General features: G+C 70.3%; 54 protein-coding genes, 2 tRNA genes and 1 pseudogene (2 of these 57 running past the window's edge). 27 read left to right on the forward strand and 30 right to left on the reverse strand.

Annotated features, from left to right (window positions below; genetic code table 11):
- The 3 genes from H8F25_RS13840 to H8F25_RS13850 form a co-directional block, all read left to right on the forward strand.
- Positions 1-568: the 3' portion of a DUF3747 domain-containing protein gene (locus H8F25_RS13840; protein WP_231596859.1), read on the forward strand. Its footprint begins 263 nt before the window's first position; the window shows 568 of its 831 coding nt (coding positions 264-831); the start codon falls outside the window, past its left edge; its stop codon occupies positions 566-568.
- 58 nt (positions 569-626) lie between these two features.
- Positions 627-797: a 30S ribosomal protein S21 gene (gene rpsU / locus H8F25_RS13845; protein ID WP_006172073.1), complete on the forward strand. Its 171-nt coding sequence runs from the start codon at positions 627-629 to the stop codon at positions 795-797.
- Positions 798-1,242: 445 nt separating this feature from the next.
- Positions 1,243-1,452 (forward strand): hypothetical protein, encoded by a 210-nt coding sequence (locus tag H8F25_RS13850; protein ID WP_197214065.1) that lies wholly within the window; start codon positions 1,243-1,245, stop codon positions 1,450-1,452.
- A 92-nt stretch (positions 1,453-1,544) separates the two neighbouring features.
- On the opposite strand, the gene H8F25_RS13855 is transcribed toward H8F25_RS13850, so the two are convergent.
- Positions 1,545-3,260, reverse strand: coding sequence for a YifB family Mg chelatase-like AAA ATPase (locus tag H8F25_RS13855; protein WP_197213893.1), 1,716 nt, complete (start codon positions 3,258-3,260; stop codon positions 1,545-1,547).
- Positions 3,261-3,484: 224 nt separating this feature from the next.
- On the opposite strand from H8F25_RS13855, the gene H8F25_RS13860 reads away from it, so the two are divergent.
- The 3 genes from H8F25_RS13860 (at position 3,485) to H8F25_RS13870 (ending at position 6,292) form a co-directional block, all read left to right on the forward strand.
- On the forward strand, positions 3,485-3,841 hold the full coding sequence (locus tag H8F25_RS13860) for a histidine triad nucleotide-binding protein (RefSeq protein ID WP_197210914.1): 357 nt from the start codon (positions 3,485-3,487) through the stop codon (positions 3,839-3,841).
- Between the two features lie 75 nt (positions 3,842-3,916).
- Complete coding sequence (locus H8F25_RS13865; RefSeq protein WP_197210915.1) at positions 3,917-5,935, forward strand: ABC transporter ATP-binding protein/permease; 2,019 nt, start codon at positions 3,917-3,919, stop codon at positions 5,933-5,935.
- Between the two features lie 141 nt (positions 5,936-6,076).
- Positions 6,077-6,292 (forward strand): chlorophyll a/b-binding protein, encoded by a 216-nt coding sequence (locus tag H8F25_RS13870; RefSeq protein WP_197210916.1) that lies wholly within the window; start codon positions 6,077-6,079, stop codon positions 6,290-6,292.
- Positions 6,293-6,415: 123 nt separating this feature from the next.
- Here H8F25_RS13870 and H8F25_RS13875 read toward each other — a convergent pair whose 3' ends face one another.
- The 4 genes from H8F25_RS13875 to psbX all read right to left on the reverse strand — a co-directional run bounded on the left by H8F25_RS13875 (position 6,416) and on the right by psbX (position 9,271).
- Positions 6,416-7,039 (reverse strand): hypothetical protein, encoded by a 624-nt coding sequence (locus tag H8F25_RS13875; protein WP_231596860.1) that lies wholly within the window; start codon positions 7,037-7,039, stop codon positions 6,416-6,418.
- Between the two features lie 20 nt (positions 7,040-7,059).
- The gene (locus tag H8F25_RS13880) at positions 7,060-7,647 is read right to left on the reverse strand and encodes a Tol biopolymer transporter periplasmic protein (protein WP_231596861.1); all 588 of its coding nucleotides are present in this window, start codon (positions 7,645-7,647) and stop codon (positions 7,060-7,062) included.
- Between the two features lie 37 nt (positions 7,648-7,684).
- Positions 7,685-8,677: a Ycf66 family protein gene (locus H8F25_RS13885; protein WP_197210917.1), complete on the reverse strand. Its 993-nt coding sequence runs from the start codon at positions 8,675-8,677 to the stop codon at positions 7,685-7,687.
- A gap of 471 nt (positions 8,678-9,148) precedes the next feature.
- Positions 9,149-9,271, reverse strand: a complete 123-nt coding sequence (psbX, locus tag H8F25_RS13890; protein WP_197210918.1) for a photosystem II reaction center X protein — start codon at positions 9,269-9,271, stop codon at positions 9,149-9,151.
- 85 nt (positions 9,272-9,356) lie between these two features.
- On the opposite strand from psbX, the gene H8F25_RS13895 reads away from it, so the two are divergent.
- Complete coding sequence (locus H8F25_RS13895) at positions 9,357-9,686, forward strand: YggT family protein (protein ID WP_197210919.1); 330 nt, start codon at positions 9,357-9,359, stop codon at positions 9,684-9,686.
- A 9-nt stretch (positions 9,687-9,695) separates the two neighbouring features.
- Here H8F25_RS13895 and accC read toward each other — a convergent pair whose 3' ends face one another.
- Complete coding sequence (accC, locus tag H8F25_RS13900; RefSeq protein WP_197210920.1) at positions 9,696-11,039, reverse strand: acetyl-CoA carboxylase biotin carboxylase subunit; 1,344 nt, start codon at positions 11,037-11,039, stop codon at positions 9,696-9,698.
- A gap of 270 nt (positions 11,040-11,309) precedes the next feature.
- On the opposite strand from accC, the gene H8F25_RS13905 reads away from it, so the two are divergent.
- The 3 genes from H8F25_RS13905 (at position 11,310) to msrB (ending at position 13,320) form a co-directional block, all read left to right on the forward strand.
- Positions 11,310-11,391: transfer RNA gene (locus H8F25_RS13905), tRNA-Leu, on the forward strand.
- Between the two features lie 163 nt (positions 11,392-11,554).
- Positions 11,555-12,850: a glycosyl transferase gene (locus H8F25_RS13910; RefSeq protein ID WP_197210921.1), complete on the forward strand. Its 1,296-nt coding sequence runs from the start codon at positions 11,555-11,557 to the stop codon at positions 12,848-12,850.
- 26 nt (positions 12,851-12,876) lie between these two features.
- The gene (msrB, locus tag H8F25_RS13915) at positions 12,877-13,320 is read left to right on the forward strand and encodes a peptide-methionine (R)-S-oxide reductase MsrB (protein ID WP_197210922.1); all 444 of its coding nucleotides are present in this window, start codon (positions 12,877-12,879) and stop codon (positions 13,318-13,320) included.
- Positions 13,321-13,822: 502 nt separating this feature from the next.
- On the opposite strand, the pseudogene H8F25_RS18220 reads toward msrB, so the two are convergent.
- Positions 13,823-14,959 (reverse strand): annotated as a pseudogene (locus tag H8F25_RS18220) (PRC-barrel domain-containing protein); the annotation flags it as partial.
- A 41-nt stretch (positions 14,960-15,000) separates the two neighbouring features.
- On the reverse strand, positions 15,001-18,612 hold the full coding sequence (gene smc, locus H8F25_RS13925; RefSeq protein ID WP_197210923.1) for a chromosome segregation protein SMC: 3,612 nt from the start codon (positions 18,610-18,612) through the stop codon (positions 15,001-15,003).
- Positions 18,613-18,757: 145 nt separating this feature from the next.
- Between smc and H8F25_RS13930 the strand changes: the two genes are divergently transcribed.
- Positions 18,758-19,225 (forward strand): DUF883 family protein, encoded by a 468-nt coding sequence (locus H8F25_RS13930; RefSeq protein ID WP_197210924.1) that lies wholly within the window; start codon positions 18,758-18,760, stop codon positions 19,223-19,225.
- Complete coding sequence (locus H8F25_RS13935) at positions 19,222-19,587, forward strand: phage holin family protein (RefSeq protein ID WP_197210925.1); 366 nt, start codon at positions 19,222-19,224, stop codon at positions 19,585-19,587. The genes H8F25_RS13930 and H8F25_RS13935 overlap by 4 nt, the downstream gene beginning before the upstream one ends.
- 12 nt (positions 19,588-19,599) lie before the next feature.
- Here the strand turns inward: H8F25_RS13935 and H8F25_RS13940 are convergent, their stop codons facing one another.
- From H8F25_RS13940 to H8F25_RS13960, 4 genes are all read right to left on the reverse strand, one after another.
- Positions 19,600-20,922 carry a class I SAM-dependent RNA methyltransferase gene (locus tag H8F25_RS13940; protein ID WP_197210926.1) on the reverse strand — a complete coding sequence of 441 codons (1,323 nt, stop codon included), beginning with the start codon at positions 20,920-20,922 and terminating at the stop codon, positions 19,600-19,602.
- A 416-nt stretch (positions 20,923-21,338) separates the two neighbouring features.
- Complete coding sequence (locus H8F25_RS13950; protein ID WP_197210927.1) at positions 21,339-21,689, reverse strand: YbjQ family protein; 351 nt, start codon at positions 21,687-21,689, stop codon at positions 21,339-21,341.
- 43 nt (positions 21,690-21,732) lie between these two features.
- The gene (dcd, locus tag H8F25_RS13955; RefSeq protein WP_197210928.1) at positions 21,733-22,326 is read right to left on the reverse strand and encodes a dCTP deaminase; all 594 of its coding nucleotides are present in this window, start codon (positions 22,324-22,326) and stop codon (positions 21,733-21,735) included.
- 106 nt (positions 22,327-22,432) lie between these two features.
- Complete coding sequence (locus H8F25_RS13960; protein ID WP_197210929.1) at positions 22,433-23,065, reverse strand: cob(I)yrinic acid a,c-diamide adenosyltransferase; 633 nt, start codon at positions 23,063-23,065, stop codon at positions 22,433-22,435.
- Between the two features lie 233 nt (positions 23,066-23,298).
- Between H8F25_RS13960 and rph the strand changes: the two genes are divergently transcribed.
- The 4 genes from rph to H8F25_RS13980 all read left to right on the forward strand — a co-directional run bounded on the left by rph (position 23,299) and on the right by H8F25_RS13980 (position 27,204).
- Entirely contained in the window at positions 23,299-24,120 is an 822-nt protein-coding gene (rph, locus tag H8F25_RS13965; protein WP_255518280.1) for a ribonuclease PH, read from the forward strand.
- A gap of 281 nt (positions 24,121-24,401) precedes the next feature.
- The gene (ntcA, locus tag H8F25_RS13970; RefSeq protein ID WP_197210930.1) at positions 24,402-25,142 is read left to right on the forward strand and encodes a global nitrogen regulator NtcA; all 741 of its coding nucleotides are present in this window, start codon (positions 24,402-24,404) and stop codon (positions 25,140-25,142) included.
- Between the two features lie 48 nt (positions 25,143-25,190).
- A complete protein-coding gene (locus tag H8F25_RS13975; RefSeq protein ID WP_197210931.1) occupies positions 25,191-26,447 on the forward strand; it encodes a DUF3084 domain-containing protein in 1,257 nt (418 codons plus the stop codon).
- Between the two features lie 256 nt (positions 26,448-26,703).
- On the forward strand, positions 26,704-27,204 hold the full coding sequence (locus tag H8F25_RS13980; protein ID WP_231596862.1) for a resolvase: 501 nt from the start codon (positions 26,704-26,706) through the stop codon (positions 27,202-27,204).
- On the opposite strand, the gene H8F25_RS13985 is transcribed toward H8F25_RS13980, so the two are convergent.
- From H8F25_RS13985 to psbH, 4 genes are read right to left on the reverse strand one after another with little or no spacing between them, the layout of a single operon-like run.
- Positions 27,182-27,439 carry a DUF3146 family protein gene (locus H8F25_RS13985; RefSeq protein ID WP_197210932.1) on the reverse strand — a complete coding sequence of 86 codons (258 nt, stop codon included), beginning with the start codon at positions 27,437-27,439 and terminating at the stop codon, positions 27,182-27,184. The genes H8F25_RS13980 and H8F25_RS13985 overlap by 23 nt on opposite strands.
- A 5-nt stretch (positions 27,440-27,444) precedes the next feature.
- Complete coding sequence (gene pth, locus H8F25_RS13990; RefSeq protein WP_197210933.1) at positions 27,445-28,053, reverse strand: aminoacyl-tRNA hydrolase; 609 nt, start codon at positions 28,051-28,053, stop codon at positions 27,445-27,447.
- Positions 28,054-28,071: 18 nt separating this feature from the next.
- Complete coding sequence (locus H8F25_RS13995) at positions 28,072-28,371, reverse strand: TatA/E family twin arginine-targeting protein translocase (RefSeq protein WP_197210934.1); 300 nt, start codon at positions 28,369-28,371, stop codon at positions 28,072-28,074.
- A 28-nt stretch (positions 28,372-28,399) separates the two neighbouring features.
- Positions 28,400-28,600, reverse strand: coding sequence for a photosystem II reaction center phosphoprotein PsbH (psbH, locus tag H8F25_RS14000; RefSeq protein WP_197210935.1), 201 nt, complete (start codon positions 28,598-28,600; stop codon positions 28,400-28,402).
- A gap of 120 nt (positions 28,601-28,720) precedes the next feature.
- Here psbH and psbN point away from each other — a divergent pair, with 120 nt between their 5' ends.
- A complete protein-coding gene (psbN, locus tag H8F25_RS14005; RefSeq protein ID WP_197210936.1) occupies positions 28,721-28,867 on the forward strand; it encodes a photosystem II reaction center protein PsbN in 147 nt (48 codons plus the stop codon).
- A gap of 95 nt (positions 28,868-28,962) precedes the next feature.
- On the opposite strand, the gene H8F25_RS14010 is transcribed toward psbN, so the two are convergent.
- The gene (locus H8F25_RS14010; protein ID WP_370525756.1) at positions 28,963-32,328 is read right to left on the reverse strand and encodes a glycoside hydrolase family 38 C-terminal domain-containing protein; all 3,366 of its coding nucleotides are present in this window, start codon (positions 32,326-32,328) and stop codon (positions 28,963-28,965) included.
- Positions 32,329-32,545: 217 nt separating this feature from the next.
- Here H8F25_RS14010 and H8F25_RS14015 point away from each other — a divergent pair, with 217 nt between their 5' ends.
- Together H8F25_RS14015 and H8F25_RS14020 are read left to right on the forward strand one after the other, a co-directional pair.
- Positions 32,546-32,665 carry a photosystem II reaction center protein I gene (locus H8F25_RS14015; RefSeq protein WP_006172424.1) on the forward strand — a complete coding sequence of 40 codons (120 nt, stop codon included), beginning with the start codon at positions 32,546-32,548 and terminating at the stop codon, positions 32,663-32,665.
- A 673-nt stretch (positions 32,666-33,338) separates the two neighbouring features.
- Complete coding sequence (locus H8F25_RS14020; RefSeq protein WP_231596863.1) at positions 33,339-36,116, forward strand: DUF3769 domain-containing protein; 2,778 nt, start codon at positions 33,339-33,341, stop codon at positions 36,114-36,116.
- A 3-nt stretch (positions 36,117-36,119) separates the two neighbouring features.
- On the opposite strand, the gene leuD is transcribed toward H8F25_RS14020, so the two are convergent.
- The 7 genes from leuD to H8F25_RS14055 form a co-directional block, all read right to left on the reverse strand.
- Entirely contained in the window at positions 36,120-36,740 is a 621-nt protein-coding gene (gene leuD, locus H8F25_RS14025; RefSeq protein ID WP_197210938.1) for a 3-isopropylmalate dehydratase small subunit, read from the reverse strand.
- A gap of 32 nt (positions 36,741-36,772) precedes the next feature.
- Positions 36,773-38,290: a 3-isopropylmalate dehydratase large subunit gene (gene leuC, locus H8F25_RS14030; RefSeq protein ID WP_231596864.1), complete on the reverse strand. Its 1,518-nt coding sequence runs from the start codon at positions 38,288-38,290 to the stop codon at positions 36,773-36,775.
- A 312-nt stretch (positions 38,291-38,602) separates the two neighbouring features.
- Positions 38,603-38,842 (reverse strand): DUF2811 domain-containing protein, encoded by a 240-nt coding sequence (locus H8F25_RS14035; RefSeq protein ID WP_231596865.1) that lies wholly within the window; start codon positions 38,840-38,842, stop codon positions 38,603-38,605.
- A gap of 459 nt (positions 38,843-39,301) precedes the next feature.
- On the reverse strand, positions 39,302-40,576 hold the full coding sequence (locus H8F25_RS14040; RefSeq protein ID WP_197210940.1) for a competence/damage-inducible protein A: 1,275 nt from the start codon (positions 40,574-40,576) through the stop codon (positions 39,302-39,304).
- Complete coding sequence (locus H8F25_RS14045; RefSeq protein ID WP_197210941.1) at positions 40,576-41,658, reverse strand: glycosyltransferase family 4 protein; 1,083 nt, start codon at positions 41,656-41,658, stop codon at positions 40,576-40,578. The genes H8F25_RS14040 and H8F25_RS14045 overlap by 1 nt, the downstream gene beginning before the upstream one ends.
- Positions 41,659-41,717: 59 nt before the next feature.
- Positions 41,718-42,995 (reverse strand): serine hydroxymethyltransferase, encoded by a 1,278-nt coding sequence (glyA, locus tag H8F25_RS14050; protein ID WP_231596866.1) that lies wholly within the window; start codon positions 42,993-42,995, stop codon positions 41,718-41,720.
- A gap of 284 nt (positions 42,996-43,279) precedes the next feature.
- Positions 43,280-43,353: transfer RNA gene (locus H8F25_RS14055), tRNA-Arg, on the reverse strand.
- A gap of 171 nt (positions 43,354-43,524) precedes the next feature.
- On the opposite strand from H8F25_RS14055, the gene H8F25_RS14060 reads away from it, so the two are divergent.
- The 3 genes from H8F25_RS14060 to H8F25_RS14070 all read left to right on the forward strand — a co-directional run bounded on the left by H8F25_RS14060 (position 43,525) and on the right by H8F25_RS14070 (position 44,597).
- Positions 43,525-43,800, forward strand: coding sequence for a hypothetical protein (locus tag H8F25_RS14060; protein ID WP_197210942.1), 276 nt, complete (start codon positions 43,525-43,527; stop codon positions 43,798-43,800).
- Positions 43,797-44,084, forward strand: coding sequence for a DUF3181 family protein (locus tag H8F25_RS14065; protein ID WP_197210943.1), 288 nt, complete (start codon positions 43,797-43,799; stop codon positions 44,082-44,084). The genes H8F25_RS14060 and H8F25_RS14065 overlap by 4 nt, the downstream gene beginning before the upstream one ends.
- A gap of 255 nt (positions 44,085-44,339) precedes the next feature.
- Positions 44,340-44,597: a cytochrome-c oxidase gene (locus tag H8F25_RS14070; protein WP_197210944.1), complete on the forward strand. Its 258-nt coding sequence runs from the start codon at positions 44,340-44,342 to the stop codon at positions 44,595-44,597.
- Between the two features lie 14 nt (positions 44,598-44,611).
- Here the strand turns inward: H8F25_RS14070 and murJ are convergent, their stop codons facing one another.
- Complete coding sequence (gene murJ, locus H8F25_RS14075) at positions 44,612-46,282, reverse strand: murein biosynthesis integral membrane protein MurJ (RefSeq protein WP_197210945.1); 1,671 nt, start codon at positions 46,280-46,282, stop codon at positions 44,612-44,614.
- 103 nt (positions 46,283-46,385) lie between these two features.
- On the opposite strand from murJ, the gene sfsA reads away from it, so the two are divergent.
- The 3 genes from sfsA to H8F25_RS14090 all read left to right on the forward strand — a co-directional run bounded on the left by sfsA (position 46,386) and on the right by H8F25_RS14090 (position 49,285).
- Positions 46,386-47,171 (forward strand): DNA/RNA nuclease SfsA, encoded by a 786-nt coding sequence (sfsA, locus tag H8F25_RS14080; RefSeq protein WP_197210946.1) that lies wholly within the window; start codon positions 46,386-46,388, stop codon positions 47,169-47,171.
- A gap of 43 nt (positions 47,172-47,214) precedes the next feature.
- The gene (locus tag H8F25_RS14085; protein ID WP_197210947.1) at positions 47,215-48,411 is read left to right on the forward strand and encodes a 4-hydroxy-3-methylbut-2-enyl diphosphate reductase; all 1,197 of its coding nucleotides are present in this window, start codon (positions 47,215-47,217) and stop codon (positions 48,409-48,411) included.
- Between the two features lie 223 nt (positions 48,412-48,634).
- Complete coding sequence (locus tag H8F25_RS14090) at positions 48,635-49,285, forward strand: DUF1997 domain-containing protein (protein WP_231597385.1); 651 nt, start codon at positions 48,635-48,637, stop codon at positions 49,283-49,285.
- Positions 49,286-49,556: 271 nt separating this feature from the next.
- Here H8F25_RS14090 and H8F25_RS14095 read toward each other — a convergent pair whose 3' ends face one another.
- Both H8F25_RS14095 and purH read right to left on the reverse strand, forming a co-directional pair.
- Positions 49,557-50,030: a DUF4079 domain-containing protein gene (locus H8F25_RS14095; RefSeq protein WP_197210948.1), complete on the reverse strand. Its 474-nt coding sequence runs from the start codon at positions 50,028-50,030 to the stop codon at positions 49,557-49,559.
- A 164-nt stretch (positions 50,031-50,194) separates the two neighbouring features.
- On the reverse strand, positions 50,195-51,754 hold the full coding sequence (purH, locus tag H8F25_RS14100) for a bifunctional phosphoribosylaminoimidazolecarboxamide formyltransferase/IMP cyclohydrolase (RefSeq protein WP_197210949.1): 1,560 nt from the start codon (positions 51,752-51,754) through the stop codon (positions 50,195-50,197).
- 191 nt (positions 51,755-51,945) lie between these two features.
- Between purH and H8F25_RS14105 the strand changes: the two genes are divergently transcribed.
- Positions 51,946-52,608, forward strand: coding sequence for an alpha/beta hydrolase (locus tag H8F25_RS14105; RefSeq protein ID WP_197210950.1), 663 nt, complete (start codon positions 51,946-51,948; stop codon positions 52,606-52,608).
- 102 nt (positions 52,609-52,710) lie between these two features.
- On the opposite strand, the gene H8F25_RS17995 is transcribed toward H8F25_RS14105, so the two are convergent.
- Both H8F25_RS17995 and H8F25_RS14110 read right to left on the reverse strand, forming a co-directional pair.
- Positions 52,711-52,842: a hypothetical protein gene (locus tag H8F25_RS17995; RefSeq protein ID WP_255518281.1), complete on the reverse strand. Its 132-nt coding sequence runs from the start codon at positions 52,840-52,842 to the stop codon at positions 52,711-52,713.
- Positions 52,843-52,884: 42 nt separating this feature from the next.
- On the reverse strand, positions 52,885-53,256 hold the full coding sequence (locus tag H8F25_RS14110; protein WP_197210951.1) for a DUF3155 domain-containing protein: 372 nt from the start codon (positions 53,254-53,256) through the stop codon (positions 52,885-52,887).
- Positions 53,257-53,674: 418 nt separating this feature from the next.
- On the opposite strand from H8F25_RS14110, the gene H8F25_RS14115 reads away from it, so the two are divergent.
- Positions 53,675-54,805, forward strand: a complete 1,131-nt coding sequence (locus tag H8F25_RS14115; RefSeq protein ID WP_370525757.1) for a sensor histidine kinase — start codon at positions 53,675-53,677, stop codon at positions 54,803-54,805.
- On the opposite strand, the gene H8F25_RS14120 is transcribed toward H8F25_RS14115, so the two are convergent.
- Positions 54,789-54,844: the 3' end of an adenosylcobinamide-GDP ribazoletransferase gene (locus H8F25_RS14120; RefSeq protein WP_197210952.1), read on the reverse strand. 769 nt of this gene lie beyond the right edge of the window; the window shows 56 of its 825 coding nt (coding positions 770-825); the start codon falls outside the window, past its right edge; its stop codon occupies positions 54,789-54,791. The genes H8F25_RS14115 and H8F25_RS14120 overlap by 17 nt on opposite strands.

A 54,844-nucleotide genomic window follows, 5' to 3' on the forward strand; every position in this document is an offset into this window, starting at 1 on the left:
GGTCAACCCACTGCTGGCGACCTTCGACTTCACCGGCATCTGCGGCCGCTACATCGACGCCAACGGCTATTCCCTGCGGGTGGGCGGCACGGACCTGGCCACCTCCTACCGCCTGATGGTCCGCACCGATGCGACGGGCACCCTGCTGGTGGCCCTGCCCACCAAGTCCTGGGCCGGTCCCGAGATGATCGTGGCCCGCTCCGGCGGACCGATCGGCGGGTTCCACAAGCTTGAGCCTGAACCGGGCTGGCGCCTGATGCGTCGCACCTATGGCGGCCGCAGGCTCGGCCATCTGTACGTCTACAGCGACAGCTGGCCGGTCGCCGCCATCGACGGCGCCGCCCCTGCTGCGGCATCTCCCCCTCGGGAGCGTCCCGCCGGCAGCCCCATGACTCCTGCCCCTGCCGCCGCGGGAACGGCCTCCCCGGCAGCCCTTGAGCCTGGGGGCGGTTCCGGCACCGCCGCCTCGCCCGGCTCTGCTGGGGCGATGGAGCCCCAGAGCGGCGCGCCCGCCGCGGTCGACGGTGGCCGGGCTCCGGCCATGCCGACCCCGCCACCGAACCTCTGAGAGCGGGCGGTCGGGCGCTTGCTACATTTCCAGACTCCGCATCTCCCAGCAGCACTTCATGACCCAGGTCACGGTCGGTGAAAACGAAGGCATCGAGTCGGCGCTGCGTCGCTTCAAGCGCCAGGTGTCCAAGGCCGGCATCTTTGCGGATCTGAAGCGACTGCGCCATCACGAGACGCCGACGGAGAAGTACAAGCGCAAGGCCCAGCAGCGCCGCCGTCGCCGCTGAGCCGCCGCCAGGCTTTCTCTGTCTGTACTCCCCATAAGCACTCCTTCAAGGGCCCTCCAGGTCACTTCGCCTGGAGGGCCCTGTTGCTGTCCGGACCCACGACGGGGTTCATGCGCCGTCCGGTGGACGTCCGGGACCGACTCCCCGGCCGTGACCGATTGGGTGCCCCGAGCATCAGCTGGGTCCGCTGGGCTGATCTTCCAGGTTCACTGCGCAGCTCTGGGGAAGGACTCCAGGACCCCGGCCCTGTCTGGGTGGCCTGCTCTCCCAGGTGAGTGCGGGCCCGGCCACAGAGCACGGCAGGTCCTGCGCCCCTGTCCTCCCGGGAGCGGAGCTGTCACAGCTGCGCGAGTCGCTGCCGAGGCGGCGCCGGAACCGGTGCTTCTACCTGTTCCCGATCCCTGACAGACGACCCATGCTGATGGGACCCACGCGCGTCCAGGCCATGGCCCAGGTCCCTGTCTCTCCCGGCGATTCCTCCAGCGCCGCCCTGCTCCGCACCGCCACCGGTACGGGCCTGGCAGGGTTCGGGGCCTGGCTGGCGGACATGCTCAATCACGCCTTCGGCAATCCCCGTGAGGAGGCGGCTCATCAGCCGCCGCTGGTCGGAGTGCAGCCCTACCGCGACCGCCCCCAGCGCCGTCGCCGTTTCTGAGGGGTCTGCACCTGCGGATTCGCTTCTGTTCCCCACGTGTTCCTCGTTCTTCTGATCGCCCCCGCCGCTTCTGTGGTGGGGGTGTCGCGCCTTCAGGTGTTCATCAGATCAAAACTGCGGTAGGTCAGCGCTTCGCTGATCGCCTCGGGCCTGATCTGCTCCTGCTCCGCCAGGTCGGCGATCGTGCGCGCCACCCGCAGGAGCCGCAGCCCGGAGCGGGCCGAGAGGCGCCGCTGCTCCACGGCCCGCTGCCACAGCTGGTGTGCCGCGCCGCTGAGCTGGATCACCGTCGCCAGCTGCTCGCCGTCGAGGGCGCCGTTGCAGCGGCCGCCGGGATTGCGGGCCCGCATCCGATCGCGCGCAAGCCGGACCCGAGCGGCCACCCTTGCGCTGGTTTCCGGTGTTGTCGTTTCATCGGCCCCCCACCGTCCGCCCAGGTTGCCTGCGGGTTCGGGGTGGTTCCTGGCTGATCCTCCGCTGTCGCTCGCCGTGCCGGAGCCGAGCCAGGTCGCATCGCTGCCGTTGTGCATGGTGCTGTCCCCGCGGTGCTGGGAGCCTCTCTCGCTGCTGCTGCCGGCCGCCGCGCAGGAATTCGGCCGGCGGGCGAATGGAGCGGCCAGGGCGGCGCTGGAGGGGCGCCGCATCAGCACCTGCAGGTCGAGCCGATCGAGCAGGGGGCCGGAGAGGCGTCCCCAGTAGCGGCGGCGCAGGCCCTCGCCGCAGTCACAGCCCCCGTCGTCATCGCCGTAGCGGCCGCAGGGGCAGGGATTGGTGGCCGCCACCAGGGTGACGCGACAGGGGAAGCGGCAACGCTGGCGGGCACGGCTGATCAGCACCTCCCCCTCCTCGAGCGGTTGGCGCAGCAGATCGAGGATGTCGCGGCGGAATTCGGCGAGCTCATCGAGGAACAGGACCCCGTGGTGGGCCAGGCTCAGCTCCCCCGGCATGGGCAGGGAGCCGCCGCCGATCAGAGCCGCCCCCGAGCAGCTGTGATGGGGGCTGCGGAAGGGGCGGCGGCTGATCAGACCGTCCTGCTGCTCCAGCAGGCCCGCCACCGAGTGCAGGCGCGTCACCTCCAGGGCCTCGGCACGCTCCAGTGGTGGCAGCAGACCAGGCAGCCGTCGGGCGAGCATCGTCTTGCCGCTGCCCGCTGCTCCCACCAGCAGCAGGTGGTGCCCCCCCGCGGCCGCGATCTCCAGGGCACGGCGTCCGTGGGTGGCGCCGCGCACCTCCGCCAGATCCGGTCCCGACCGCTCCTGGGGCGAGGGCGCCGGTGGCGCTGCGGTCGGGACACGATCGGGCAGGCTCAGCAGGGTCAGCACGCCCTCCAGATCGGCGGGGCCCCATACCCGCAGCCCCTCCACCAGGGCCGCCTCCGAGGCGTTGGCGGCCGCCACCACCAGACCGCGGGCACCCGCCTGCTGGGCGGCCATTGCCATCGCCAGCACGCCGCGGATCGGTCGCAGCCGGCCGTCGAGCCCCAGCTCCGCGGCGCTCCAGATGCCCTCCAGCCGCTCCGGCGCCAGCTGACCGCTGGCCACCAGCAGGCCCAGCGCGATCGGAAGATCGAAGCCGGGGCCCGCCTTGCGCAGATCGGCCGGAGCGAGGCTCACCACCACGCGGGTGAGGGGCACCTTCAGGCCGCTGTTGCGCAGGGCGGCCCGCACCCGTTCCCGCGCCTCCTGCACCGCGGCATCGGGCAGGCCCACCAGCTGCAGACCCGGCAGCCCCGGACCGATGTCCACTTCCACGTTCACCTCCACGGCCTCCAGGCCGCGCAGGGCCGAACCGCTGCAACGCGCCAGCATCTCCGTCACCTCCATCCCGACCTCTGTTCAGTGCCACCGCCTGTCCCATCGCCAGTGCGGACGGGCGTTCCAGGGGGGGGGTGGCCCCGCTGCCTTCCGTTCCACAGCGCTGCCCTTCTCACCGTGCAGCCTTGCGTCGCTTCGTGCTTCGCTGGCAGTGGCGAGGGCTGCCTCACCCGTCCCTTGCTCCTCCCACCCCTCACCGCCGCCGGCGGTGTCTGCCGATGACCAGCGAAACCCAGGGCGGCGACACGATCTTCGGGCGCATCCTGCGCGGCGAGATCCCCTGTGACGCCGTCCACAGCGACGAGCACTGCCTGGCGTTCCGGGATGTGGCGCCGCAGGCCCCGGTGCATGTGCTGGTGATTCCGCGCCGGCCGATTCCGCGCCTCGCCGATGCCGGTGAGGACGATCAGGCCCTGCTCGGCCATCTGCTGCTGGTGGCGGCCCGGGTGGCCCGCCAGGAGGGCCTGGAGGATTTCCGACTGGTGGTCAACAGCGGCGCCGGAGCGGGGCAGACGGTGTTCCATCTGCACGTGCACGTGCTCGGAGGTCGCCCGATGGCCTGGCCTCCGGGCTGAGCGGTCCGCGGATCCACCCCAGCCGGCGCGTGCCGGGGCTCCAGCGGCGACAATGCCTGACATCCGCGTCCATCCATGGCACCCCTGAAGGCGTTGCGTGAGCAGCTGGGCAAGCTGCAGCGCCTGGCTCAGCCCTATTTCCTTCCCCTCGATGGCGGCGGTGCCGGAAGCGGCTGGCAGTTTCTGCTCCTGATGGTGGCGATGGTGGCGGTGGTGGTGGGCACCACCCTGCTCCTGCTCACCGGTGCGGTGGCCCTCAGCGGCGCCGTGATTCCTGAGCTCCAGGCCCGCTTCCTGCCCGGGGTGCCCGAGTGGGTGGCCGGGATCTGGGCCGGCCCCTTCGGCAAGGGGGTGATGGGCTGCTTCATCGCCGGCGTGCTGGCCTTCGTGCTGCTGCGGCATCGGCTGCGTCAGGGCCGCTGGGTGCCGTGGCTGCTGCTGGCGCTGATCGTGCTGCTGATCCTGGTGATCAACGGCATCAACGTGGGCATCAGTTTCGTGGCCCGCAATATCGATAATGCCCTGGTCGCCTACAAGCAGGACGAGTTCTGGAAGATCGTCGCCATCTACGCCGGCTGTCTCGTCTTCGCCCTGCCGATCCGCGCCCTGCAGAGCTATCTGGTGCCCAAGCTCGGCCTGCTCTGGCGCCAGTGGCTGACCAGCCGTCTGATCGGCCGCTACCTGGAGAATCGCGCTTATTACATCCTCAATCCCAACGACGAAAGCCAGGAGGAGATCGATAACCCAGACCAACGCATCTCTCAGGACGCGAATAGCTTCACGGCCCAGAGTCTCGCGTTCACGGTGGGTGTGTTCGAGGCGCTGCTCACCTTCGTGAGCTTCGTGATCGTGCTCTGGACGATCAGCAGTCAACTGGCCTTGGTGCTTCTGTCCTATTCGGTGATCGGCACCGGCGTGATCGTGTTCGCCGGCCGGCGTCTGGTCTTCCTCAACAACCGCCAGCTGAAGCTCGAGGCCGACTTTCGCTATGGCCTGGTGCACATCCGCGATAACGCCGAAGCGATTGCCTTCTACAAAGGAGAGGACGTCGAGCGTCGCGAGGCCGATCGCCGGCTCGGTGGTGCGATCGCCAACTTCGACCGCCTGATCGTCTGGAGTGCCCTGATCACGGTGATTCAGCGCTCCTACGATTACTTCTCGCGCTTCCTGCCCTGGCTGGTGATCGCGCCCCTCTATTTCGCCAAGGAGAAGGATTTCGGGGTGTTCGGACAGGCGGGCATCGCCTTCTCGCAGGTGTTCTTCTCAGTCAGCTTCATCGTCAACAACATCACTGAGCTGGCCTCCTTCTCGGCCTCGATCAGCCGCCTTGAGGGCTTCCAGACCAAGGTTGAGAAGATCAGCGGCCTGATCAGTCGTGCGGAGGTCACGGCAGCGTCGCCGCCGGCGGCGGCTGCGGCCGGCCCCGCTTCGATCCTCGTCGAGCATGCCGATCTGGTGCCGCCCCGCAGCACACGGCGTCTGATCCACGACCTCAGCCTCAGCATCTCCCCGGACCAGCGGCTGCTGGTCGTCGGGCCTTCCGGTTGCGGCAAGACCTCCTTCCTGCGCCTGATCAGTGGGCTGTGGAGCCCCGAGAGCGGCCGGGTGCAGCGGCCTCCCGAGGGAGAGCTGCTGTTCATCCCCCAGAAGCCCTACATGCTTCTGGGCAGCCTGCGCGAACAGCTCTGCTACCCGCAGTCGCCCGATCGCTTCAGTGACGATCAACTGCGCCATGTCCTGGAGCAGGTGTACCTGCCGGATCTGGTCCAGCGCTACCCGGACCTCACCGTCAAGCAGGACTGGCCGCGGCTGTTGTCGCTCGGCGAGCAGCAGCGCCTCGCCTTCGCGCGCCTGCTGCTCAACGGTCCTCGCTTCGTGGTGCTGGACGAGGCCACCAGCGCCCTCGATGTCACCACCGAGAAGAAGCTGTATCAACTCCTGGTGCAGCGGGAGATGGCCTTCGTCAGCGTCGGCCACAGGCCCACGCTCACGGAGTATCACGACACGGTGCTGGAGCTCGACGGCCAGGGCTCCTGGCGCCTCCTGCCGGCCGCCGGCTATAGCTTTGGCCTGGAGTCCGCCAGGCCAGGTTGAGCCCGGTCGTTCTCCAGCCCCCGCCCCCGGTGCCGTTCAGGGCCCAGGCCATCAGCATCGGGCACCGCAACACCGTTGAGACACTCCCTGTGAGAACGTCCCTCACGGTCACTCCACCCTCCCCCTTCCGGATCCCTGCGCATGAGCGAGAGCGCCGCCCCTTCCCCGGCGACTCCTGACGGGAGTCACCAGCCCCCAGCCACCAGCGCCACCACGGGCGATGTGCCCGCCTTCGGCTGGAGTGCCTATGCCGAGCGCATCAATGGCCGTTTCGCCATGCTCGGCTTCGTGGCGGTGCTGCTGGTTGAAGCCCTCAGCGGCGACACCTTCCTCCACTGGGCCGGTCTGGTGCCCTGAACCGGCCAGGGCTCAGCTCTGCACGGCCTGGATGCTGCAGCCCCGGTCAGCGCCTGTCAGGGGTGTGGTGTGTTGAACAGCAACCCTCTGAGCGCGTCGCCTTCGGCCGCGTGAGGGTGCTCATCAGGGGAGCGTGATCAGGTCGAGTTGCCACAGTCCGTTGCGGCTCACCTCCACAGCCAGGGTGCGCCCCTCGGCATCCAGGGCCACGCGCCTGGGCACCCCATCGGGTTGCAGTGGAACCGGCTCAAGGCTGGCCAGGTTGCGCCGGTAGACCACCACCTCGGTGCGTCCCTGGCGATGCCGCACCAGCGCCAGTCGTTCGCCGCGGGCATCGCTGGCCACGCTCAGGGGCTGGGCGTCGGGTCGGTTGAGGCCGGGCAGGGGGATCGGCAGACGGCTGCGCAGATCCACCAGCACCACCTGTTGGCGGCCTCCCCGTCCGCTGATCAGGGCCAGCACCGTTTCCCCCAGGGCGGGAGCCCGGCCGCTGCCCGCCTGCTCCACCGCCCGGTCCAGTTCCGGCAGGGGGCGGCCCGTCTCCGCCATGCAGCCGCCCAGGCCCAGCAGCAGGGCAGTGACCATGGGCAGGAGGGCCAGCGGCAGCAGGGCCGCGATCTCGCGCCATCCGCCCCTGTCGCCGAGCGTGACATCCCAGCGGTGTGGCTGCTCCGGTGTTGTCAGCCCTCGGCCACCACAGAGGCCGTGCCGCCCAGCAGCAGCCGGCTGCTGAGGTCCTGAGGTCATCGGGGGGGCTTCGCTCTCGCTCATGGCACCTGCGGGCCAGGCCCGCCTCCAGAGACCCGCAGGCCTCCAGGCAGGTCGGGCTCAAGCAGGCCGCTCAGATCGAACAGGCGCAGGCTGGAGCGCCCGTCACGCCACACCTCGATCGCCAGGGTGTGGCCCTGCGGCGAGAGGCTGAGCCGTTCGGCCTCCTGGCCGGGCGGCAGGGGGAGGCGATGCAGCTGGCCACTGGCACGGTCCCAGACCACTGGCAGGGACCGCTGCCCCTGCTGGACGAGCAGGGCGAGGTAGCGGCCATTGCGGCTGAGCGAGGGGGAGCGATGCGGCGTCCAGCGGTTGAGCGGACCCATCGGCAGCAGGCGGCCGGAGGGCTGCTCCTGCAGCACCACGGTGGGCCGGCCCCCGCGCGGCATCACGCTGGCCAGGATCCGTCCCTGACCGCTGAGGGCGGGATCCTCCCGGTTCCGATCGCCCAGTGAGGCGGTGCCGGCATTGCGGCGCAGGCCGGGCCAGAAGCTGCAGGCGGAGAGGCTCAGGGTCAGGCCGACCAGCATCACGGCCAGGAGCATCCGGGCTGCCGGCGGGAGGCTCTTGGGGGCGCAGCGGCTCATGGTCTCTCCATGACAGGCCGCAGCGCGCGGGTGCGGCTCAGTCGTCGAAGCGGGAGCTGTTGTCGCGGCCGCTCTGAGCTGGCCCGGGCCGGGATGCACCGGAAGCCTGGGTGGTGCTGCCGCCTTCCAGGGGTGAGAAGTCGGCATCTCGCACGCCGGACTCCGCGCGGCTCTCACGCCGCAGGGGTGTCCCCTGCGGAATCCCCGGGCGGCCATCATTGCGAGCGGTCTCGGCTCCGAGGTTCGAACGACTGGATGCAGAGGCGCCTTCCGAGGGCCGGCGCCCTGATCGTGACATCACCTCGCTGCTCGGAACCGGACGGCTGCCGCGGCGAGGCTCAGGTCCGCTCTCCCGTTCCTGGCGTCGGGCCCCGAAGGGTGTGGAGCCGGATCTGGTGCCGCCGGCGCTGTAGCGGGACCCCAGGGAGCGGCTGTCTGCTGCCGCCGGTTCACCCCAGCCCGCAGAGCCACGGCCTCCGGGACCCCGGCCACCCTCCTCGGGGGGGAGATCGCGGCGGGGACCGTCCCAGTCCTCGGGTTCGCCGCGACGGCTGGCGGCACGTTCGGGGATGGCAGCTCGACTGGCGCGACGCGGGCGGTAGAAGTCCTCCTCCTCCTCCTCGCGGGAGCGGATCCGCCGTCGCACCGGTTCGCTCTGGTCGAGGCGCTCCCGATCCCAGTCCGAACCACCGCCGAGGCCGCCACGGGGCCGCAACGGCACTGGCTCTTCGTCTTCGAAATAGGCGGAACGGCGCGCCTGCTCGGTGGTGACGCCGCGCAGGCGCACACTTTCGTAGGCAAAGAAGACGGTGCTGCCGGCGAGCAGGAACTGGCCGAACTGCAGGATCGGGTCCAGGCGCCAGCCCTGGAAGAAGAGGATGCCGCCGCAGAGCAGGCCGACGGCCGCAAAGAAGACGTCGTAATCCCGGGCAAGCGCGGGCTTGAAGTTCCGCACGAAGTAGAGAACGGCCCCACCCACCGCCAGCACGATGCCGACGATCGAGGCCCAGTTCAGAGCGGCATTGACCAAGGCGGACCCTCGTGGGCGATCAGCGATGGCTCACTCTAGGCCTGGCGTCGAGACGCCCTGGGTCGGTGGTTTCAGCGTCGCCGCCGGCATCGATGCTGCTCAGGCCCTGCGACGTCCGCCGTCGATGCCTCGGCGGATGAGAGACCAGGCGGGACGAGCCGCCTTCGGAATTGCTGAAGCGCTGGTGGTTCAGACCGTTCGCCCGGTTTTCGGATGGGGGCCTGAGGATGGCCTGTGTCGGATCCCCATCAGGGCGACAGGGCCTGATCCAGCACAGTGGTCCGATCCCGCTGCTGTCCGCTCCGGATCGGAGCCTGGGCTCCTGATTCCCCTGGGCTGGAGCCGGAACGGGTGGCGGCGGGTCAGGGCCTTGGCTGAAAAGCCCCGCTCCCCGGACCCCGACGCCGGGGGTCGGCAGGGAGGCGGGGCTGACGATCGGTGCGGCTGAAGCCGGGGTGGCCGGCTCGCCGATCAGAGGCGGCGGTCGAGCCGGTCGTTCTGGCTGATCAGAAAGAGGGCGATGCTGATCGGAATGACCACGATCACCGCACCCCAGACGAGACTGCTCAGAAAGTTGGCCAGGGAGGGGGTCATGGCGCTCGATCGGGCGAGTGACTCGGGTGATCTTAGGCAGCACCCCCCTGCTCCCTACGATCAGGGACTGCCTGCTTAGAGCTTTGTGACGGCGCCGGTTCTCTCGCCTCAGGTCCTGCTGCCCGTGCTGCACAGCGCCGTGGGCCTGCTGCTGGGGGCCTGGACCCTGCTGTTCCTGTTCCGCATCGTGCTCACCTGGTATCCCCAGGTCGATCTCAGTCAGGGGGCGATGCGCCTGATCGGGGTGCCCACCGAGTTCCTGCTGGCCCTCACCCGCCGTCTGATCGCGCCGATCGGCGGCGTCGATGTCACGCCGGTGGTCTGGGTGGGGCTGATCAGCCTGGTGCGTGAACTGCTGGTGGGCCAGCAGGGCCTGCTCACCCTGGCGCTGCTGCGCAGCCAGTCCCTGGCCTGAAACCGGGCTTCAGAGCATCTCCTGCTCGACGAACTTGGTGTGCACATCGCCCATCTGGAATTCGCGGCGATCGAGCAGCGCCAGGTGGAAATCGATCGTGGTGGGGATCCCGGTGACGGCGCACTCGGAGAGGGCGCGGCGAAGGCGTCGCAGGGCATGCTCCCGGTCCACCCCCCAGACGATCAGCTTGCCGATGAGCGAGTCATAGAAGGGAGGGATCTCATAGCCGGTATAGACGTGGCTGTCGATGCGCACGCCGGGGCCGCCGGGGGGTAGCCAGCCGGTGATCCGACCGGGAGCGGGGCGGAAGTTGTGGGCGGGGTCCTCGGCGTTGATGCGGCACTCGATCGCATGGCCCTGGATCCGCACGTCCTCCTGGCGGAAGCTGATCGGCTCGCCGCCGGCGATGCGCAGCTGCTCGGCGATCAGATCGATGCCCGTGACCATCTCGGTGACCGGGTGCTCCACCTGGATGCGGGTGTTCATCTCCATGAAATAGAAGGCGCCATGGCGGTCCACCAGGAACTCCACGGTGCCGGCACCCTCGTAGCCGATGCTGCGTGCGGCCGCCACGGCCGCCTCTCCCATGCGTCGCCGCAGTTCAGGATCGAGGCCGGGGCTGGGGGCTTCCTCGAGCAGCTTCTGGTGGCGACGCTGGATCGAGCAGTCGCGCTCTCCGAGGTGCACCACGTTCCCGTGTCGGTCGGCGAGCACCTGCACCTCGACGTGTCGGGGCCGCTCGATGAACTTTTCCATGTAGAGGCCCGGGTTGCCGAAGGCCGCCTCGGCTTCGCCCTGGGCGCCGCGGAACAGGCTCTCCAGTTCGGCGGCAGACGGCACCAGGCGCATGCCGCGCCCACCGCCCCCGGCGGTGGCCTTGATCATCACGGGGTAGCCCATCCGCTCGGCCACCACCGCCGCTTCGGCGGGGCTCTCCAGCAGGCCCTCGCTGCCGGGAATGGTCGGCACCCCCACGCCCTGCATCGTCGCCTTGGCGGTGGACTTGTCGCCCATGGCCAGGATCGACGCGGGGGAGGGGCCGACGAAGGTGATGCCGTGATCGAGGCACTTCTCAGCGAAGTCGGCGTTCTCCGCCAGGAAGCCGTAACCGGGGTGGATGGCGTCGGCACCCCGTGAGGTGGCGGCCGCCAGGATGTTGGGCACGTTGAGATAGCTGCGGCTGCTGGGCGCGTCGCCGACACACACCGCCTCATCGGCGAGCTGCACGTGCAGGGCGTTGCGATCCACCGTGCTGTGCACCGCGACGGTGGGGATCCCGAGTTCTCGGCAGCTGCGCAGGATTCGCAGGGCGATTTCGCCCCGATTGGCGATCAGCAGTTTGCCGATGGGCATCCGTGCGCGTGCTGCCGTAGCTGAGACAGGCCGCCTGGGACTGTATCAGCGCTGTCACTGCGCTCCCTGGTGGGAGACCGCCCCGGGCCAGTGGGTATAGTGCCGGGGTCGGGCAGTTTCACTGCCTCGCAATCCTGCCCCAGGGCAGATCCCTCAGCGGCATGGCCGCATTCACCGTTCCTGACTGCCATCGGCTTCAGGTCGGATCTCCGGTCAACGGCCAAAGCCGTTGTCCACTCTTGGTCGCCATCCTGCGATCATGCACACCGCGCGGATGTGGTGGAATTGGTAGACACGCACGTTTGAGGGGCGTGTGACTTCGGTCTTGCGAGTTCAAGTCTCGCCATCCGCATTTCTGTTCTTGTCCGTTGGCTCCTTCCTCCGGTCAGAGCCATGGTTCCGGCGAGGCGGCCGGAGGCCTGGATCGCCGGGACGAGTCGTCAGCGCTCCCTGGTTCCGTTCTGTCCGGCGAAGCTCTTCAGGGCGAAGCATCTCTCTCCGACGCTCTCCAGAGGGTGGTCCCCGCACCGGTCCCATCCACGGTTGAGGGGGATGAGCCGGCCCTGATCGTGCTGGTCAGCAATGGCCCCGGGGAGCTGAGCACCTGGGTGCGTCCCCTGGCACGCCTGCTGCACCGCCGATTGGCGCTGCGTCCGCTGGTGCCCGGTGCCTCCCTGGGGCTGCGCCTGGTGCTGGTGCCCTGTCCCAACGCCACCGGCAGCGAACACCGCGTCGCTTCCGCCTGGGGGCTGTTCGATCAGGTGCTGCCGGCCCGGCGCTTCTGGCCCCTGTTGTTGCAGCCCCGCCGCCACGGCAGCTGGCCCCGCCATGGGGTGGTGGTGTTCCTGGGCGGCGACCAGTTCTGGACGGTGCTGCTCTCGGCACGCCTCGGCTACCGGCATCTCACCTATGCCGAGTGGGTGGCCCGTTGGCCGCGCTGGAACGACCGGGTGGCGCTCATGGGGCCCGCGGCGGCCGCTCGGCTGCGACCCCGCTGGCGCGACCGATCCTGGGAGGTGGGAGATCTGATGGCGGATCTCTCCGAGGCCTCCCGCAGCGATGAGCCCCTCGCCGGTGGGCCCTGGGTGGCGCTGCTGCCCGGCTCGAAGCGGGCGAAACTGCAGGTGGGCGTTCCCTTCCTGCTGGAGACCGCCGATCGCCTGGCGGCCCTGCGGCCCGGCTGCCGCTTCCTTCTGCCCCTGGCGCCGACCACCACCGTGGCGGAGCTGCAGGCCCTCGCCGGTGCTGCCAACCCGGTGGCTCGCCACTACGGGGCGGGGGTGCCGCTGCGGCAGGGGAACCGGCTGATCACGCCGGCGGGCACCGAGATCCTGCTGTGCGAGCAGCATCCGGCCCATGGCTCCCTGAGCCAGTGCAGCCTGGCGCTCACCACGGTGGGCGCGAACACCGCCGAGCTGGGGGCGCTCGGGGTGCCGATGATCGTGCTGGTGCCCACCCAGCACCTGCAGGTGATGCAGGCCTGGGATGGCTGGCTGGGGCTGGTGGCGCGGCTGCCGCTGCTGCGGCGGCTGATCGGTGTGGCGCTCACCGCCTGGCGATTGCGGCACCGGGGCTTTCTCGCCTGGCCCAACATCTCCGCCGGCCGCCTCGTGGTGCCCGAACGGGTGGGGGCGATCGAGCCGGCCGCGATTGCTGCCGAGGCCGCCGACTGGCTGGATCACCCCACCCGGCTGGCGGCCATGGCCGAGGACCTGCGCAGCCTGCGCGGCCGGCCCGGCGCGGTGGCGGCCCTGGCGGACCTGGTGGCGGAGCTGCTGCCAGCCGGTGCTGTGCAGCGACCGCCCGGCTAGGGTCCGGCCACCCCCCTGACCCGCTGATGTCGGATTCCAACCAGAACCCCCCCGCCTCCGCCTGCGGCGTCGAGAGCGGCCTGGCACGGGGCGCCGAGGAGGAGGTGTGGCGTCAGAAGCTCACCCCTGAGCAGTTCCGCATCACCCGACAGGGCGGCACCGAGCGCGCCTTCACCGGCGAGTACTGGAACCACAAGGGAACCGGTGTCTATCGCTGCGTCTGCTGCGGCACGGAGCTGTTCAGCTCCGCCACCAAGTTCGATTCGGGCACCGGCTGGCCCAGCTTCTGGGATGGGATGGAACCTGGTGCGATCAGCACGCTCACAGATCGCAGCCACGGCATGGTGCGCACCGAGATCCGCTGCAACGCCTGCGACGCCCATCTGGGTCATGTCTTCCCCGATGGGCCGCCGCCCACCGGTCAGCGTTACTGCGTCAATTCGGCCTCGCTGCAGTTCGAGCCCCGCTGATCCCAGGGGCGATCTGTCTCGCTGGCCGGCCCGGTCTCAACCTGGGCCGGCCAGCGATGAGACCGACGCGGCACGCATCCCAGTCCAGACGGAACCCTCGCCGCCTGGATCAGCACGGCTACCAGGGATCGTCGAGCACCTCCGGTTCGACGTCGATCGGTTCGCGCACATCGCGCCGTGAGCTCTGGGGCCGGCGGCCGGCCTCGAGGCTGTCGCGGCCGGACCGGTCCTCGGCATCCTTGCCCTGGGGGGTGGCTGGCCCTGGGTAGGAGTCCGCTGGCCTGGCCTGCGGAGCAACCGAAGCCTCCAGCGGTTGGCGTCGAGGGGAGGACCACTCCTCGGCTGCGGCGGCCTCTGCTGACGTGCGGGCGGGCCTGTCGTTGCGTGTGTCCCGGGGTGGTTCAGGCGCGTAGCGGGGGCGGTCCTCGGCAGGGCTGGTGCCGCGTTCACTCGCCGCGGGCTCGCGGGGCAGTGCCAATCGCTCGCGCTCTGGATCCTCCCAGCGCCTGGGGAGCCCCTCTGGTGCTGCGTCACGGCCCTGATCACGGTCACCCCAGGAACGCGGTTCGAACCGATCGTCGCCGTCCTCCTCAAGATCCCTGTCAGTCGCCCGGTCGGGACGTCGGCGCGGTGCCCCGTATCCAGGGTCCCGATCCGCTTCACGCCAGCGATCCTGGGGATCGAAACGCTCGTCGGTACCTCGCTCGTCGTACCCACGCTCTTCGTTGTCGTCGTCGTAGCGCGCGCCCCTGGACCGGCCTCCGACCTCCGAGCGTCCATAGGCCGGATCGCCATAGGAATCGATGCGCCGCGAGGGAGCCTGGTCGCGTTCGTCCTCGTCGAGGTACAGGCGTTGGCGCAGGGGTTCGCGCTCGCGACGCTCCTCCAGCTCCACATAGTCGAGTTCCGACTCCGGCAGCACGGCGCGGCTGGTGGCCGGCTGGATGCGGCGTTGTTCCAGGGCGCTGGGAGCACCGGCCGGCAGCTGGTTCTCGGCCGGGATCATGCCGCTGCGGAAGCGTTCGCGCTCCTCCTGCTCCCAGCTGCTGCCGCCGATGCCAAGCTTCTCGAGCAGGCCCGTGCCCAGTTGCTTGAGTTTCTCATCGGCGCCCTCGTAGACGATGATCCGATCGGTGCCGCTGCTGACGATCTCCCCCACGGCCAGTTCCCAGGTGCTCAGCACGCCTTCGCCGAGCAGCGGAACGCCCAGGGCGCCGATCACCAGGGTGGAGAGCTCACCGGTTTCGATGTCGAAGCTGAACCCCAGCACCCGTCCGAGCGTCACACCCGATTCGGTGATCACCTGGCAGTTGATCACCTTGCTGTAGCGCTCCGGGTTGAACGTCTCGGAGAGCGAGTCGGCGGAATCGACCAGGATCACGTCACCCACCTGGCGGATGCTCTCCAGCGGCATCCAGCGGGGCAGGCCGGGCAGGAAGCGGGTCAGTGGGTTGTCGCGCAGCCCCAGGGCCACCACTTCGCGACGATCGATGTCGACCACCACTTCGCCCACGACGCCCAGACGTCGCCCGCTGTCGCGGGTGATCACCTGGGTGCCCATCAGCTCGGAACGCAGCCAGAGACGATCGCTCGGTGCGGGAGCGCTGGGATCCGTCGCCGGCGGGATGGAGGAGCTCAAGACACGGGCTTCAGTCGGCCCATTGTGAACCACCCCGCCAGTCAGGCCGCCGGCGGCAATCCGACCACCTGGGTATGGGCGCCGCGGGCCTGGGTGACGCCGATGGTGCGGGTGGCGGCGGCGATCATCGGCCGCCGGTGGCTGACCACCAGAAACTGGGCGCCGCCGGCCTGGCTGGCGATCAGGGCGGCCAGGCGCTCGACGTTGACGCCATCGAGGAAGCTGTCCACTTCATCGAGTGCATAGAAGGGCGAGGGGCGGAAACGCTGCAGGGCGAACAGGAAGCTGAGCGCCGTGAGCGACTTCTCGCCGCCGGACATCGAGGCCAGTCGCCTGACCGCCTTGCCGCGCGGATGGGCCACCAGGGTCAGGCCCCCCTCCAGCGGATCGTCGGGATTCTCCAGCTGCAGGTGGCCCTCGCCGTCGGAGAGTCCGGCGAAGATCGTGCGGAAGTGGCCGTCCACTTCGCGGAAGGCCTCCAGGAAGGCCTCCAGCCGCAGGGTGGCGACGGTCTCGATGCGCAGCAGCAGCTCCTCGCGCTCCTTGCGCAGCACCTCCAGCCGCTCCTCCAGTTCCGCCAGCCGCTGCTCCAGTTCCTCCAGCTCCTGAAGCGCCAGCATGTTCACCGGCTCCAGCGCCTCCATGCGCTGCTGCACACGCCTGAGCTCCTCCTGCAGCGCCTCCAGCCCCGCCGCTCGCACCTCTTCGCTCAGGACAGGCCGTGGATCGGGCAGGTCCTTGTTCAGTTGCTCCAGTCGCAGGGCCTCGCTGCGCTGCTCCTCGGCGAGGGCCTGGCTCTCCTCCTGCATGTGCTGCAGGTCCCACTGGCGCTGCTGCAGAGCCTGGCGCCGACGGCCCAGGTCGGCCTCGGCGCTGTCGCGGGCGCGGCGCTTCTCGCCGAAGCTGGCGGACAGTGTGCTCTGCAGCGTCTCCAGTTCGGCGCGGCGCTGCTGATCAGCCTGCTGGCGCTGCTTCCACTGTTCCCGCTCGCTCACCAGAGCGCGCACGTCCTCCGCGAGACGCAGCTCGTCGCGGGACAGGGCGGCGGCTTCGCTCTCGAGCCGTTCGGCCGCCAGAGCCCGCTCCCGCCTCTGAGCCAGCAGGCCGTCGCGCTCCTGACGCGCCTGGCTCAGGGCCTGGTCCGCCGCCTCCAGGTCGGCCTGCAGGCCCTGCCAGCGTTCGCTGTCGCCGCTGCGGCTGGCCTCTGCCTCGGCGCGCTCCAGGGCCGCCAGCTGCTGCTCCAGCGGGGTGATCGCCGCAGCCAGCTCCTCGAGCCGCTGGGCATCCTCCTGACGGGAGACCTGAAGCTGTTCCAGCCGCTTCTGCCGTTGCAGGGCGCGCTGGCGCTGGGGGTCGAGCTGGCGCTGGGCGCCGCTGCGTTCGGCCTGCACCGCCGCCTGACGCCGCTGCCGCTCCTGCAGCCGGGGGCGGGCCTGCTCCAGCTCCTGAAGCAGCTCGGCCTCGCGGCGCCGGCAGGCCAGCAGCGTCTCGCCCAGTTCCAGCAGGCGGCGCCGCAGCGGTTCGGCCTCGTCGCGTTCGCCGCCGCTGCCGAAGCTCAGCTGGCCGGAGCGCTGCTGCAGGCTGCCGCCGGTCATGGCACCGCTCTTCTCGAGCAGCTCGCCTTCGAGCGTGACGGCACGGCAGCGCCCCAGCTCGCGGCGGGCGCTGGTCAGGTTGTCGAACACCAGCGTGTCGCCGAAGACGTAGCGGAACACCTCGGCGTAGACCGGCTCATGCCGCACCAGATCGACCGCCCGGCCGATCAATCCGCCGCCGGTTCCCGCGCCGGGCCCGCCGCCACGCTGCAGAGCGGCGCTGCTGCCGCCTGCCGAGCCGCCACCACGGATCCTGTTGAGCGGCAGGAAGGTGAGACGGCCGGCACGGCGGCTCTTGAGCAGGTCGATGGCCCGGGCGGCGATGCGATCGTCGTCGACCACCACCTGGCCCAGGCGGGCGCCGGCGGCGACCTCCAGGGCGACGCGGTGCCGCTCCTCCACCTCGCCAAGCTGGGCCACCGGCCCGTGGATTCCCTCCAGGCCCGCCTCCAGCAGCAGTCGCAGGGCGCCGGTGCCACGGCTTTCCTGCAGGGTGTCGCGGCGGCTGTCGGCCCGGGCGATGTCCCGTTCCAGGCCCGCCTGCTCCTGTTCCAGGCGGCTGCGGGTGCGCTGCTGCAGCGCCAGGCCTTCCGCCAGCTCCTGGATGCGGCTCTGCTCGGCCTGCAGTTCCCGTTCGAGCTGGCCGGCCTCCTGCTCGAGGCCCGCGAGACGGTGCTCCGCTTCCTGCCAGCCGCTCTGCTCCTGCTGCTGTTCGGCGCTGAGCTCAGTGAGGCGCTCCTCCCCCTGCCGCAGCCGCTCCTGGCGTTGCTGCCGCTCGGCCAGCAGGGGGCGGAGCTGCTCCTGGCACTCCTGGCGCTCACGGCTGCGGCGCTGCTGCTCCTCGAGCCAGCTGCCGGAGCGGCCCGCCACCTCTCCCAGGCGCCGGCGTGACAGCTCGACCGCCGCCTCCGCCTGGCGGCAGCGCTCCTCGGCGGCCTCCACGGCGGCAGCGTCATCGCTGTTCTGCAGCTCCTGGCGCAGCTGGCGCAGCTGGGTCTGCTTCTCCTGCAGCTGCTGCCGCTGGCCCTGCAGGGCCTCGGCCTGGCGCTGGTGCTGCTCCCCCTGGCGCTGCCGCTCGCGCTCGCTGGCCTCGAGACCGGCGAGTTCGCTCTGCACCGCCAGCAGCTTGTCCTCGCCCAGGTCGCGCACTTCGGCCTGCAGTTGCTCCAGCTGGCGTCCGGCCTCCTGCACGGCCGTCTCGGCGGCGGCGATCGCCTCCCGTTCCTGCACCTGGCGGCTGGCCAGCTGCTCCTGGCGGCCGGCCAGCTGCTGCAGATGGCGCTCGGCCGCCTCGACCACCAGCAGCTGCTCCTGGGCGCGGCCCTCCTGCAGACGTGTGCGCAGCTCCTGGTAGCTGCGGGCGCGGGCGCAGTCGCGTTCCAGCTTCTGGCGGCTGACCAGCAGCTCCTGCTCGACGATCGCGCAGCGCTCCTGCCGTTGCTGCACCTCGTCGAGCTTGCCGCGGGTCTGCTCGATGCGGCGGTCGAACAGCGCCACGCCGGCCAGTTCGTCGATGATGCCGCGACGCTCGCGGGCGCTCATCGTGACGATGCGGGTGACATCGCCCTGCATCACCACGTTGCTGCCCTCCGGGTCGACCCGCAGGCGGCGCAGCTGGGTCTGCAGCTGGGCGAGGTTGCAGGCGACGCCGTCGGCGCTGTAGCTGCTGCTGTACGTGCCACCGGGGGCCACCCGCAGGCGGCGGGTAACGCTCCAGCTGGTCTGGCCCGGATGGATCCAGGGGCCCTCCTCGGGTGCCTCCAGGTCGGCTTCGGCGGCGTCGGGCTGCCAGTCGCCCAGGTCGAAGTGCACCGTCACCGTGGTCTCGGCGGCGCGGCCGTCGCGCAGCATGGCGCTGTTGATCAGGTCCGGCAGGCGGTCGGCGCGCATGCCGCGGCTGCTGGCCAGGCCGAGGCAGAACAGGATGCCGTCGAGGATGTTGCTCTTGCCGGAGCCGTTGGGGCCGGTTACGACGCTGAAGCCGGGTTCCAGCGGGATCGTGACGGCGCCGCCGAACGACTTGAAGTGGTGAAAGTCGACCTGCTTGATGTGAACCAACAGGCCCGCGCGGCGAGCCCTCGGAATGTAGCGGAGGTGGTGACGCTGCCAACCCCCCTCCCTACCTTGAACGGGAGAGGGTCCGGCCCCGAGGTCAGGTCCGCCCATCGTTCCCTTCCCGCCCGCAGCCGCTGCGAGGACCGCCATGGATCTGGAGACCGCCAGCCCCAGCCCCGCCTCCCCTCCTGAGCCCGAGCAGGACCCGTCCGTCGCCGGCCCGGTGCAGGGGGTGTTCCGCGAGCGCTTCGAGACGCTGCTGCCACGCATCCAGAAGGAGTGGCCGGATGTGGCCCGCCACACCCTGGAGGCCACCCGCGGCAGCTTCGATCAGGTGGTGGAGGTGATCGCCCGCCAGAGCGGCACCACCGCCGCGGGCGTGCGCCGTCAGCTGACGGATCTGCTGCACGTCACCACCGAGCAGGCCAGCCAGGTGGCCGAGAACCTCAGGCCCCTGGAGGAGCAGCTCGAGAGCCTGCTCGACGAGCTCAACAGCACCCTGCGGCCCCGCATCGAGAAGCCGGTGCGCGAGAAGCCGCTGCTGGCCCTCAGCGTCGCCGCCGGCGTGGGGCTGATCGTGGGGCTGCTGCTGTCCTCCGGGCGGCGCTCGGCATGAGCGGCAACGCCTTCGGCAAGGTCACGGCGCTGATGGCGTCGGTGATGGATGTCCACGTGCGCCTGGCGCTGCAGGAGATGAGCCGCGAGAAGCGGCGCCTGATCGGCGGCGGTGTCTTCCTGGCCATGGGCCTGACCCTGCTCACCCTGGCGACGATCGCGCTGCAGCTGGTGCTGCTGCTGTGGCTGCGCGAGCGCTTCGCCCTGGGCTGGGGCATGGCCGCGGCGGTGGTGGCGGGGATTGATCTGCTTCTCTCCGGCCTCTGCCTGCGGGTGGGCGGTCAGCTGCTCAAGGGGCCCTATCTGCCGGAGACCACCGCCGGCCTGATGCGCACCACCCGGGCCCTGACCGGGCGCTTCTGATCTGCCTCGCGCTCAGCGGATCTCATACCGCAGCCAGCGGCAGTCGATGCCGCCGTTGCTCACCGGCACCTTGCGGCTGGCCTTCATGCGCAGGGCGCCCGTGAGTTCGGGATTGCCGCTCAGCAGCCAGAGGGTCCAGCCGCTGCAGCGCTGCTTGAGCATCGCGCCCAGGTCGGCATAGAGCGTCTCGAGATCCTCGTCGCCGCCCAGTCGGGCGCCGTAGGGCGGGTTGCAGACCAGCAGGCCCGGCTGCGGCGGTGGCACGAAGTCGCGGGCGTCGCCCTGCTGCAGGGAGATCCAGGGGGCGAGCCCCGCCGCCTCCACATTGGCCCAGGCCTGCGACAGCACCGCCGGGTCGCGCTCCAGGCCGATCACCGGGGCCAGCGGTGCGCCGTCCGCGAGGCAGCGGCGCTCCTCGCCCCGGGCCGCCTCCACCTGCTGCTGCCAGAGGCGGGCGTCGAAATCCGGCCAGCGCTCGAAGCTGAAGTGGCGCGGCCGCCGGTGTTCCGTCGTCTCGATCGGTGCGCCGCCTGCGCTGTCGCTGGTGGCTCCGCTGGCGGAGGGGAGCCCTGAGCTGCCGGCTGCCGAGGAGGCAGCTGGGGCGCTTCCGGCACGTGCCTCACGCAGCAGGCCAGGGGCGCGGCTCAGGGCCATGGAGGCGGCCTCGATCAGCAGTGATCCGGAGCCGCAGAGGGGATCGCACAGCGGCACGCGGCCATCCCAGCCGGTGAGGGCGATCAGGCCGGCGGCCAGGTTCTCCTTGAGCGGCGCCAGGCCCATGGCGGCGCGGTAGCCGCGGCGATGCAGGCTGGATCCGCCGCCGCCCTCGAGGCTGAGCACCGCCTCGGCAGCGCCGCGGGGGCCGGCCGGGCGCAGATGCAGGTGCAGGGAGAGGTCCGGATCGTCCAGGTCCACCGGCGAACGCACGCCCCAGAGCTGCCTCTGCAGGTCCACCAGAGCGTTCTTCACCTCCAGGGCGGTGTAGTGGCTGTGGTTGAGGGCGGAGGTGCCACCGCTGACATCCACCCGCAGGCTGCGTTCGGGTGGCAGCCAGTGCTCCCAGTCGGCCGCCTCCAGCACGCCCCGGCGCAGGGACTGGCGATCGGAGCAGGGGAAGCGGGCCAGCTCCCGCAGGAAGCGGAACGGCAGGCGGGCCTGCAGGTGCAGGCGGTAGAAGCCGGCCAGATCGGTCTGACAGGACACGGCTCTTCGCAGGGGTCGGACGTCTGCCGCGCCCAGTTGCTTCAACTCGGCGGCGGCCACCTCCTCCAGGCCGGGCGGCACCACGGCGACGACCTCGAAGCGAGAGGCGAGGGCGGTTGGGGACGGGCTCATGAGTCCACTGTGCCCGCCGCCGGGTTCGGCCATCACCCCCGACCGGCTCGCATCGCCCTGCCGGTTGCCGGTGCCATACTTCACAGGTCGATCCTTCGGGGCCGACTAGGTGATCCACACCGGTGTTTCGGACAGCGGTTCGATTCCGCTCAGCTCCATTCACCCCGCTCCCGGCGCCATCGGGAGCCCATCAGGGGGCTGCAATGGTTTCGACGGGGCATGAGGAGGGTGACTGAAGCCTGCTCGGTAAGAGCAAACCCGTAACAGCGAACAACATCGTTCGTTTCTCCCGTCAAGCCGCCCCTGTGGCTGCCTGACACTCTTAACGGAGACGGGGTGAGGTCAGCCTTGTCACCCAAATGACCCGTGGGGCCCTGGAAGGGGCCCTTTCAATGGTTGGGCTCCAGCTGCACTCTTCAGGCGTTCAGCGGCTCTACCACCACTGCCGTGCCGTAGCAGAGCACTTCGGTGGCGCCGCTGGCTCCCGTCTCGATCGTTGAGCCGTCGTAGCGCATGCCGACGATCGCGTTGGCTCCCAGCCCTGTGGCGTGCTGAAGCATCTCGTCGAAGGCCTGCTGGCGGGTCTGCTCGCACATGGCGGTGTAAGCGCCGATGCGGCCGCCGATCATCGTCTTCAGGCCGCCCAGGAAACCCTGCAGCAACGTCGGTGAGCGCACGACGATGCCCCGCACAACTCCCCTGCATTCGAGGATGCGGAAACCAGGCAATTCAAAGGTGGTGGTGACCGGGATCGGCGGGCGTGACATCAGGGCACTGGCTCAGATGGACATCCGTGACGGAGGGTACGGCTCACACCTTGGCCAGCGTCACGCGCTCGGGCTGGTGCTGATACTTGCCGGCCCGATCCTGGTAGGTGGTGTCGCAGGGATCGCCTTCGAAGAACAGGAGCTGACAGATGCCTTCGTTGGCATAGATGCGGCAGTCGGCGCCGCTCGAGTTGCTGAACTCCAGGGTGAGATGCCCCTCCCAGCTGGCTTCAGCCGGGGTGGTGTTGACGATGATCCCCAGCCGGGCGTAGGTGCTCTTGCCCAGGCAGATGACGGTGATGTTGGCCGGCACCTTCATGCGCTCCAAAGCCACACCCAGCCCGTAGGAGTGGGCCGGCAGGATGAAGTAGGCGCCGTCCTCGTCCCGGTGCAGCGGCGCCGGCTCGAGATTGGCGGGGTTGAACCGCTTCGGGTTCATCACCGTGCCCGGCACATGGCGGAAGATCAGGAACTCCTTCGCCGAGAGTCGCAGGTCGTAGCCGTAGGAGGAGCAGCCGTAGCTGAGCACCGGTGAGCCGGCCGTCTCGGGTTCCAGGTGCCGGACCAGGGTGGGCTGGAAGGGATCCAGCATGCCGGCGGCGGCCTGCTCGTTGATCCAGCGGTCGTTCTTGAGCATGGGGAAGGCGGTGTGAGGGACGCCGGTCGCCGCCCCTCTGCCATAGGCGTGGGGATCACCCTAGAGGGCTGTTCCGGTGTCGACCCGCCGGAGGGGAACCTGTTGCTCAGGCGCAGCGGCGCAGCTGGGTGACCTGATCGGCCATCGCCATCAGTTCGGCGGGCATCGCCGGTCCGGTGATGATCACATCGAGATGGGCGGGACGCCGCTCCAGGCTGGCCGTGACCTCAGCGGCCTCGAGGTAGCCCAGCTGGATCGCCAGGCCCAGTTCGTCGAGCACCAGCAGGTCGATGCTGCCCTCCACCAGCCGCTCGCGGCTGTAGCTCCAGACCTCCTGCACCGCTTCGAGGGCCGCGGTCGCCGCCTCCCTGTCGCCGGCCTGATCCAGGGGCTCCTCGATGCAGAGGGGCGTGGCCGGCCGCAGCCATTGCAGGCGTCCGCAGAGGCTGAGGCTGCCGGCCACCCCCTGTTCCACACCTCCCCGCAGGAACTGGCTCACCAGCACGCGGCTGCCCAGGCCGGCCGTGCGCAGGGCCTGGCTGAACACCGCCGCCATGCTGCCGCGGAACGGCGCGGTGTGGATCTGCAGCAGACCCTCGGGCTGGGGCACCAGCTGCACGGGCGTCGGCGTCGGCAGACCGGTGAGCCGGGGTGCTCCGCTGCCCTGGTTGTGCACCTCGCCGCGGCCGTGACCGGAGGGGCGGGAGGGCTGACGGTGGGCAGGGAGGCTGACGGTCATTCGGGGAAGCGGTCGGAGCCTGGGGCAGGCGGCCGTGGGTGGGTCCTGTGCCGGGAGGGCCGCGGGCGCCGAAGCGTCCCCGGCGGGCGGCTGGCTGCGCCGCGCCGGGGAGAGCGGCCGGGGTGCCGCTGAACCTGAATGTAGCGGCAGGGACAGGCTCTGCACACCACCGGTGGCGCAAACAGACGTACCACCGCGGCGGCCTAGCCTGCCTGCAGCCGCCCCGTCTGTCCTTGATCCCGTCCGTTCCGCCGGTCTCGCCGCCCTGGCCTGAATCCAGCAGCGACGTCGCAGGCGAGGGGCCTGCCACCACGGCCGAGGCCCCCGGTCCACGCCGGGACGGCCGTGCTGCCGATGACCAGCGGCCGGTGCGCATCGTCTGGGATCCGATGGGGTTCGCGCTCAGCTCGCTGACGATCGAGACCGGCCGCACCCGGGTGCTCTGCAGCGTGTGTCTGGAGGAGGATCTGCCCCGTTGGCGGCGGGGCTCCGGCAGCGGCTGGCTCAGCGCCGAATACCGGCTGCTGCCGGCCTCCACCCCCAGCCGCCAGCCGCGCGAGCTGATGAAGCTCTCCGGTCGCACCCAGGAGATCCAGCGCCTGATCGGCCGCAGCCTGCGGGCCAGCCTCGATCTCGCGGCCCTCGGAGAGCGAAGCCTCCTGGTGGACTGCGACGTGCTCCAGGCCGACGCCGGCACCCGCACCGCCGCGATCACGGGCGCCTGGCTGGCGGTGGCCGCCGCGCTCGAGCGTCTGCAGCGCCGGGGCGTGCTCAGCGCCTCCCCCCTGCGTCAGCAGGTGGCCGCCATCTCGGTGGGGTTGGTCGAGGGCCAGCCCCTGCTGGATCTGGACTACAGCGAGGACAGCCGCGCCGACGTGGATCTCAACGTGGTGATGGACGGAGAGCAGCGTCTGCTGGAGATCCAGGGCACCGCGGAGGGCGCCCCGTTCAGCCGAGGCCAGCTCGACGCCCTGCTGGATCTGGCCGGTGTCGGCATCGCCCGGCTGCAGGAGCTGCAGCGCCGGGCGCTCACCGAGGCGGCGCCGGCTGCCTGAGGCGGGCATACCCCCTCCCCAGGCCCCGGAGGCCCTGGCGCCCGGGATTCACCTGTCGGGTCACTGCCGGTGGCCGGCATCGAGGCTGGTGCCCGGCACTCCCGTCGCCAGAGCCAGGAGGGCGCGTCGGCAGCAGGCGTTCAGGTGGCCTGCGCCGTCCTGGCTGGCGCTTCCACCGTCGTGCGGGTTGTCGCCGCTGCTGCCTCGGCGGCAAACCGTGTGGGTTGCTACAAGGCATGGGCGGAACGATCCGTAGCTTCCGATCACTTCAAGCCCTGCCGATGGTCGGCGCCACCCGCGGGTTCAGCCGCTACGCCAATACTCCTTCCACGGGCACCCCTGGGGCCGGTCTCACCGCCCCCGGCGCGCCGCCTCCGAGCACCACCCTCGCGGAGGTGATCCGCTCCCTTGCGGGCAGCAGTGTCGAATCGGTGGAGCGGGGCAAGACGATCTTCTTCCCCGGTGATCCCGCTGAGCGGGTCTACCTGTTGCGTCGTGGCGCCGTCCGCCTGTCGCGCGTCTACGAATCGGGCGAGGAGATCACTGTGGCTCTGCTGCGTGAGAACAGTCTGTTCGGAGTGTTATCGCTGCTCACCGGCCAGCGATCGGATCGCTTCTATCACGCGATCGCCTTCACGCGGGTCGAGATGATCACCGCTCCCGCCACCTCGGTGCGGCGCGCCATCGAGCAGGACGCCAGCGTCGGCCTGCTGCTGCTGCAGGGCCTCTCCTCGCGCATCCTGCAGACCGAAACGATGATCGAGACGCTCACCCACCGCGACATGAGTTCGCGGCTGGTGAGCTTCCTGTTGGTGCTCTGCCGCGATTTCGGCGTCCCGAGCAGCGAGGGCATCACCATTGATCTGCGCCTCTCCCACCAGGCCATCGCCGAGGCGATCGGCTCCACCCGCGTCACGATCACCCGCCTGCTGGGAGATCTGCGCAACGAGGGCCTGCTGCAGATCGACCGCAAGAAGATCACAGTGTTCGACCCCATCGCTCTGGCGAAACGGTTCAGCTGAAGCCCCTCCGGGGCCGGCAGGGATACTGGGGCGTTCCTGGAGGAGGGTGTGTCCGGCTGGCTGCTGATCCTGGCGTTGCTCGTGCTGGGCGGTGTCCTCTCCACCCTCGGCGACAGGCTGGGCAGCACGGTGGGCAAGGCCCGGCTCAGCCTCCTGGGGCTGCGGCCGAAGAACACCGCCGTCGTGATCACCGCTCTCACCGGCGCCCTGATCAGTGCCGTCTCGCTCGGGCTGATGCTGCTGGTGAGCGAGCGGCTGCGGGTGGGGCTGTTCGAGCTCGACCAGCTGCAGGAGCGTCTGCATCAGAGCCGCATGGCCCTCGAGCGCAGCAGTGCGGACCTGCGCCGCAGTCAGGCGGAGCTCTCACGCGCCGAGCAGGGGCGCCGCCAGGCTGTGAGCGGTCGTCAGCAGGCCCTGGCCAGCCAGCGGAGCGCCGAGCGGCAGCTCGCCCAGGCCACCAGTCGCGTGGCCAGCCTGCGCCAGGAGCTGCAGCCCCTGCAGCGCCAGCGGGCACGTCTGGAGAGCGAGCGCAGCCGCCTCAGCCGTGAGGTGCGCGGCCGCGACGCCGAGATCCGCCGCAATGAGGCCGAGCTGCAGCGGGTGCGCCAGCGCATCGCCGCCGGTGAGCAGGAGCTCAAGCAGCTCGAGAACAATGTCATCGCCCTGCGGCGCGGCGATGTCGTCATCGCCAGCGGTCAGCCCCTGGCGACAGCGAAGGTCCGCCTGGAGCGGGCCGGTCAGGCCCGCGAGGTGATCGACGCGCTGCTCCAGCAGGCCAACCTCGTCGCCTTCCAGCGGCTGCTGCCTGGGCAGAAGCCGGATCGCCAGATCCTGCTGGTGCCCCGCAACGACATCAACCGGCTCTCGTCGCTGCTGGCCCAGCGCGGCACCTGGGTGGTGAGCATCCTCTCCGCCAGCAATGTGCTGCGCGGGGAACAGCGGGTGCTCGCCTTCGCCGAGCTGCGCCCCAACCGTCAGGTGACGCGCCAGGGCGAGGTGCTCGCCCGCACCACCCTCGACGGCGATGAGCGTGGGGCGGAGCTGGTGCGCAGCCGCCTCAACCTGCTGCTGGCCGCCGCCTTCGCCAAGGTGCAGCGCCAGGGGACCCTGGTGGATGGCCTTCAGTTCGATGTGAACGACTTCAACGAGCTGGGCCGTGCGCTGGCCGAACGCCCCGTCGGCCAGGAGGCCAACCTCGAGGCCGTGGCCCGCGTGGATGCGGACACCCCGGATCCGATCGTCGTCGAGCTGCGCTGGGTGGGGCTTCGTGCCGGGGGTGACGGCAGGCCTCAGCGATCGCAGTGACCGTCTGGCGGCGGGTCGCGGCCGCTGGCGTGGCCGTGACAACGCTCCGGGCGGCGCACACTCGGGTGGCTTCGCGCTCGCCCGTGGCAATGGCTTGTGGGGGCGTGTGCCTGCGGTGGAGGTGCCCTGCGGACTCGGATGGTCGATGCAGGTCAGCGGCTGCCGCTGCCCCACGGGACAGTCAGGATCGATCCGTGTGCCGCGGCCCCCAGGGTGGCGGGTCTGCCGTCCTTCGTTGCGTCGCCAGCTCAGGCTCATGGTTCCCGCCGCCTTCACTCCCCGCCGCGATCCCGGCGCCGCGATCCCCTCCGAGGGGCCGCTGGCCGGCCTGGATCCTGGACGCAGCAAGTGCGGTCTGGTGCTGAGCGATCCGCAACGCCGCCGTATCCGTGTGGCCCGGGTGCTGCCGCCGGAGGCGGCCTGGCAGGAGCTGCAGCGCTGGCGAAGGCAGGACGGGCTGGTGGCGGTGGTGCTCGGGGATGGCACCGGTTCGCAGGCCTGGCAGGCGCGCCTGACCCCGTTGCTGCCGGTCTGTCTGGTGGAGGAACGGGGCACGACGCTGGCCGCCCGAGAACGCTTCTGGCAGCTCGAACCGCCTCGGGGCTGGCGTCGCCTGCTGCCGGCGGGGCTGCGGCAGCCCCCGCGCGACTGGGATGACGTGGTGGCCCAACTGCTGCTGGAGCGGTATCTGGGCCATCCGCTCGAGCGTTGCGAGGCTGATGGGCTGCCTCCGATCAGAACTTCGCCCGCACGGTGAAGGCGTAGTCGCCACCGGGTTCGAGCTGATAGTCGGCGCGCAGCAGGAAGCGAAGCAGGGCGTCCTGGATCAGGGCCCGCCCCAGCGAGGGCTCCACGCGCAGCTCGCCCCGGTCAAAGGCCCAGCAGAAGCTCCACTGGAACCCGCCGGCGATCACCTCTCCCTCCAGCACCGCCGGGCGGAAGCTGCGGCGCAGCACGCGCAGCTGGGCATGGGTGGTCGGCAGCCGGGCCATGCCCTTCAGGATGCCTGCTCGCTGATCCGGAAACCGTTCAGCCGGTTGCCGGCCCGCTCGAGGCCCTGACGGCGGATCAGATCCACGCCCGTGAGCACCTCGTCGAGCACCTGATCCAGGATCGGCCGCTCCTCGGCGTTGAACCGTCCCAGCACGTGGGACACGGTGCGCTCGCGCCGCTGGCTGGGGTCTCCGGCCGGGGCACCGATGCCGATCCGCAGCCGTGCGAAGGCCTCCGTCCCCAGATGGGCGATGGTGCTGCGCAGACCGTTGTGGCCCCCGGCACTGCCCGAGGCCCGCAGGCGCAACCGGCCGAAGGGCAGATCCATGTCGTCGACGATCACCAGGAGCTGCTGGGGGGTGAGGCCGAACCAGTCGAGAGCGGCACGGATCGAGCGGCCGCTGTCGTTCATGTAGGTCTGGGGCTTGAGCAGTCGCACACGCCGGGCGCCGCTGCCGACGTCGGCGAGCAGCCCATGCAGCCGGCCCTGCTGGCGGTAGCTGCCACGTTCGTGCTCCACGAGACGATCGAGGGCGAGAAAGCCGACGTTGTGGCGGGTGTCGCTATAGCGATCGCCGGGATTCCCCAGGCCGACGAGCAGTTGCAGATCCAAGCGTGGCCAGACAGGAGCTCAGCTGGCTGAGGCGCCGCTGGGGGACGAGGCTTCGGTCGCTGCCGAGTTGGCGACGGTGGCTGTCCCGACTTCGGCGGCAGCGGTTGTGGTGGCGGCTGCCTGCGACTGAGAGGACTCCGGCGTGGCGTCCAGAGCGGTGCGGAACTGCTCTTCGAAACCCTGGGAGGCGGACTGGAGGCCCTTGAGGGTGCGTCCCAGGGTCTTGCCCAGTTCGGGCAGGCGCTTGGGGCCGAACACAAGCAGAGCGATGGCGGCGATCACCGCCATTTCCGGCAGGCCGATACCGAAGACGTTCATGGGAGAGAGGGTGCCGCCGCGGGCGGAATCAGCCGATGCCGTTCCAGTTGACGTTGATGCCTTCGAGAAGCAGCGACTTGTTGTACAGCTGCAGGATCACCAACAGGAACACCAGGAACAGCGCCATGAACACGCCCATCACCGGGGTGGTGCCCCAGCCCGGGACCACCTTGCCGTACTCGGAGTTCAGCGGACGCAGGATGTCTCCCAGGCGGGTGCGTTGAGCCATGGCCGATCGAAGCTCTCAGGCTGGAGGTCGTGGCCGGTAGTGTACGAGCCTCGGCGGCCCCTTCGTTGGGCCTGTCGAGAGTTGTGACGCTCCCGCTGCCTTTCCCCCCCCCCGTACCCCATGGATCCCTCCAGCACCTCTCCGGCCCTGTCCGTGGCGATTGCGGTGCTGGTGGTGCTGCTGGCTCTGACCGGTTTCGGGATCTACACCGCCTTCGGGCCCCCGTCGCGGGGTCTCACCGACCCCTTCGACGACCACGACGACTGAAGCTGGCTTCAGGCCCTGCCTGCTCCAGGGCGCCAAAGCGGTCGGGGTTCTGTATCAGGTCTCCCCTGCCCACTCCGCTCCAGGGCTGGCTGTGGTCAGGCTTCTGGCTCACAGACGATCCGCCAGCAGCAGAGCTCCCACGGGCGGATGAGCAGCGGATCAGCGCCGGTCGGCTCCGGCGTCGGCTGATCCAGTGCGTCGACCCGCTGCAGCACCCGCCAGGGAGCGGGCAGCCGCAGCCGGTGACGGCAGGGGCCCTCGTTCTGCACGGTGAGGATCAGCGCCGCCGGTTCCTCCTGCGGCTGCGAGAGCAGCGCCATGGGCTCCACCCCGGCCATCGGCCCGGCTGCACGCAGGCCCACGAGGCGCAGGTCGGCCTCCAACGCCGGGAATCCCGGCCAGGCGCCTCGCCGGCGTGACGTAAGCGCTGGTTGCATCGACGCCTCGGGTCTTGGCGGGGGCACGGACGCTGCCTGCGCCCCGGCGCTCCTGGTTCTGCAGGCTGTCTTGGCCTCCGTGCTCTGCTCGGCCGTGCGCTCCTCCGGAGGGTGGGCCGGTCGCAGCCACAGCGGCTCGCGCAGTCGCCTCGCCTCCTTGGGCACCCCGGCCTGTCTCCAGCCGCCCGAAGCGGGCATCAGGGCCAGGCGCTGGCGCTGCCAGCCGTTGTCGGCGCCCGGATCAGGCCAGGTGGGAGCCCGCAGCAGGGAAACCGTCAGCCGCTCCGCTCCAGCCGAGACCCCCTGAGGACCATCGAGCAGCACCGCCAGCTCCGGGGCGGCGATCCAGCTCAGGGCCGTGACCTCCCAGCGGGCCTGCTCCCGCGGTGTGCGCGGCTCCGCCGGGCGCTCGAGCACGCCACCGGTGCAATCCGCCGCCCAGCGGGGCTGGGGGGCCGCCAGGGGAATCTCCAGCTGCAGCAGCTCATGGCGCTGCCGCCACCGCACGCTCAGCATCAGTTCGAGGGCGGGGCTGCCCGCCAGCAGGCGCAGGCTCAGCCGCAGATGGCTCCCGCCGCACCGTCCCCGCCAGACCAGCTCGGCGCACAGGGGGCCGTCGGCCTGCACGGTCGGGCCCGGCTGCCAGTTCCATGCGAGCGGATGGTCGCGATGATCGGGAGCCAGGTCCCAGGCATCCCAGAATTCGCCCTGATCGCGCCAACGGCACCAGCGCAGCGGGGCGCCGAGCAACGCCCGGCCCGTGGCGTCCCACAGCTGCTCCACGCCCTCGGCTCCGCAGCGGGCGCTCACCAGGCCATTGCCCAGTCGCCAGCACCCCTCTCCTTCCGCGGTGAGGGTCACCGGCCCTTCGATCGGCAGGGGGGCCGCCACCTCGCCTGCCGCCGCGCGCGAGCGCCGCAGGGCCAGGGCAGAGACGCCGGCCTCCAGCGGCAGCTGCACCCAGACGCCCCCCTCTCGGGCGGGCTGGCCCTTCAGAGCCCTGCCGCTCCTGGGGCCGCTGGCCAGCCGCCAGAGTCCTGCGGGCAGGCGACGGCAGCGCGGCGCCGCTGCCAGGGGGTGCAGCTGGGCCACCCACCATCCCTCTGAGGTGGGGAGCCTTGCCGCTCCTGGTCGCGGCGGACTCTGGTGATCATCGCTGGGGTGCAGGGACTCGACGGCTGGCCCCGGCTCCGCTGCGGGCCAGTCCGCCTGCGCCTCCAGTCCGGCGAGAAGGGCCAGATCGCGCTGGCGTCGGGCCTGCCGTCGCGCCGCCCGCCACTCCGGTTCCGCCTGCTCGAACACCTCCGGGATCGAGGTGCCCGGCAGGATGTCGTGGAACTGCTGGAACAGCAGCGGCCGCCAGTCGACCGGCGCCACCGCGGCGCTGTGACGACGATGCTGCTCGCCGGATAGGGAGGGGCGTCGCGGTATCTCGACTCCGCGGGACAGGTCATCCGCAGCCATGGCTTCCCTCCCTTGGGCCGCGCTGGCGTCGTGAGCGCCCACCGCCTGTGGTTCCGGGAGCCGTTGTGGCGCTCCGGCAGAAGCGTCGCTGCACGGCCGGGTTTCGCTCCGTGCCGCCAGGGGGTCGGCGATGCCCATGCTCCGCAGCAGCGCCCGGGCCAGCTCGGCTTCCCGCAACAGGCGCTCCAGGGTGCGGTTGTGACGTTTCTGGTCGGGGCGGCTGGTGGCGCAGCCGCGGTGCAGCTCCAGATACAGCTCATCGCGCCAGACCGGCAGCCGCGGAACCAGTGGCTCCAGCTGCGCCAGGTGTTCGCGCAGGGTGCCGTGCTGCAGCGGCGCCATCGCCGGCTGCCGCTGCCAGAGCGCCAGCTGCGCGAGCATCTCGGCGGTGGGTCCGCCGCCGTGATCCCCCACCCCCGGCAGCCACAGCAGTTCCCCCACGCCGCTGATCCGCTGCCACGTCAGGCGCTGGCTCTCGATCGCCACCGGGTCGCCGTCGGTGCCGATCGGCGCGGTCATCAGGGCCAGGAGCTCGGCGCCGCAGCGGCTGCGCCAGCGGAACAGCCGATGGGGGAAGGGATGGGTGGCGTTCCAGGCCAGCTTGTGGGTGCAGAACCAGCGCACGCCCGTGCCGCTGGCGACCGCCGGGAGGCCGGCGGCGAAGCCGAAGCTGTCGGGCAGCCAGGCCAGCTCGTGGCGCCACTCCGGAAAGGCGCGGCGGCTGTACCCCTGGCCCAGCTGGAACTGCCGCAGCAACGAAGGCGTCTCGATCAGCTGGCAGTCGCTTTCCACCCAGGGGCCATTGAGGGGTTCCCAGCGCCCCTGGCGCATCGCCGTGCGGATACGCGCGAAGAGGGCCGGTCGATGCCGCTCCAGCCAGGCGTAGAGCGCCGGGGTGGAGTGGCCGAAGCGCAGCTCCGGCCAGCGCTCCATCAGCTCCAGGACTGAGCGGAAGGTGCGCTCCGCCGCCTGCCAGGTGTCGGCCACCGGCCACAGCCAGGCCAGATCGAGGTGGGCATGGCCCAGCAGCCGCACCGAGCCACCGCCGGGGCCTGGTGACAGCCCCCGCTCGCGCCGCAGATCCTCCAGCTCGGCCACCACCGGGCGGAGCAGGCCGTGGGGATCGGCCGGATCGTCGGGCTCCAGCTCCAGGCGGCTGTGGATCAGAGCACCGTCGTCATGGAGGGGGCTGGTCAGCCGCAGCTCCAGCTCCAGGGGCTCGCCCTGCCACCAGCGCGGTGGCAGGGGCCAGCGGCAGGCGGTGTCGAACAGGTCGCCGCGGTGCACGCAGACCCCATCGACGATCAGCTCGGCGGCCTCGGCCCACCAGCGGAGGCACAGGCGTGCCACGGCGCTGCCGGCGAGCTCGCGCCACTCCTCCGGCCGTTCCAGCCGCCAGCGCAACCGCAGCAGCTGAGCGCCCCGGGGCCAGATGATCAGCCCCCGCGCCGCCCAGTCGGGCCTGTGCAGGCGGCCCCAGGGAGTCTCCAGGGCACTGGCGCCGTCCTGCCGCGGCGGCTGGGGCTGCCAGAGGGGCTGGAGGTCGAGGCGGGTCAGCAACGGGGAACGTGAATGAAACGTTTCAATCCGAACCTCACAGGGGCGATCCTGGCCGCCCCCGCAGCGGCTCGGCTATTCAAGACCCATAGGATGCTGCGGTTGTCATCGGCCAGCCCGGACCCGCTCCTCCGCGAACGGGTCACCCGCCCGGGGTCCCGTCGGGATCCCTGAGGGCCATGGCCGCTCTCCGCCACTTCCTGCCAACCGCCGGACAGTCATGCTCGCTCTCAAGATCTCGGTTTATTCGGTCGTTTTCTTTTTCATCGGGATCTTCGTCTTCGGCTTCCTGGCCAGCGATCCGAGCCGTACCCCCAGCCGCAAGGACCTCGAGGATTGAACGTCCTCGCGCGGACGTGATCCGGGCGCCCTGGTGGCCAGCGGCCATCAGGGCGCCCTTGCTGTGATCGGCTGAGCGGCAGGGTCTGCCGCCCCTGACGACGCTGCATCCTCCCTGTTCCTGACGCGCGCATTTTGGGCGGGCCGATCCGGTCCCCCGAACCGGCCCTTGGCTCCCCCCTGATCAGCGAGCGCGTGGCAGGATCCCAGCGATTCGCTCCCACGCCCGGCTTCCTGTGCCCTTTCCCCGACGGACTGTTCCAGGGGCTGTGGCGGCCGCCGGATTCGGCCTGGCGTGGGTGAATCCCGTGCTTGCGCTCCCCGCGCTCGACCCCCGAGCTGCGGCCCCGGAGCTTCCAGGCGGTGCGGCTCCGCCCCTCACTGTGCTCGCACCGTCCGGTGTCGAGGCAATGAACGCTCCCGGCGATGGGGCTGCACCTCCGAATCCCCGTGCGGCTTCGGCTGCATCGGGCTCGGCCGCGGCCCTGGCCGGCCTCCCGTCCGCCTCGCAGGTCGAACCCCTGCCGCTCCAGGCGCCCGTCGGCCTTCCCGCCCCCGATGCAGCGGCGCCTCCGGCACCCCCTCTTCCAGCGGCGGACCCCGCGACGGTTCTTTCCGACGCCGCGGTCGCGGCGCCTCCTCCGGAGTCACGACCTCCCGTTGTGGCGCCGGGGGTGCCCCTGGACCTTGAACTGCGCGCCGATCGCCAGGGCTATGACGCCCAGCTGCGCCGCTTCGTCAGCACCGGCAATGTCACCGCCCTGGTGGCCGGCGCTCGCCTGATGGCTGATCGGCTTGAGATCGACACCGAGTCGCGCACGCTCTATGCGTTCGGCCGCGTGCGCTTTCAGCGCGGACAGCAATACCTCCAGGCCAGCCGCCTGCGCTACAGCCTGCTGGAGGGCCGTGGCGAGATGCAGGACGCCTACGGCGTTCTCGACCTGGATGGCTCCGCCACCGACCTCGATCTCAGCCAGGAACCCACGACGCCCCTGCCGCCGCCGGAGGCGATCAGCTGTCCGCCGGCGCTGCCCCCACCGCCCCAGTGGCATCCCTACCCCTGGGCCGTGACCACCTGGGCGGGTCAGATGTTCGCCGCCAACTTCGGCGACACCTTCATCTTCAAGGGACGTCTGCGGCCGGAGTATCTGGTGGGGCTCGGCCTGCAGCGTCGCCTGTTCGATGCCGGCCCCTTCGCCCTGGAGCTCGACGCCAATCTCCTCGGCCACCGGGCCGACCGCCAGCCTGGCGGCCCCTTCAATCAGGCGGTTCCCAACGCCGATACCCCTTCCCAGACCTTCGCAGACATGACGGTGGGCCTGGGTGCCCGCCTGTGGCTGCAGCCCTGGCTGAACATCTATTTCGTGGAAGGCGTCAGCCTGCTGAGTCAGAACAGCAACTATGAGCGCACCTTTCGCGAGAACTACACCACTTTCCTCAATTACCTGGCCTTCGAGGTCGAGGCCCTGGTGTCGCCCCAGTGGTCGGCGGTGGGCCGCATCCACCACCGCTCCGGTGCCTACGGCCTGTACAGCGGTGTGAGTGAGGGCAGCAATGCCTATCTGGTTGGTCTGCGCTACCGCTGGGGGCAGACACCGCCCTTCGTGCCGCCGCTGGAGCTGCCGCCGCCCCAGGGCTGTCCCGGCGCGCCACCCCCTGGTCAGGAGCGGCCGAGTGGGCTGTCGCAGCAGCTGGAGGTGGTCACGATGGGGCCCCAGCGTCTGGGCACCCCGCCGCCGCCGCCCGCAGTCCCGCGAGCCCGTCAGGCCTCAGCCGCCTCTTCCGGCAACCTCTGGGCCCGTGCCCGGGAGCAGGAACGGCTGCGGCGAGAAGCGATTGCCCGCATCGATCAGCGCGTGCGCGATGTGCAGTTCCAGCAGAGTCTCGTCGCTGAACGACGCCGTGGGGTCTCGGACGAGCCGGCCCTAACAGACACTGCCAGTCAGTTCGGTGGCATCCGGCCCGGCCAGCTGCCGGATCTCAACACTCAGAACGGCCGCCAGCTGGTGCGTGGCTCCATCAGCCGCTGGCGGATTCAGGCACGCCTGCTGCGTTTCACCCCCACCACCCTGAGCGGGGATCGGGTGGGCTTTTCCAACGATCCGTTCACACCAGCCCAGGTGTGGATGGACTCCACGGATGTGGTCGCCACATTGCTGCCGAATGGCGATACGGAGATCAAGGCCGCCAAGAATCGCCTGCGGCTTGAGGACCGTCTGCCGATCGCAGTGCAGCGTACGGCCACGATCAGCAAGGAGGAGGAGATTGAGAATCGCTGGGTGTTCGGCTATGACGAGGAGGACCGCGATGGCTATTTCTTCGGCTACAAGATTCCCGTGAAGCTGGGTGACAGTGTCCGACTGACCCTGCAGCCCCAGTTCCTGGCGGAGCGCGCGATCGACAGCAGCACTGACTCCTACCCACTGCCGGGTCAGTCGGTCGCAGCCCCCCCCGTCACCCAGCCAGCCACCACCAGCGATCTGTTTGGTCTGGATGCACGGCTCTCAGGCCCCATCGTCGGTTTCGGCGCCAACGCCCGACTGGAGATGTCCACCTTCAACCCGGAAAACATCCCGGACGGCACCCGCAGTTCCGGCACCCTTGATCGTGTCGTCGACCTCCCGCTGCTGGGTTCGAGCCTGTTCCGACTGTTCGGGGCTTATCGCTTCCGGACCTGGAACGGTTCTCTTGGGGAGCAGGACGTCTACACGGCCTATGGCGTCTCGCTTGACAAGAACGGCTCGTTCCCCGACTTGGGAGCCCTCTCGAGCAGCTACTACTGGCGTGTCGGTGTGGGGAACTATCAGGCCAATCCCGTTGACAGCATTGATCTGGCACGGCTCTGGCGTGGAAACGCCGTGGGCTCCCTGAATGCCTCCCTGGCTCTGTGGCGAGGCAAGCCGGCGCCGCCGACACCCCTGGCGGGTCTGATGAACAGCGCGACGCCGATCCGGCCCGGTCTGACTCTCGATGCCAACCTGCTGGGCACCGCCGCGTATTTCGGAGATGGGACCAACCAGAACACCATCACTCTCTCCGGCGGGCCCACGCTCACTCTGGGCCACTTCGTGCGCCCCTTCCTCGACTACACCCGTCTGACGATCACGGGCAGTGGAACGCTGAGGCAGGGTCTCAGCCCCTTCGGCTTTGATCAGGCGGTCGATCTGGGCACGCTTGGAATCGGTCTGACGCAGCAACTCGTCGGGCCGCTGGTGTTCAGCGGCGGCATCGGCTTCAATGTCAGCCCGTCATCCGAGTTCTACGGAGACGTCACGGCGTCTTATGTCGAGCTGCGTTGGCAGCGGCGTGCCTATGAGGTCGGGGTTTTCTACAGCCCCTATCAGGGCATCGGTGGCGTGCGCATCAAGCTCAACGACTTCAACTTCAATGGGCCCGGGGTGCCCTTTGTTCCCCTCAATCCGGCCGCTGCCGTGCTGGATCGACCCTTCTGAGTCTCAGGCGGCGAACTGATGCAGGTAGGGCAACCGGGTGGCGGTCTGCTTCAGGGCATCGTCGTGGGCGAGCAGCTGGCCGGTGGCATCCCACTGGCCGCTCACCAGCATCTGGCGCGGGCCGCTGGCCAGCTCCAGGCTCCACTGCTGGCCGGCCCCGCGGAGGACCGCCGAGGCCACGTCCAGGGTGAAGGGCTCGGCAGGGGCGGCGGTCGCAGCGTCCTGAACTGCAAGCATCGTCTCGTGGTCGGCCACCAGGCAGGGGATGCCCAGGGCCAGGCAGTTGCCGTGGAAGATCTCGGCGAAGCTCTCGCCCACGACGGCGCGGATGCCCCAGCGCATCAGGGCCTGCGGCGCGTGCTCGCGGCTGGAGCCGCAGCCGAAGTTGCGATTCACCAGCAGGATCGTCGCCTCCCGATGCTCGGGGCGATCGAAGGGATGGTCACCCCCCAGTTCGGCGCGATCGTCGGCGAAGACCGCCGGACCGAGGGCCTCGAAGGTGACGCATTTGAGAAAGCGGGCCGGAATGATCCGGTCGGTGTCGATGTCATCGCCGCGCACCACCACGGTGGTGCCCCTGACGCTGGTGATCGCTCCGGAGGGGAAGGGGCTGCTGCTGGCCATCGGGTGGGTGGGCGGCGAAGGGATGGGTGAAATCAGTGAGGACGGCGCTGGCGGTGCGGCAATGCCGCCAGCGGATGGATGGACGCTCCCCGCGGTGTCGTCCCGGGCCGGAACGACGCAGGGGCGAGAAGAGAGGTCTCAGCCTGAGCGATCAGCTCGCGCACATCGGTGACGCGGCCCCGGACGGCTGCGGCCGCCACCATCGCCGGGCTCATCAGCAGGGTGCGGCCGCTGGCGGAACCCTGCCGGCCCTTGAAGTTGCGGTTGCTGGAGCTGGCACTGATCTGGCGGCCCTCGAGTCGATCCGGGTTCATGGCCAGGCACATGGAGCAACCCGGCTGGCGCCACTCGAAGCCGGCTTCGAGAAACACCTTGTCGAGACCCTCAGCCTCCGCGGCCGCGGCCACCTGTTCGCTGCCGGGCACCACGAAGGCCTTGATGCCGGGCGCCACGTGGCGGCCCCGGGCCACGGCCGCCGCCGCCTGCAGATCGGAGAGACGGCCGTTGGTGCAGCTGCCGATGAAGCAGACATCCACGGGTGTCCCTTCGATCGGAGTGCCGGGCTGCAGGTCCATGTAGCGGTAGGCCTCCTCGGCGATCGGCCGCTCATCCGGGTCGGTCTGCTCCAGGGTGGGGACGGTTTCATTCACACCGATGCCCTGCCCGGGGGTGATGCCCCAGGTGATCGTCGGCGCGATGGCGTCGGCATCGAAGCGCACCTCGTCGTCGAACACGGCATCGGGGCCGCTCGCCAGCGCGCTCCACCAGGCCACGGCCCGCTCCCAGGCCTCTCCGCTGGGAGCACAGGGCCGCCCCTTCAGGTAGTCGAAGGTCACCTGGTCCGGGTTCACGTAGCCGCAGCGGGCGCCCCCCTCGATCGCCATGTTGCAGAGGGTCATGCGCTCCTCCATCGAGAGCGCATCAATCGCCGGGCCGGCGAACTCATAGGCGTAGCCCACGCCGCCCTTCACCCCGAGGGTGCGGATGATGTGCAGCACCAGATCCTTGGCGTAGACGCCGGGCTGCAGTCGACCCTCCACCCAGAGGCGACGCACCTTCAGTTTGCCCATCGCCAGGCTCTGGCTGGCGAGCACATCGCGCACCTGGCTGGTGCCGATGCCGAAGGCGATCGCGCCGAAGGCGCCGTGGGTGGAGGTGTGGGAGTCACCGCAGGCCACGGTCATCCCCGGCTGGGTGAGCCCCAGCTCCGGGGCGATCACGTGGACGATCCCCTGGTTGCCGCTGCCGAGGCCGTGCAGATGGATGCCGTGGGCGGCGCAGTTGGCCTCGAGCGTCGCCAGCATCTCCTCGGCCAGGGGATCGGCAAACGGGCGAGCCTGGCTGGTGGTGGGCACGATGTGATCCACCGTCGCCACGGTGCGCTCCGGATGGCGCACGCCCAGGCCCAGATCCTTCAGGGCGGCGAAGGCCTGGGGGCTGGTCACCTCATGGATCAGATGCAGGCCGATGAACAGCTGGGTGGCGCCACCGGGCAGCTCGGCGACGTGGTGCAGGTCCCAGACCTTGTCGTAGAGGGTGCCGGAGCTCACCGTGAATACCGCCACAGGAAGGGGTCACCCTAAGAGTTCGCTGCCGAGTCACCGGCGCTCGATTCAGGCCAGGGGCATGCTCCAGACGCTCGGCACTCAGGCGGGTCTATTGGGTGAGCACCACAGTGGCGCCGGCGAGGGTTCAGCCATCTGCACCGACGCGCTGCGCACATGCACCGTCAGGTCGGCCAGCGCCTCGAGAGGCACCCAGGAGAGATCCCCTGGGTTGTTGGTGTGGCCTCGGGGACCAGGCGGTGACGTTCGGCCATGGCGCTGGAGTGGTGTCTGTGGGGAGCGGTGGCCGGAGGATCGTCAGGGGCGCAGGACCTGACTGGCGGGGCGCTGGAACAGGCCATCGAGGTAGTGGCGCGCCACCGACCGCTCACGGCAGCCGTGCTGGAACAGGAAGCCCGCCAGGGCGGCCTGCATCAGGCGGTACTGGTCCCACTGGGGGTGCAGCCGGATGAACTCCCGCATGGCGTCGAACAGATCCTCCGGCATCTGGTTTTCGATGCTCACGGTGGCGGGGGCGGTCTCCGGGGTCTGGCTCATACGGCGTGGATCGCTGGACCCATCCATCACCCCACGGCAGGGCGGTCCACGTCAAAGGTGCCCAGCCGCGGTCTCCCACCCGGCCGTCGCGCCGCTCTCGCGTTGCGATCTCCCGTCAGCACTGGCCTGCGCGCCCCCCCGGTCGCCCGCCTGGCGGCGGCAGAGCGGTCCACCGCCTGCGGTCAAGGGGAGAGACCGATTTCCCCAGAAGCCCACCTTCCGGGCGCTCCAATCCGGCTCCACAGGATCCCGATCTGGGGAAAACCTGCCCTGGATGGGGGAAAACGCCTGGGGGCCTGGGGAAAAACTCAACGCTCAGCATTGGTGATCGTTCCCCTGCCCCTCTGCAGGAATGCCGATCAACCCTTGTCATCCGGTCGCCCCTGCAGCAGCGACTGTCCACGCCGGGGTTGGCCGATGGGTGTGTCGCGAGCGGTTGCTGGCGCCTGATGCCGACCCCTACGCCAGCCTGCGCCGCAACCGGTCGAGGGCCTCGCCCACGGTGAGGGTCTGAATCCAGGCCCGGCCGCGGCTGGATCCGAAGCGGATCGCCTCGCTCCAGGTGCCATCGGGGCCGGCCAGGGCGAGATGCACCAGCCCCACCGGTTTGCTGTCGCTGCCGCCCCCGGGGCCGGCGATGCCGGTGACCGCCAGGGCCCAGCTGCTGCCGCAGATCCGCCGGGCCCCTTCCGCCATCGCACAGGCGACCGGATCGCTGACAGCCCCATGGCGCTCGAGCAGGTCGGCCGGCACACCCAGCAGGCTCTGCTTGACACTGTTGGCGTAGGCGATCACGCCCCCGAGGAAGACCTCCGAGGCTCCGGGCACGGCGGCCAGGGCGGCACCGAGGCCGCCGCCGGTGCAGGACTCGGCCACCGCCAGGGTCTCGCCGCGGCGGCGCAGGGCCTGCAGCACCACCGAGGCCAGGCTGTCGTCGTCGGCCCCGTAGCAGAGGGGGCCCGTGCGCGCCCGCAGCTCCGCTTCCACCGGGGCCAGCAGGGCCTTGGCGGCATCTTCATCCTCCGCCCGGGCGGTGAGGCGCAGCTTCACCTCACCGCCGCCGGCATAGGGCGCCACGGTGGGGTTCTCGAGGGCCAGCAGGTCCTCCACCTGCTCGGCCAGGGCCGATTCGGCCACACCCCAGAAGCGCAGCATGCGGCTGGCGAACACCCCCTCCGAGAGACCCCCCTCCCCCAGCCAGGGAACGGCGCTCTGCCGCCACATCGCCTGCATCTCGCTGGGAACCCCCGGGAAGGTCATCACGGTGAAGCCCGGCCGGGGCGTCCAGATCACGCCGGGGGCGGTGCCGGTGGGGTTGGGCAGCAGCGCGGCGCCACGGGGAATCAGCGCCTGGCGTCTCACGGAGCTGGAGGGCGTGCGGCCCCGCTGGGCCAGCTTCGCCTGGATGTCCGCCCAGGCGTCGGGGTGCTCTTCGAGAGGGGTGTCGAAGGCGGCGGCGATCGCCTCGGTGGTCAGGTCATCGGGGGTGGGGCCCAGGCCGCCGGTGGTGATCAGCAGCCGGCAGCGGTCGGCTGCTTCGCGGACGGCCTGGATGAGGCGCTCCCGGTTGTCGCCCACCACCGTCTGGCGATGGTGGGGCACCCCCAGGCTCGCCAGCTGCTCGGCCAGCCAGCGGGCGTTGCCATTGAGGATGTTGCCGAGCAGCAGCTCGGTGCCGACACAGAGGATCTCTGCCCCGGTGGACGGCGTTGGTCCGGCCGGAGAGGGAAGCATCAGCTCCGCTCCTGCTGCATCTGGCGCCGGGCCAGCACCACCACGCCGACCAGCACCGCCGTGGCGAGCGCCAGCCAGAGGAAGCGGAGTTCGGCGTTGGCCACCACCAGCGCCAGGGCCGCCAGCCACTGGGTGAAGGCGTAGATCAGCACCACGGTGCGGCGGTGGCTGAGGCCGGCCCGCAGCAGGCGGTGATGCAGGTGGCGGCGGTCTGGATAGAAGGGGGAGCGGCCCTCGCTGAGGCGACCCATGATCACTGCCGACATGTCGGCCAGTGGCAGGGACAGGATCAGAATCGGCAGCAGCAGGCTGACGCTGGTGAGTCCCTTGGCCGGGCCGACGATGCTGATCGCCGCCAGGGCGAAGCCGAGGAAATAGGAGCCACCGTCGCCCATGAAGATGCGGGCGGGATTGAAGTTGTGGCGCAGGAAGCCGAGGCAGGCCCCCGCCAGGGCCGCGGCCAGCAGGCCGGCGGCGGGCTGATGCAGGCTGAAGCTCACCGACAGAAGCCCGACGGCGGCGATCCCACTGACCCCGGCGGCCAGGCCGTCGAGGCCGTCGAGCCAGTTGATCGCATTGGTGATGCCCACCAGCCAGATCACCGTGGCGAGCAGGCTGAAGCCATCGGGCAGCACCAGATAGGGAGCGCTGCCGAACAGGCCGAAGGGCAGTTCGATCGAGCCGATGCGCACCCCTTCCCCCCAGACGGCGATCGCCACCAGCAGCTGACCCAGCAGCCGCGGCAGCGGCGGCAGGGCGAAGAGATCATCGGCGAGGCCGATCACGAAGAAGCAGAGGGCGCCGGCCAGGGTGGTCCAGATCAGCTGGTCCTTGTCGGGAGGCAGATCGGCGAAGCCACCCAGCAGCCAGGTGAGGGTGAGAGCGAGGCTGAAGCCGATCACGATGCCCACCCCGCCGAGGCGCACCATCGGACGGGTGTGCTGCTTGCGGGGATCCGGGGTGTCCACCAGATCCCAGCGCAATCCGAGACGCCGCACGATCGGGACGATCAGGGCGGTCAGAATGGCCGCTCCGCCCAGGGTGAACAGGGCCGCCGCGTTGGGGCTGGTGGCGAACGTCACAGGGTCGCGGCGGCGGGCGGCGGTGGTGTGGCCGTCAGGTTACGGGTGACGTGTCGCGTTCAGGCGTTCTGCAGTTGACGCTCGCCGGCATAGAGCGGGAAGCGCTCGCACAGCGCGGCCACCCGGTCGCGGCACCGTTGCTCGATGGCGGCATCCTCCGGGTTGAGCAGCCGGTCGGCGATCACGTCGGCCACCTCACGGAAGGCGGCTGCATCGAAGCCGCGGGTGGTGAGGGCGGCGGTGCCGAGCCGCAGGCCGCTGGTGACGAAGGGGGACTGGGGATCGAACGGAACCGTGTTCTTGTTGGCGGTGATGTTCACATCGCTCACCAGCAGGTCGGCCACCTTGCCGGTCATGCCGATCGAGCGCAGATCGAGCAACACCAGGTGGTTGTCGGTGCCGCCGCTGACCACATCGATGCCGCGTTCGCGGATGCGGGTCGCCAGGGCCTGGGCGTTGGTCACCACCTGCTGGCTGTAGGCCCGGAAGGAGGGCTGCAGCGCCTCGCCGAAGGCCACCGCCTTGGCGGCGATCACATGCTCCAGCGGGCCGCCCTGGGTGCCGGGGAACACGGCCTTGTCGAACTGTCTTCCGAACTCGGCGTCATTGCAGAGGATCAGGCCGCCGCGGGGACCGCGCAGGGTCTTGTGGGTGGTGGTGGTCACCACATGGCAGTGGGGAAGGGGGTTGGGGTGCACGCCGGCGGCCACCAGGCCGGCGATGTGGGCCATGTCGGCCAGCAGGTAGGCGCCCACCTCATCGGCGATGGCGCGGAAGGCGGCGAAGTCGATCGTGCGCGGATAGGCGGAGTAGCCGCAGATGATCAGCTTGGGGCGGTGCTCCAGAGCCAGCTGGCGGATCGTGTCGAAGTTGAGCCGCTGGGTCTCGGGGTCGACGCCGTACTGGACGACCTTGAACCACTTGCCGCTGACGTTGACCGGCGAGCCGTGGGTGAGATGGCCGCCGTGGCTGAGGTCCATGCCCAGGATCGTGTCGCCGGGCTGCAGCAGCGCCAGGAAGACGGCGAAGTTGGCCTGGGCACCGCTGTGGGGCTGCACGTTGGCCCAGGCGGCGCCGAACAGCTGCTTCGCCCGCTCGATCGCCAGTTCCTCGATCGCGTCGACGTGCTCGCAGCCGCCGTAGTAGCGCTTGTGGGGCAGGCCCTCGGCGTACTTGTTGGTCAGCACCGAGCCCTGGGCCTCCATCACGGCGCGGGAGGCGAAGTTCTCGGAGGCGATCAGCTCCAGGTGGCTCTGCTGCCGCGCGAGCTCCTTGCCGATCAGGGCGGCGACGGCCGGATCACCGCTGCTCAGGGGGGCGTTGATCGGATCCGTCATGACAGCTGGTTAAGGGTCTTCCGATCGTAGGGATTCGCCACCTCGCGTCCCAGCGCGTTTCCGCAACGCAGCGCGCTGGCCGGCCACGGTCGTTCCGTCCCGGCAGGTCGGCCGCGCTGCCGGAGGTCGTCGCGATCCTCGACGATCAGGAGCCGGGCGGCCCGGGCAACGCGTCCTCCCGTTCGCCGCCGCTGCGCGCGGTCATCCGGAGTCCCGGGACGTCCTGGTGGCTGCTCCGCTCCCGCCAACAAAAAAGCCGTCCCAGGGGACGGCTGATGATGGAACGCGCCTGGAGAGATTCGAACTCCCGACCCTCTGATCCGTAGTCAGATGCTCTAATCCGCTGAGCTACAAGCGCAGGTGGGCGCTTTCGCGACCGCTCATGCATTCTCACCGCACAGGGGGGGCTTCCGTCAACCAGGCTGGGTCGATCCGCATCCAGCGGGCCGGCGCCGCCAGTGCCCCCACGCTGCTGTGCATCGCCCGGTCGCCGTCGCCACGGCGTTTCCCACACCCCTCGTCTCCCGTCATGCCGATCCGCTGGTACGGCCCCGCCGACCCCGCCGACCCCACCTACCGCCATTTCGAGCGCATCGTGAACCTGACGTTGCACGCGATGCTCTTCGCCGCGTTCAACAGCGGTCTGTGGGTGGTGCAGGGTCTGCGCCACCCCTGGACCCACCTCAAGGTCTTCACCCTGGCCTGGCTGCTGGTGCTGCTGGTGCATGCCAGCGTGGTGGTGTGGCTGCGCCCCGGCCCGGCGGGGGAGGCCGCTGCCAGCCCACCCCAGGAGTCCCAGCCATGACCCTCGCCGCCAGCGACCTCGAGGAGCTCACCACAGCCATCGCCGATCGCCTGTACGTGCAGATCGCCGGCTGGCATCTCTATCTCGGCGACGCCGGGCTGGCTGGGACACTGGCGATCGAATGCGCCGGCCGACTCGATCAGGGGGCATCCGTCTGCGCCCGCCAGTCGCTTGAGGCCGTGCAGGTGCCGATCGGGGGGGGCGCCACACGCCTGCCTCTGGCCCGCCTGGTGCCGGCCGGGCAGCTGCGTGATCTCGAGGAGCTGCTGGCGCCCTACGCCTGAGGGGGCCCTGCGCCGCAGGCAGACCGATCAGGGTGCCTGCTTCGCTCCGATCCCGCTGCCCGGGAGTGGTTCGGACCATGGCCTGCGGAAGAGGGCGGGTCTGGTCTGATCGCTCCGTCGACGTGCCGGGCCTCTGTGATGTCGTCCCGGCATCGCCTGCCCACGGCTTCCGTCGGCCGCTTCCCCCCGGGCTGTGACGGCTCCCTTCCCGGATCCGGGGCTTGTCGATAGGGTGACGCCTGCAGCGGAGCCTGGGTGCTGATCATCGAGGTCACCAACGCCCGCGAGGTGGTGAGCCGGCGCATCGGTCGACTCGGCAGTCGCCTGATCGGCAAGGTTGTGGATGCCGAGGCCCAGGTGGAGAAGGCTCTGATCCAGGAGCTCGAGAACGCCTTCCGAGACTTCGGAATCGAGGCGCGCATCTACTCGGTCGATGGCCCCCAGATGCTGGGCCGCTCCCATCTGGAGATCCCGCTGCAGGTGCGCGAGGAGCGTGAGGTGGGGCCGGGCTGAGGCCGACCCTCGCCTCAGGCCTTGCCGGGCAGCCGGCGACGCACGGTGGCCAGCAGTTCCTGCACCTCCGGCACCCCGGCCAGCGAGGCCACCAGTCCATAGACGGCCGTGCCCATGGCGCTGGCGATGCCGCACTGCAGCAGCAGACCCAGCAGTCCCGTCGGCCAGGCCACCTGTTCGGCCAGCAGCCAGGCCACCACACCTCCCAGCACGGCCGCCAGCAGCAGCAGGGCCGTGTCGCGGGCCCAGATCCGCAGCGGCAGACCCCCCAGCCGCCGCTGCAGCGCCAGCAGCAGCCCGAGGCAGGTGATCAGGTTCACGGCCACCGTGGCCAGCACCAGCCCGGCTGCTCCGGCGTTGAGCATGGGCAGCTGCAGGCCCCAGCCGGGGGTGGGGCCGCCGGTGAAGGCCCAGCAGAACACCGCGTTGAGGCCGATGCCGCCCACCGACCAGCGGAAGGGGGTGTTGGCGTCGGCCAGGGCATAGAAGACCCGCACCAGCACGTCGCGGGCCAGGTAGGCGGGCATGCCGATGCCGTAGGCCATCAGCAGCTGTCCCACCAGCGCGGCGGCGCTGCGGTCGAAGGCGCCCCGCTCGTAGATCAGGGCCACGATCGGCACCGCCAGGCCCACCATCAGCGCCCCCAGCGGCAGCATGCTGGCGTTGGAGAGCATCAGACCCTGGCGGATGCGGCCGATCAGCTCGGGGCGGTCCTGCGGTGCCGTCAGCCGTGCGTACACCGGCAGAAGCGGCACCAGCAGGGCGTTGGAGAGCAGCCCCAGGGGTGTCTGCACCAGAAGATTGGCGTAGCCCAGTCCCGCCGCCGCCTCCGGCATGCCGGAGGCGAAGAACAGCGACACGAACACGTTGATCTGCAGCATCCCCGAGGAGAGGGTGGCCGGACCCATCACCTTCAGCACCTCCTGAACGCCGGGATCCTTCCAGTCCCAGACGAGCTGCAGCTTGTTGAGGCCCTCCTTCGCCAGTGCCGGCAGCTGGATCAGCCACTGCAGGATCGCCCCCACCGTGGTGCTGGCGGCCAGCACGATCCCACCGATCACCGCCGTGGCCGGCAGGGTGATGCTGCTGCCGAGCTGCCACCAGAGCAGGCCGATGCCGATGATCACCGCCACGCTCGAGAGCAGCGGGCTGACCGAGGGCAGCCAGAACACATCGGCGGCGTTGAGCGCGCCGAAACCCAGGCCGATCAGGCCGGCGAACAGAGCCATCGGCGCCATCCAGCGCAGCTGCACCACGGCGATCCGGTGCCGCTCGGCATCCAGCATCGGCCCCACCAGGTCGATCAGCGGATCGGCGAACAGCACCAGCACGATCGTGACGGCGATCAGGCCCGCGCCGACGATCGTGTTGATCGCCGCGAGCACATGGGCTCCCTCACGGCGGTCCCGGCGGGCCAGCACGCTCACCATGGCGCTGTGGAACGGGCCGTTGATGCCGCCCAGCAGGATCAGCAGGAAGCCGGGCAGGACGTAGGCGTAGTTGTAGGCGTCGTAGGCGGCGCCCACCCCGAAGGCCGCGGCGATCACCTGCTGACGCACCAGCCCCGCCACCTTGCTGAGGGCGGTGGCCACCGCCACGATCAGGGCGATGCGGCGCAGCGAGCGTACGCCCCCGCCGCTGCCGGGATCGGCCTCGGCGGGGCTGCGCTGTGATGAGTCACCCATCCGGTCCGGAACCCCGATCGAGCGTGGATTCTTGCCTGCCGGAGCCGATGCGCAAGGGCCTCCGCGGGTCACCATGGCGCCACGATCCCGGACGCCCCTCCCCATGTCGGACCCGACACCGCTCCAGGTTCCTTCTGAGCCCTGCCCCGTCTGGCCGCTGGCGGATCTGCGGGAGGGCGTGCTGCTGAGGCGTTACAAGCGCTTCCTGGCCGATGTGCGTCTCGACAGCGGCGAGGAGGTGACGGCCCACTGCCCCAACACCGGCCCGATGACCGGCGTGCTGCTGCCGGGGGGGCGCGTGCGGCTGCGCCATGACCCGTCGCCCAGCCGCAAGCTCGCCTGGACCTGGGAGCAGGCCGAGGTGCCGGGCGCCGATGGCATGCCGGTGTGGGTGGGGGTGAACACCGCCCTGCCCAACCGGCTGGTGCGGGCCACGATCGAGGCGGGTTGTCTCGAGCCCTGGCTGGGCCCGATCGGCTCGATCCGGCCGGAGGTCCCCTACGGCGAGGGACGCCGCAGCCGCATCGATCTGCTGCTCACCCCGGCGGAGGGGGCGGCCGATCCGCGGCCCATCTATGTGGAGGTCAAGAACACCACCTGGACCGACGGCGATCTGGCCCTGTTCCCGGACACGGTCACCGAGCGCGGACAGAAGCACCTGCAGGAGCTCACGGCGCTGCTGCCCGAGGCCCGTGCCGTGCTGCTTCCGTGCCTGGCGCGCAGCGACGTGCGGCGCTTCGCACCGGGGGATGCGGCCGATGCCCGCTACGGGGAGCTGTTCCGAGCTGCTCTGGCGGCGGGGGTGGAGGTGCTGCCCTGCCGCTACGCGTTCAGTGCAGGCGCGGTGCAGTGGCTGGGACTGGCCACGGTGCTGGAGCGTCAGCCCTGAGGCCGGCGCCCATAGAGTCCCTGCAACAGCAGCCCGTGCCGCCGTGGATACCCGTGCCTTCAAGCGCTCCCTGCATCATTCGGAGCGTTACAACCGTCGCGGTTTCGGCCTGGGCGAGGAGGTGGCCGGCAGCCTGCAGACGGCCTACCAGAGCGATCTGATCGCCAGCCTGCGCACCAACGGCCATGAGCTGCGCGAGGGCCGGCTGACAGTGCGGCTGGCTGAGGCCTTCGGCTTCTGCTGGGGGGTGGAGCGGGCGGTGGCGATGGCCTACGAAACGCGCCGCCACTACCCGAGCGAGCGCATCTGGATCACCAACGAGATCATCCACAACCCCTCGGTGAACGATCATCTGCGGGCGATGGATGTGCAGTTCATCGCCGTCGAGGACGGCGTCAAGGACTTCTCCGAGGTGGGCACCGGCGATGTGGTGATCCTGCCGGCCTTCGGAGCCACGGTGCAGGAGATGCAGCTGCTCAATGAACGCGGCTGTCACATCGTCGACACCACCTGCCCCTGGGTGTCGAAGGTGTGGAACACGGTGGAGAAGCACAAGAAGCATGCCTTCACCTCGATCATCCACGGCAAGGTGAAGCACGAGGAGACGCTCGCCACCAGCAGCTTCGCCGGCACCTATCTGGTGGTGCTCGATCTGGCCGAAGCCCAGATGGTCTGCGATTACATCCTCGGCAAGGGCGATCGCGACACCTTCATGGCGCGCTTCGAGCGGGCCTGCTCACCCGGCTTCGACCCGGACCGCGATCTGATCCGCCTGGGTGTGGCCAACCAGACGACGATGCTCAAGAGCGAGACCGAGGAGATCGGCAGGCTGTTCGAGCGCACCTTGCTGCAGCGCTTCGGGCCGGCGGAGATCAACGAGCACTTCCTGGCCTTCAACACCATCTGCGACGCCACCCAGGAGCGGCAGGACGCGATGTTCTCCCTGGTGGATGAACCGCTGGATCTGCTCGTGGTGATCGGCGGTTTCAATTCCTCCAACACCACCCACCTGCAGGAGATTGCCGTCAGCCGCGGCATCCGCTCCTTCCACATCGACACGCCCGAGCGCATCGGCCCCGGCAACCGGATCGAGCACAAGCCGCTCGGGTCGGGGCTGGAGGTGGAGGCGCCGTTCCTGCCGGAGGGGCCGATCCGGGTCGGCCTCACCTCCGGTGCCTCGACGCCCGATCGGGTGGTGGAGGATGTGATCCGTCGTCTGATCGAGCTGAGCGAGGCCTGAGGGGGCTTTACATTCGCTTCCGGTCTCTCCCCAGGGGGTGTCCGCATCGTTGTTCCCGAGCGAGGTTCTCCGTTTGTCCCCCCTGCTCAGGTCAGCCGCTCGCGACGACACCTCCAGCCAGCTGCACGGGGGCGACTCCGCCTCGCCGCATCGCTCCTCGCCCGTTCAGTCCCATTCGCGTCTCCTCTCCAGCCCCGCCGACGCAGTTCCCCACGGCCGCAGCGTGACGGACGAATCCTCCACCGCCTCTTCCAGCAGCCTGCGCGAGCGCGATGACCCGCGTGTGCATCGCTACGCCAGCGCCTTCGCCGACATGATGGAGATGCGCGCCCCGGCCGCCGTGGTGGCCGACTATCTGGACCGCCACGAAGGCTGGTTCCGGCGCTGCGCCGCGCCGATGGCGGTCACCCCCCTGGGATCCCAGGGCTACGTGCTCACGCTTGGGCGTTTCGGCAACTTCGGCTTCGAGGTGGAACCCACCATCGGACTGGAGCTGCTGCCCCAGGAGCAGGGCATCTACCGCATCCTGACGGTGCCCGTGCCGCAGGCCGACGAGGCACTTCAGGGGCTCTACGACGTCGATTTCAACGCCTCGCTGCGACTTGAGGAGAGCAGCGGGCCCGAGGTCTCCCATGAGGAGGTCGACCGGATGATGCAGCACACCCTGGTGCGCTGGCAGCTGGATCTGTCGGTCTGGATCCGCCTGCCGGCGATGATCAACCTGCTGCCCGAGTCGCTGGTGCAGAGCAGCGGTGATCACCTGCTGCGACAGATCGTGCGCCAGATTTCCCGGCGGCTCACCTGGAAGGTGCAGGAGGACTTCCACGCCAGCCATGGCCTGCCCTGTCCGCCGCGGCGGCGGGCGCAGTTCTGAGGGGGAAGCCCAGCCCAGCCGAAGAGGCGGTGTGCAGCGCCCGCCCGTGAGGCTCTGCCATGGCGAAGCCGACCTGCCAGACAGGCGGGCGCGCCGGGTGCTTGCAGGGATCTGCCGTCAGGCGACACCACATCTGGTGTGCAGGCAGCGACCGATCGTGCAGGGCACGGCGGAAGGACAACGGCAGCGACAGCACGCACCCCTGCCGTTGCCCCTTCCCTGGCATCAGCCGCCGCTGCTCCCGCGGGCCCAGCGCTCAGGCGGCCAGCGATCAGGCCGCGGGCGTGAGCAGCTTCTGCACGATCTGCATGCCGGTGACGGCCTGCCAGAGGAACAGGGTCATCACGCCCATGTTGAGGCCGACGTGAATCTTGCGGGCGATCACATTGCCGGCCTGCATCAGCGGCGAGAGGGCCGCAGCCATGGCCAGCAGGCTGGTCATGGCGATGCCCACCAGCAGGTGCGGCCCCACGAACAGCTTGCCGTTGTTCAGATAGGTGACGGCCATGCCACCGAAGGTGCCGAGCACCATGATCGCCAGCACCAGCGAGCCGAACTGGAAATGGCGTTTGCCGAACTGCCCCTTGATCAGCTCCTTGCGCTGCTCGGGGGTGCCGGTGCGGGTCTTCTTGGCCTTGATGCCGAGCACCATGGCGTAGCCCGAGACCCCCAGCAGCACCCACATCAGCAGGGGGTGCAGGAAGTTGAGGTTGAAGGCCAGGGATTCGGGGAGCTCGATCGGCATGGCAGAGGAGGCGGGCCGCAGCCGAAGCTACAACTCACCCCTGCATGCCGGTGGTTCGCCCGGCGTTCCCCGCCGGCTGGTCTGATGCGGCCGGCAACCGCGGCGGCTGCTCGGCCTGGGGCGGCAGCGAGGCCGCGGAGCCGCTTCGCTCGCGGTCCTGCCGATCAGTGCAGGAAGTGACGCCGGCCGGTGACCACCATCGCCAGACCCAGCTCATTGCAGGCGGCGATCGAGTCCTTGTCACGCACGCTGCCGCCGGGATGGATCACGGCCGTGATGCCGTGGCTGGCGGCCAGGCGCACCGTGTCATCGAAGGGGAAGAAGCCGTCGCTGGCCAGCACCGCCCCGCGGGCCCGCTCGCCGGCGGCTGCCAGGGCCAGCTGGGCGGAGCCCACCCGGTTCATCTGGCCGGCGCCGATGCCCAGGCTCTGGCCGTCCCTGGCCACGGTGATCGCGTTGGAGCGCACGTGGCGCACCAGCTTCCAGGCGAAGCGCAGGTCGTCGAGCTCGGCGGCGCTGGGCTGGCGGTCGCTGGCCACCTGCCAGACGCTTTCATCCACCGGCTGATCGTCGAGGTCCTGCACCAGCACGCCGCCGAGCAGCGACCGCAGCTGCCGGCGTGCGGCGCGGGCGATCGCCTCGGGGGAGAGCTCCAGCAGGCGCAGGTTGGCCTTGGCCGCCAGCTGGCTGCGAGCCGCCTCATCAAACGCCGGTGCCACCACGCATTCGAGGAACAGGCTGGTGAGCTGGTCGGCGGTGGACCCATCCACCGGGGTGTTGAGCGCCACGATGCCCCCGAAGGCGCTCACCCGGTCGGCGTCAAGGGCCCGGGTCAGGGCGTCGGCGGTGCCGCTGCCGGTGGCGACGCCGCAGGGGTTGGTGTGCTTGACCACGACCGCTGCCGGCTGGCTGCCGTGGCCGTACCCGAACTCGCGCACCGTGGCCAGGGCGGCGTCGAGATCAAGGATGTTGTTGTAGCTGAGTTCCTTGCCCTGCAGCTGGCTGGCGCCGCCCCAGCCGCCATCGGGGCTGCTGTGCCAGGTGGCCTGCTGATGCGGGTTCTCGCCGTAGCGAAGGGTCTGGCGTGCAGGGAGCTCCAGTCGCAGGGGCGGCGCCTCCTGCGGGGTGGTGCCGTCTTCCTCCGCGAGGCGCTGCCCCAGCCAGGCGGCGATGGCCGCGTCGTAGTCGGCGGTGTGGCGGAAGGCGGCCAGGGCGAGGCGGCGGCGCAGCGCCGCGTCCACCGCGCCGGCGTCGAGGGCGGCCAGGAAGTCCGGGTACTGAGAAGGGTCGGTGAGCACCGCCACGTCGGCGTGGTTCTTGGCGGAGGCGCGCACCATCGCCGGCCCGCCGATATCGATGTTCTCGATCGCGGTCTCGAAGGCCACGGCCGGATCGGCCACGGTCTGGCGGAAGGGATAGAGGTTGACTACCACCACATCGATGGCGTCGATGCCCTGGGCCTCCAGATCGGCCTGGTGCGACGGATCGGAGCGGCGGGCCAGGATGCCGCCGTGGATGCGCGGATGCAGGGTCTTCACCCGCCCGCCCAGGATCTCGGGGGCGCCGGTGTGCTCGGCCACCTTGGTCACCGGCAGGCCTGCGGAGGCAAGGGCCGAGGCTGTCCCGCCGCTGGAGATCAGGCGATAGCCGTGGCGCAGCAGGCCCTCGGCCAGCGGGATGAGGTCCTGCTTGTCGGAGACGCTCAGGAGGGCCGTGGGGGCCATGGCGGCGGAGGGGCGGATCTGAAGCCAACCTATCCAGCGAGTGGCTGACTCCCTGCGGCTCAGGTGGCTGCGACGCCCTCACCTCCCTGGCCTCTGCTGCTGATGTCCCGGCCGGGGTTGCCCCTGGCGGCCCTGCCCTGCGCGCTGCGTCAGGCTGGCTCCCCTTGGGTCCCATCCCCGCACCTGATCCGATGAACGTCTCTGCCAGCAGCAGTCCGCCCCGCGATGACGGACAGGCGATCCATCTCGGGCCGGAACGGGCGGCGCAGCGTCTGGTGCTGCTGCATGGCTGGGGTGCCGATGCCGATGACCTGCTCGATCTGGCGGAGGTGCTGGTGCCCCCGGAGGTGAGCGTGGTGTCGCTGCGGGCGCCGGAGGCCCACCCCGCCGGCATGGGGCGCCAGTGGTATCCCCTGCTCTTGAACGCCGCCATGGTGCCGGAGCCGGTCTGGGAGCGGGTGCCGGCGGCCCGGGAGGCGCTGCGCCGCAGGCTGCTCGATCTGGCGTCCACGGTGCCGCTCGAGCGCACGGCCGTGCTGGGGTTTTCCCAGGGGGCGGCCATGGCGCTCGATGCCGCCACCGGCGGTGATCAGCCGTTGCCGCTGGCGGCGCTGATCGCCAGCAGCGGCTATCCGCATCACGGCTGGCAGCCCCGGGCCAGCGGCACGCCGGTGCTGCTCACCCATGGCCGCCAGGATCCGGTGGTGACGCCGGATCACTGCGACAGCCTCGAGCGGTTGCTGCAGGAGGCAGGAATCCCCGTGCGGCGCCACGACTTCAGCGGCGGCCATGGCATCGATCCCGCCCTGCTGCCGGAACTGGCGCGCTTTCTGAAGGAGGCCTGGTCGCGCTGATCCATTCGCTCCGATCCGGCAGGCTGTCAGGGAAGGCGGCCGGCATGGGGAGACGGCACAAAAAAAAGCCCGTGGCCTGCAGCCACGGGCAACGCGTCCCTGTCACGACCACTCCTGCTGGAAGACGACAGCCGCAGCTGCGGCTGCGTCCTCTGGATCGGCGATGTCCTGCAGGCAGACCTGCAGGAGCAGCAACGGTGCGGGAGCCACCACGCTGCATGTGATCACGGGCAAGGCGGAGTCCCGGGAAGCTCGCTCAGCCCTGCCGGCAGAGCTTCAGACGAAGGCGTACTCGTACTCCTCCATCTCCTCCCAGTCATCGGAGGCGAGGGCCTCGAGACCTTCGAAGAGCACGTCCTCGCCGATGCTGTCGACGATCTGGCGCAGGGAGGGGAACAGGAAGTGGTTCTCCTCGGCGTACTGGGCGCTGAACAGTCCCTTCTCGCCCCAGAAGAAGCGGTCGGTGGTGTGCTCGTTGCGGCGCACGTTGAGGATCGCCGGGGGCACCAGCTCGCTGGCGGCGATGTAGCGTCGCGCCGCCGTGACGGGTTTGTGAGAGCCCGTTTCGAGGTGGTAGGTGGGGACATGGGCCAGCACGCGCTGGCCTGCCAGGCGGCGGCGGCTGATCCGCTTGCGCTTCTTGGACATGGACGGGCTCCCGGAGGGAGTGGAGAAAAGGACGGCAGGAATGGGGCTGCGTCAACCGGGCCGGACCGGAATGGTCCCGCTCCATTGACAGCAGGCCGGTCCACCGGCGTCACCACCGGTGGATCCACGCCTCTACGTTCTGCGGCCACGCCTGGGGCGGGTCGTCACGGCGGAAGCCCCATGGCCGCGGCGGCGGCACATCGGGACAGACGCGAGGCGTTGCTGCCTCTGCTGTAGCCTGAACTCAAAGGTTTGCGCAACCCTTGATCCGGATCGGCTCTTCGCCGGGCACTCTCCGCCCGGGGCGGGCAGTGAAGTAGCGGCCGATACCCTGGATCCTAAAGCTTTTTTCCGGAATTCACCACGGAGAGCCGCCAGATTGGTGTCGGCACCCCTCGTCCGTCAGCCCGCGATTGCTGTGATTCCAGTCTCAGAGCGGTTTCTCAGCCTTCTGCGCCACCAGCTTGGCCAGTTCGTCGACAGTCCGCAGGTGCGCTCGCTGGTGGTCTATGTGACCCACCAGCCCCCTGAGGGGCCGCCGACGCTGCTACCGGTCGGCCAGTGGCCGGGTGACGGGCGCCGCCTGCCGGCGGTCGAGCAGGACAGCCGTCTGCGGCAGCCGACCGAGGAACGCCGCTGGTTGCCGCTGCGCCATCGCCAGCGGCTGCTGGGTGCCCTGCAGGTGGAAAGCCCTGGGGGGGCCTGGCCCGAACCGCTGCGGCAGCGCCTGCAGTCCGTGGCGCTCTGTCTCACCGAGGCGCTGCTGCTCGATCTGGAGCAGCAGCGCCTCGCCGCCCGCCTTGAGGATCAGGAGCAGCAGCTGCGTCTGCTGGTGCATCAGTTGCGCAACCCGCTCACGGCGCTGCGCACCTTCGCTCAGCTGCTGCAGCGCCGCCTCGGTCCCCGCAGCGAGCACCATGATCTGGTCGATGGCCTTCTGGCCGAGGAGCGTCAGCTGAATCGCTATGTGGAGGCGATCAGCGACCTGGTGGACAGTGAGGTCCGCCCCGCCATCCCTGCCGCCCCCCAGCCGCTGTTGCTGCCGCCGCTGCTCTGCGGTCCGGAGGGGCAGCCCCTGGCGGAACCCCTGGCTCCCCTGCTGCAGCGGGCCGCCGCCAGCGCCGCCCTCGCTGGCCGCCCGTGGAGCGCTCCGGGGCAGCTGGTCGAGTGGCGCGGCGACAGCGGTGCTGTCGCCGAGATCGTGGCCAACCTGCTGGAGAACGCCTTTCGCTACAGCGCCCCCCAGGCACCTGTGGGCCTGCATCTGGATCCGGATCCAGACGGAGGGCTGCAGCTGACGGTGTGGGACGGCGGCCCGGAGATTCCCGAGGAGGAGCGGGAACCGATCTTCGGGCGCGGCCAGCGGGGCAGCACCGGCCTGCACCGGCCGGGTACCGGCCTGGGTCTGGCGCTGGCCCGCGACCTGGCCCGCGGGCTGGGGGGCGAGCTGGAGCTGCTGGTGCCGCCGCGCCGGGTGTCCCCGGATCTGCCCGCCGAGGGCAATGCCTTCCGGCTCCGTCTGCCCCCGCCCCTCAGGCCGGATCGCTGACCAGCCTCAGAGCCAGCGCCATGACCAGCAGGGCCAGGC

Origin of the sequence: Synechococcus sp. CBW1004, from assembly GCF_015840715.1 — a bacterium.
GTDB lineage: Bacteria > Cyanobacteriota > Cyanobacteriia > PCC-6307 > Cyanobiaceae > Cyanobium.

What these genes read in the sequence shown, in the direction of transcription:
- rpsU (WP_006172073.1), top strand. Translation starts at nt 627, where the DNA reads ATGACCCAGGTCACGGTCGGTGAAAACGAAGGCATCGAGTCGGCGCTG.
- H8F25_RS13850 (WP_197214065.1), top strand. Translation starts at nt 1,243, where the DNA reads ATGGCCCAGGTCCCTGTCTCTCCCGGCGATTCCTCCAGCGCCGCCCTG.
- H8F25_RS13855 (WP_197213893.1), bottom strand. Translation starts at nt 3,260, where the DNA reads ATGCTGGCGCGTTGCAGCGGTTCGGCCCTGCGCGGCCTGGAGGCCGTG.
- H8F25_RS13860 (WP_197210914.1), top strand. Translation starts at nt 3,485, where the DNA reads ATGACCAGCGAAACCCAGGGCGGCGACACGATCTTCGGGCGCATCCTG.
- H8F25_RS13865 (WP_197210915.1), top strand. Translation starts at nt 3,917, where the DNA reads ATGGCACCCCTGAAGGCGTTGCGTGAGCAGCTGGGCAAGCTGCAGCGC.
- H8F25_RS13870 (WP_197210916.1), top strand. Translation starts at nt 6,077, where the DNA reads ATGAGCGAGAGCGCCGCCCCTTCCCCGGCGACTCCTGACGGGAGTCAC.
- H8F25_RS13875 (WP_231596860.1), bottom strand. Translation starts at nt 7,039, where the DNA reads ATGACCTCAGGACCTCAGCAGCCGGCTGCTGCTGGGCGGCACGGCCTC.
- H8F25_RS13880 (WP_231596861.1), bottom strand. Translation starts at nt 7,647, where the DNA reads ATGAGCCGCTGCGCCCCCAAGAGCCTCCCGCCGGCAGCCCGGATGCTC.
- psbX (WP_197210918.1), bottom strand. Translation starts at nt 9,271, where the DNA reads ATGACCCCCTCCCTGGCCAACTTTCTGAGCAGTCTCGTCTGGGGTGCG.
- accC (WP_197210920.1), bottom strand. Translation starts at nt 11,039, where the DNA reads ATGCCCATCGGCAAACTGCTGATCGCCAATCGGGGCGAAATCGCCCTG.
- msrB (WP_197210922.1), top strand. Translation starts at nt 12,877, where the DNA reads ATGTCGGATTCCAACCAGAACCCCCCCGCCTCCGCCTGCGGCGTCGAG.
- H8F25_RS13930 (WP_197210924.1), top strand. Translation starts at nt 18,758, where the DNA reads ATGGATCTGGAGACCGCCAGCCCCAGCCCCGCCTCCCCTCCTGAGCCC.
- H8F25_RS13935 (WP_197210925.1), top strand. Translation starts at nt 19,222, where the DNA reads ATGAGCGGCAACGCCTTCGGCAAGGTCACGGCGCTGATGGCGTCGGTG.
- H8F25_RS13940 (WP_197210926.1), bottom strand. Translation starts at nt 20,922, where the DNA reads ATGAGCCCGTCCCCAACCGCCCTCGCCTCTCGCTTCGAGGTCGTCGCC.
- H8F25_RS13950 (WP_197210927.1), bottom strand. Translation starts at nt 21,689, where the DNA reads ATGTCACGCCCGCCGATCCCGGTCACCACCACCTTTGAATTGCCTGGT.
- dcd (WP_197210928.1), bottom strand. Translation starts at nt 22,326, where the DNA reads ATGCTCAAGAACGACCGCTGGATCAACGAGCAGGCCGCCGCCGGCATG.
- H8F25_RS13960 (WP_197210929.1), bottom strand. Translation starts at nt 23,065, where the DNA reads ATGACCGTCAGCCTCCCTGCCCACCGTCAGCCCTCCCGCCCCTCCGGT.
- ntcA (WP_197210930.1), top strand. Translation starts at nt 24,402, where the DNA reads ATGGTCGGCGCCACCCGCGGGTTCAGCCGCTACGCCAATACTCCTTCC.
- H8F25_RS13980 (WP_231596862.1), top strand. Translation starts at nt 26,704, where the DNA reads ATGGTTCCCGCCGCCTTCACTCCCCGCCGCGATCCCGGCGCCGCGATC.
- H8F25_RS13985 (WP_197210932.1), bottom strand. Translation starts at nt 27,439, where the DNA reads ATGGCCCGGCTGCCGACCACCCATGCCCAGCTGCGCGTGCTGCGCCGC.
- H8F25_RS13995 (WP_197210934.1), bottom strand. Translation starts at nt 28,371, where the DNA reads ATGAACGTCTTCGGTATCGGCCTGCCGGAAATGGCGGTGATCGCCGCC.
- psbH (WP_197210935.1), bottom strand. Translation starts at nt 28,600, where the DNA reads ATGGCTCAACGCACCCGCCTGGGAGACATCCTGCGTCCGCTGAACTCC.
- psbN (WP_197210936.1), top strand. Translation starts at nt 28,721, where the DNA reads ATGGATCCCTCCAGCACCTCTCCGGCCCTGTCCGTGGCGATTGCGGTG.
- H8F25_RS14015 (WP_006172424.1), top strand. Translation starts at nt 32,546, where the DNA reads ATGCTCGCTCTCAAGATCTCGGTTTATTCGGTCGTTTTCTTTTTCATC.
- leuD (WP_197210938.1), bottom strand. Translation starts at nt 36,740, where the DNA reads ATGGCCAGCAGCAGCCCCTTCCCCTCCGGAGCGATCACCAGCGTCAGG.
- H8F25_RS14035 (WP_231596865.1), bottom strand. Translation starts at nt 38,842, where the DNA reads ATGAGCCAGACCCCGGAGACCGCCCCCGCCACCGTGAGCATCGAAAAC.
- H8F25_RS14040 (WP_197210940.1), bottom strand. Translation starts at nt 40,576, where the DNA reads ATGCTTCCCTCTCCGGCCGGACCAACGCCGTCCACCGGGGCAGAGATC.
- glyA (WP_231596866.1), bottom strand. Translation starts at nt 42,995, where the DNA reads ATGACGGATCCGATCAACGCCCCCCTGAGCAGCGGTGATCCGGCCGTC.
- H8F25_RS14060 (WP_197210942.1), top strand. Translation starts at nt 43,525, where the DNA reads ATGCCGATCCGCTGGTACGGCCCCGCCGACCCCGCCGACCCCACCTAC.
- H8F25_RS14065 (WP_197210943.1), top strand. Translation starts at nt 43,797, where the DNA reads ATGACCCTCGCCGCCAGCGACCTCGAGGAGCTCACCACAGCCATCGCC.
- murJ (WP_197210945.1), bottom strand. Translation starts at nt 46,282, where the DNA reads ATGGGTGACTCATCACAGCGCAGCCCCGCCGAGGCCGATCCCGGCAGC.
- sfsA (WP_197210946.1), top strand. Translation starts at nt 46,386, where the DNA reads ATGTCGGACCCGACACCGCTCCAGGTTCCTTCTGAGCCCTGCCCCGTC.
- H8F25_RS14095 (WP_197210948.1), bottom strand. Translation starts at nt 50,030, where the DNA reads ATGCCGATCGAGCTCCCCGAATCCCTGGCCTTCAACCTCAACTTCCTG.
- purH (WP_197210949.1), bottom strand. Translation starts at nt 51,754, where the DNA reads ATGGCCCCCACGGCCCTCCTGAGCGTCTCCGACAAGCAGGACCTCATC.
- H8F25_RS14105 (WP_197210950.1), top strand. Translation starts at nt 51,946, where the DNA reads ATGAACGTCTCTGCCAGCAGCAGTCCGCCCCGCGATGACGGACAGGCG.
- H8F25_RS14110 (WP_197210951.1), bottom strand. Translation starts at nt 53,256, where the DNA reads ATGTCCAAGAAGCGCAAGCGGATCAGCCGCCGCCGCCTGGCAGGCCAG.